This is a genomic window from Nitrosarchaeum sp. (assembly GCF_025699065.1).
Lineage (GTDB): Archaea > Thermoproteota > Nitrososphaeria > Nitrososphaerales > Nitrosopumilaceae > Nitrosarchaeum.
The window spans coordinates 115343-171239 of record NZ_JAILWF010000002.1; the positions used below are offsets into that span (position 1 = coordinate 115343).

The 55897-nt window shown below is 32.8% G+C and carries 72 protein-coding genes and 6 tRNA genes (2 of these 78 cut by a window edge); 43 read left to right on the forward strand and 35 right to left on the reverse strand.

What is annotated here, in order from left to right:
* A protein-coding gene (locus K5782_RS02835; protein WP_297463897.1) for a hypothetical protein crosses the window boundary here: on the forward strand, positions 1-1235 show its 3' portion. It extends 340 nt beyond the left edge of the window; only the last 1235 of its 1575 coding nucleotides appear in the window; the start codon falls outside the window, past its left edge; the stop codon is at positions 1233-1235.
* Positions 1236-1319: 84 nt separating this feature from the next.
* On the opposite strand, the gene K5782_RS02840 is transcribed toward K5782_RS02835, so the two are convergent.
* Both K5782_RS02840 and K5782_RS02845 read right to left on the reverse strand, forming a co-directional pair.
* Entirely contained in the window at positions 1320-2516 is a 1197-nt protein-coding gene (locus K5782_RS02840) for a cation:proton antiporter (protein ID WP_297463898.1), read from the reverse strand.
* Positions 2517-2893: 377 nt separating this feature from the next.
* Complete coding sequence (locus tag K5782_RS02845; protein WP_366069312.1) at positions 2894-3904, reverse strand: SIS domain-containing protein; 1011 nt, start codon at positions 3902-3904, stop codon at positions 2894-2896.
* 207 nt (positions 3905-4111) lie between these two features.
* Here K5782_RS02845 and mtnA point away from each other — a divergent pair, with 207 nt between their 5' ends.
* Entirely contained in the window at positions 4112-5167 is a 1056-nt protein-coding gene (mtnA, locus tag K5782_RS02850; RefSeq protein ID WP_297463900.1) for an S-methyl-5-thioribose-1-phosphate isomerase, read from the forward strand.
* 38 nt (positions 5168-5205) lie between these two features.
* Positions 5206-5844, forward strand: coding sequence for a PqqD family peptide modification chaperone (locus K5782_RS02855; RefSeq protein WP_297463901.1), 639 nt, complete (start codon positions 5206-5208; stop codon positions 5842-5844).
* Between the two features lie 2 nt (positions 5845-5846).
* Here K5782_RS02855 and K5782_RS02860 read toward each other — a convergent pair whose 3' ends face one another.
* A complete protein-coding gene (locus tag K5782_RS02860; protein ID WP_297463902.1) occupies positions 5847-6491 on the reverse strand; it encodes an SDR family oxidoreductase in 645 nt (214 codons plus the stop codon).
* Between the two features lie 143 nt (positions 6492-6634).
* On the opposite strand from K5782_RS02860, the gene K5782_RS02865 reads away from it, so the two are divergent.
* Positions 6635-7609, forward strand: coding sequence for an Ig-like domain-containing protein (locus K5782_RS02865; RefSeq protein ID WP_297463903.1), 975 nt, complete (start codon positions 6635-6637; stop codon positions 7607-7609).
* Positions 7610-7656: 47 nt separating this feature from the next.
* On the opposite strand, the gene K5782_RS02870 is transcribed toward K5782_RS02865, so the two are convergent.
* The gene (locus tag K5782_RS02870) at positions 7657-7896 is read right to left on the reverse strand and encodes a hypothetical protein (protein ID WP_297463905.1); all 240 of its coding nucleotides are present in this window, start codon (positions 7894-7896) and stop codon (positions 7657-7659) included.
* A 119-nt stretch (positions 7897-8015) separates the two neighbouring features.
* On the opposite strand from K5782_RS02870, the gene K5782_RS02875 reads away from it, so the two are divergent.
* Positions 8016-8609, forward strand: a complete 594-nt coding sequence (locus tag K5782_RS02875) for a hypothetical protein (protein WP_297463906.1) — start codon at positions 8016-8018, stop codon at positions 8607-8609.
* Here K5782_RS02875 and K5782_RS02880 read toward each other — a convergent pair.
* Both K5782_RS02880 and K5782_RS02885 read right to left on the reverse strand, forming a co-directional pair.
* Positions 8573-9064, reverse strand: coding sequence for a hypothetical protein (locus tag K5782_RS02880; protein ID WP_297463907.1), 492 nt, complete (start codon positions 9062-9064; stop codon positions 8573-8575). The two genes, K5782_RS02875 and K5782_RS02880, sit on opposite strands and share 37 nt — an antisense overlap.
* A 41-nt stretch (positions 9065-9105) precedes the next feature.
* Positions 9106-9180, reverse strand: a tRNA-Arg gene (locus tag K5782_RS02885).
* 44 nt (positions 9181-9224) lie between these two features.
* Between K5782_RS02885 and K5782_RS02890 the strand changes: the two genes are divergently transcribed.
* Positions 9225-10397, forward strand: a complete 1173-nt coding sequence (locus K5782_RS02890) for an aminotransferase class I/II-fold pyridoxal phosphate-dependent enzyme (protein WP_297463909.1) — start codon at positions 9225-9227, stop codon at positions 10395-10397.
* On the opposite strand, the gene K5782_RS02895 is transcribed toward K5782_RS02890, so the two are convergent.
* The 3 genes from K5782_RS02895 to npdG are packed head-to-tail and all read right to left on the reverse strand — an operon-like array spanning position 10394 to position 11690.
* Positions 10394-10792: a pyridoxamine 5'-phosphate oxidase family protein gene (locus K5782_RS02895; protein WP_297463910.1), complete on the reverse strand. Its 399-nt coding sequence runs from the start codon at positions 10790-10792 to the stop codon at positions 10394-10396. The two genes, K5782_RS02890 and K5782_RS02895, sit on opposite strands and share 4 nt — an antisense overlap.
* Entirely contained in the window at positions 10776-11009 is a 234-nt protein-coding gene (locus K5782_RS02900) for a hypothetical protein (protein ID WP_297463912.1), read from the reverse strand. The genes K5782_RS02895 and K5782_RS02900 overlap by 17 nt, the downstream gene beginning before the upstream one ends.
* A gap of 9 nt (positions 11010-11018) precedes the next feature.
* The gene (npdG, locus tag K5782_RS02905) at positions 11019-11690 is read right to left on the reverse strand and encodes an NADPH-dependent F420 reductase (RefSeq protein ID WP_297463913.1); all 672 of its coding nucleotides are present in this window, start codon (positions 11688-11690) and stop codon (positions 11019-11021) included.
* Between the two features lie 50 nt (positions 11691-11740).
* Here npdG and K5782_RS02910 point away from each other — a divergent pair, with 50 nt between their 5' ends.
* The 6 genes from K5782_RS02910 to K5782_RS02935 are packed head-to-tail and all read left to right on the forward strand — an operon-like array spanning position 11741 to position 16114.
* A complete protein-coding gene (locus tag K5782_RS02910; protein WP_297463914.1) occupies positions 11741-12364 on the forward strand; it encodes a histidine phosphatase family protein in 624 nt (207 codons plus the stop codon).
* Positions 12365-12420: 56 nt separating this feature from the next.
* Positions 12421-12684, forward strand: coding sequence for a heme transporter CcmC (locus K5782_RS02915; RefSeq protein ID WP_297463915.1), 264 nt, complete (start codon positions 12421-12423; stop codon positions 12682-12684).
* Positions 12685-12686: 2 nt separating this feature from the next.
* Positions 12687-13118, forward strand: coding sequence for a cupredoxin domain-containing protein (locus tag K5782_RS02920; protein WP_179365725.1), 432 nt, complete (start codon positions 12687-12689; stop codon positions 13116-13118).
* Between the two features lie 43 nt (positions 13119-13161).
* Complete coding sequence (locus K5782_RS02925) at positions 13162-14691, forward strand: cbb3-type cytochrome c oxidase subunit I (protein ID WP_179365726.1); 1530 nt, start codon at positions 13162-13164, stop codon at positions 14689-14691.
* 12 nt (positions 14692-14703) lie between these two features.
* Positions 14704-15669 (forward strand): plastocyanin/azurin family copper-binding protein, encoded by a 966-nt coding sequence (locus K5782_RS02930; protein ID WP_297463917.1) that lies wholly within the window; start codon positions 14704-14706, stop codon positions 15667-15669.
* A gap of 1 nt (position 15670) precedes the next feature.
* On the forward strand, positions 15671-16114 hold the full coding sequence (locus K5782_RS02935; RefSeq protein WP_297463918.1) for a COX15/CtaA family protein: 444 nt from the start codon (positions 15671-15673) through the stop codon (positions 16112-16114).
* Here the strand turns inward: K5782_RS02935 and K5782_RS02940 are convergent.
* Entirely contained in the window at positions 16104-16628 is a 525-nt protein-coding gene (locus tag K5782_RS02940; RefSeq protein ID WP_297463919.1) for a hypothetical protein, read from the reverse strand. The two genes, K5782_RS02935 and K5782_RS02940, sit on opposite strands and share 11 nt — an antisense overlap.
* A gap of 93 nt (positions 16629-16721) precedes the next feature.
* Here K5782_RS02940 and K5782_RS02945 point away from each other — a divergent pair, with 93 nt between their 5' ends.
* Positions 16722-17327 (forward strand): SRPBCC family protein, encoded by a 606-nt coding sequence (locus tag K5782_RS02945; protein WP_007549525.1) that lies wholly within the window; start codon positions 16722-16724, stop codon positions 17325-17327.
* A gap of 59 nt (positions 17328-17386) precedes the next feature.
* Positions 17387-17460: transfer RNA gene (locus K5782_RS02950), tRNA-Lys, on the forward strand.
* 148 nt (positions 17461-17608) lie between these two features.
* Here K5782_RS02950 and K5782_RS02955 read toward each other — a convergent pair.
* The gene (locus tag K5782_RS02955) at positions 17609-18022 is read right to left on the reverse strand and encodes a response regulator (RefSeq protein WP_297463921.1); all 414 of its coding nucleotides are present in this window, start codon (positions 18020-18022) and stop codon (positions 17609-17611) included.
* A 163-nt stretch (positions 18023-18185) separates the two neighbouring features.
* On the opposite strand from K5782_RS02955, the gene K5782_RS02960 reads away from it, so the two are divergent.
* Positions 18186-19979: a HAMP domain-containing sensor histidine kinase gene (locus tag K5782_RS02960; RefSeq protein ID WP_297463923.1), complete on the forward strand. Its 1794-nt coding sequence runs from the start codon at positions 18186-18188 to the stop codon at positions 19977-19979.
* An 11-nt stretch (positions 19980-19990) separates the two neighbouring features.
* Here the strand turns inward: K5782_RS02960 and K5782_RS02965 are convergent, their stop codons facing one another.
* From K5782_RS02965 to K5782_RS02975, 3 genes are read right to left on the reverse strand one after another with little or no spacing between them, the layout of a single operon-like run.
* On the reverse strand, positions 19991-20545 hold the full coding sequence (locus K5782_RS02965; protein WP_297463924.1) for a class I SAM-dependent methyltransferase: 555 nt from the start codon (positions 20543-20545) through the stop codon (positions 19991-19993).
* A 38-nt stretch (positions 20546-20583) separates the two neighbouring features.
* Entirely contained in the window at positions 20584-20745 is a 162-nt protein-coding gene (locus K5782_RS02970; protein WP_297463925.1) for a hypothetical protein, read from the reverse strand.
* A gap of 42 nt (positions 20746-20787) precedes the next feature.
* Positions 20788-21702 (reverse strand): branched-chain amino acid transaminase, encoded by a 915-nt coding sequence (locus tag K5782_RS02975; RefSeq protein WP_297463927.1) that lies wholly within the window; start codon positions 21700-21702, stop codon positions 20788-20790.
* Between the two features lie 122 nt (positions 21703-21824).
* Between K5782_RS02975 and K5782_RS02980 the strand changes: the two genes are divergently transcribed.
* The gene (locus K5782_RS02980) at positions 21825-22022 is read left to right on the forward strand and encodes a hypothetical protein (RefSeq protein WP_297463928.1); all 198 of its coding nucleotides are present in this window, start codon (positions 21825-21827) and stop codon (positions 22020-22022) included.
* A 149-nt stretch (positions 22023-22171) separates the two neighbouring features.
* On the opposite strand, the gene K5782_RS02985 is transcribed toward K5782_RS02980, so the two are convergent.
* Complete coding sequence (locus K5782_RS02985) at positions 22172-23587, reverse strand: aspartate kinase (protein WP_297463929.1); 1416 nt, start codon at positions 23585-23587, stop codon at positions 22172-22174.
* A gap of 42 nt (positions 23588-23629) precedes the next feature.
* A complete protein-coding gene (locus tag K5782_RS02990) occupies positions 23630-24652 on the reverse strand; it encodes a glycosyltransferase (protein ID WP_297463931.1) in 1023 nt (340 codons plus the stop codon).
* A gap of 79 nt (positions 24653-24731) precedes the next feature.
* Between K5782_RS02990 and K5782_RS02995 the strand changes: the two genes are divergently transcribed.
* Positions 24732-24806 (forward strand) — tRNA-Val (locus K5782_RS02995).
* A gap of 96 nt (positions 24807-24902) precedes the next feature.
* On the opposite strand, the gene K5782_RS03000 is transcribed toward K5782_RS02995, so the two are convergent.
* Positions 24903-25334 (reverse strand): AsnC family transcriptional regulator, encoded by a 432-nt coding sequence (locus tag K5782_RS03000; RefSeq protein WP_297463932.1) that lies wholly within the window; start codon positions 25332-25334, stop codon positions 24903-24905.
* An 83-nt stretch (positions 25335-25417) separates the two neighbouring features.
* On the opposite strand from K5782_RS03000, the gene K5782_RS03005 reads away from it, so the two are divergent.
* The 5 genes from K5782_RS03005 to K5782_RS03025 are packed head-to-tail and all read left to right on the forward strand — an operon-like array spanning position 25418 to position 27850.
* Positions 25418-26404 carry a cytochrome c biogenesis protein CcdA gene (locus tag K5782_RS03005; RefSeq protein WP_297463933.1) on the forward strand — a complete coding sequence of 329 codons (987 nt, stop codon included), beginning with the start codon at positions 25418-25420 and terminating at the stop codon, positions 26402-26404.
* Positions 26401-26538 carry a YHS domain-containing protein gene (locus K5782_RS03010; RefSeq protein ID WP_297463935.1) on the forward strand — a complete coding sequence of 46 codons (138 nt, stop codon included), beginning with the start codon at positions 26401-26403 and terminating at the stop codon, positions 26536-26538. The genes K5782_RS03005 and K5782_RS03010 overlap by 4 nt, the downstream gene beginning before the upstream one ends.
* Positions 26535-26756, forward strand: a complete 222-nt coding sequence (locus tag K5782_RS03015; RefSeq protein WP_297463936.1) for a thioredoxin family protein — start codon at positions 26535-26537, stop codon at positions 26754-26756. Before K5782_RS03010 ends, K5782_RS03015 begins: the two co-directional genes overlap by 4 nt.
* A gap of 42 nt (positions 26757-26798) precedes the next feature.
* Positions 26799-27050 carry a hypothetical protein gene (locus tag K5782_RS03020; RefSeq protein WP_297463938.1) on the forward strand — a complete coding sequence of 84 codons (252 nt, stop codon included), beginning with the start codon at positions 26799-26801 and terminating at the stop codon, positions 27048-27050.
* Between the two features lie 50 nt (positions 27051-27100).
* Positions 27101-27850, forward strand: coding sequence for a high frequency lysogenization protein HflD (locus tag K5782_RS03025; RefSeq protein ID WP_297463939.1), 750 nt, complete (start codon positions 27101-27103; stop codon positions 27848-27850).
* On the opposite strand, the gene K5782_RS03030 is transcribed toward K5782_RS03025, so the two are convergent.
* Positions 27847-28728, reverse strand: a complete 882-nt coding sequence (locus K5782_RS03030) for a radical SAM protein (RefSeq protein WP_297463941.1) — start codon at positions 28726-28728, stop codon at positions 27847-27849. The two genes, K5782_RS03025 and K5782_RS03030, sit on opposite strands and share 4 nt — an antisense overlap.
* 109 nt (positions 28729-28837) lie before the next feature.
* Here K5782_RS03030 and K5782_RS03035 point away from each other — a divergent pair, with 109 nt between their 5' ends.
* From K5782_RS03035 to K5782_RS03060, 6 genes are all read left to right on the forward strand, one after another.
* On the forward strand, positions 28838-29140 hold the full coding sequence (locus tag K5782_RS03035; protein WP_297463942.1) for a winged helix-turn-helix domain-containing protein: 303 nt from the start codon (positions 28838-28840) through the stop codon (positions 29138-29140).
* 82 nt (positions 29141-29222) lie between these two features.
* A complete protein-coding gene (locus K5782_RS03040) occupies positions 29223-29450 on the forward strand; it encodes a hypothetical protein (RefSeq protein ID WP_297463944.1) in 228 nt (75 codons plus the stop codon).
* A gap of 29 nt (positions 29451-29479) precedes the next feature.
* Positions 29480-29932 (forward strand): hypothetical protein, encoded by a 453-nt coding sequence (locus K5782_RS03045; protein WP_297463945.1) that lies wholly within the window; start codon positions 29480-29482, stop codon positions 29930-29932.
* Entirely contained in the window at positions 29922-30278 is a 357-nt protein-coding gene (locus K5782_RS03050; protein ID WP_297463946.1) for a reverse transcriptase-like protein, read from the forward strand. The genes K5782_RS03045 and K5782_RS03050 overlap by 11 nt, the downstream gene beginning before the upstream one ends.
* Positions 30279-30340: 62 nt before the next feature.
* A complete protein-coding gene (locus K5782_RS03055) occupies positions 30341-32437 on the forward strand; it encodes a 4-hydroxybutyrate--CoA ligase (RefSeq protein WP_297463948.1) in 2097 nt (698 codons plus the stop codon).
* A 73-nt stretch (positions 32438-32510) separates the two neighbouring features.
* Positions 32511-34037 carry a 4-hydroxyphenylacetate 3-hydroxylase N-terminal domain-containing protein gene (locus tag K5782_RS03060; RefSeq protein WP_297463949.1) on the forward strand — a complete coding sequence of 509 codons (1527 nt, stop codon included), beginning with the start codon at positions 32511-32513 and terminating at the stop codon, positions 34035-34037.
* Positions 34038-34095: 58 nt separating this feature from the next.
* Here K5782_RS03060 and K5782_RS03065 read toward each other — a convergent pair whose 3' ends face one another.
* The gene (locus K5782_RS03065) at positions 34096-34764 is read right to left on the reverse strand and encodes a signal peptidase I (RefSeq protein WP_297463950.1); all 669 of its coding nucleotides are present in this window, start codon (positions 34762-34764) and stop codon (positions 34096-34098) included.
* A 40-nt stretch (positions 34765-34804) separates the two neighbouring features.
* On the reverse strand, positions 34805-35557 hold the full coding sequence (locus tag K5782_RS03070; RefSeq protein WP_297463951.1) for a zinc-ribbon domain-containing protein: 753 nt from the start codon (positions 35555-35557) through the stop codon (positions 34805-34807).
* Between the two features lie 131 nt (positions 35558-35688).
* On the opposite strand from K5782_RS03070, the gene trxA (K5782_RS03075) reads away from it, so the two are divergent.
* The gene (gene trxA, locus K5782_RS03075; protein WP_007549557.1) at positions 35689-36018 is read left to right on the forward strand and encodes a thioredoxin; all 330 of its coding nucleotides are present in this window, start codon (positions 35689-35691) and stop codon (positions 36016-36018) included.
* 65 nt (positions 36019-36083) lie between these two features.
* Positions 36084-36605, forward strand: a complete 522-nt coding sequence (locus tag K5782_RS03080) for a zinc-ribbon domain-containing protein (RefSeq protein WP_297463953.1) — start codon at positions 36084-36086, stop codon at positions 36603-36605.
* A gap of 15 nt (positions 36606-36620) precedes the next feature.
* Here K5782_RS03080 and K5782_RS03085 read toward each other — a convergent pair whose 3' ends face one another.
* On the reverse strand, positions 36621-36980 hold the full coding sequence (locus tag K5782_RS03085) for a zinc ribbon domain-containing protein (protein WP_297463954.1): 360 nt from the start codon (positions 36978-36980) through the stop codon (positions 36621-36623).
* Positions 36981-37032: 52 nt separating this feature from the next.
* Positions 37033-37104, reverse strand: a tRNA-Ala gene (locus K5782_RS03090).
* 76 nt (positions 37105-37180) lie between these two features.
* Here K5782_RS03090 and K5782_RS03095 point away from each other — a divergent pair.
* Positions 37181-38572 (forward strand): amidohydrolase family protein, encoded by a 1392-nt coding sequence (locus K5782_RS03095; RefSeq protein WP_297463956.1) that lies wholly within the window; start codon positions 37181-37183, stop codon positions 38570-38572.
* A gap of 464 nt (positions 38573-39036) precedes the next feature.
* Here K5782_RS03095 and rpiA read toward each other — a convergent pair whose 3' ends face one another.
* The 7 genes from rpiA to K5782_RS03130 form a co-directional block, all read right to left on the reverse strand.
* The gene (gene rpiA / locus K5782_RS03100) at positions 39037-39711 is read right to left on the reverse strand and encodes a ribose-5-phosphate isomerase RpiA (protein WP_297463957.1); all 675 of its coding nucleotides are present in this window, start codon (positions 39709-39711) and stop codon (positions 39037-39039) included.
* The gene (locus K5782_RS03105; RefSeq protein ID WP_297463958.1) at positions 39712-40644 is read right to left on the reverse strand and encodes a hypothetical protein; all 933 of its coding nucleotides are present in this window, start codon (positions 40642-40644) and stop codon (positions 39712-39714) included.
* Complete coding sequence (locus K5782_RS03110; RefSeq protein WP_081470626.1) at positions 40645-40812, reverse strand: 50S ribosomal protein L37e; 168 nt, start codon at positions 40810-40812, stop codon at positions 40645-40647.
* Positions 40813-40822: 10 nt separating this feature from the next.
* On the reverse strand, positions 40823-41059 hold the full coding sequence (locus K5782_RS03115) for an LSm family protein (RefSeq protein ID WP_007549569.1): 237 nt from the start codon (positions 41057-41059) through the stop codon (positions 40823-40825).
* A gap of 44 nt (positions 41060-41103) precedes the next feature.
* Entirely contained in the window at positions 41104-41838 is a 735-nt protein-coding gene (locus tag K5782_RS03120) for a creatininase family protein (protein WP_297463960.1), read from the reverse strand.
* A 5-nt stretch (positions 41839-41843) separates the two neighbouring features.
* Positions 41844-42692, reverse strand: coding sequence for a formyltetrahydrofolate deformylase (locus K5782_RS03125; RefSeq protein ID WP_297463961.1), 849 nt, complete (start codon positions 42690-42692; stop codon positions 41844-41846).
* Positions 42693-42749: 57 nt separating this feature from the next.
* Positions 42750-42834, reverse strand: a tRNA-Leu gene (locus tag K5782_RS03130).
* A 47-nt stretch (positions 42835-42881) separates the two neighbouring features.
* Here K5782_RS03130 and glmM point away from each other — a divergent pair.
* The 6 genes from glmM to infB are packed head-to-tail and all read left to right on the forward strand — an operon-like array spanning position 42882 to position 47293.
* On the forward strand, positions 42882-44252 hold the full coding sequence (gene glmM, locus K5782_RS03135) for a phosphoglucosamine mutase (protein WP_297463962.1): 1371 nt from the start codon (positions 42882-42884) through the stop codon (positions 44250-44252).
* A gap of 41 nt (positions 44253-44293) precedes the next feature.
* Positions 44294-44680: a 50S ribosomal protein L7Ae gene (gene rpl7ae / locus K5782_RS03140; RefSeq protein WP_007549575.1), complete on the forward strand. Its 387-nt coding sequence runs from the start codon at positions 44294-44296 to the stop codon at positions 44678-44680.
* Complete coding sequence (locus tag K5782_RS03145) at positions 44677-44889, forward strand: 30S ribosomal protein S28e (RefSeq protein WP_297463963.1); 213 nt, start codon at positions 44677-44679, stop codon at positions 44887-44889. The genes rpl7ae and K5782_RS03145 overlap by 4 nt, the downstream gene beginning before the upstream one ends.
* 9 nt (positions 44890-44898) lie before the next feature.
* A complete protein-coding gene (locus K5782_RS03150) occupies positions 44899-45102 on the forward strand; it encodes a 50S ribosomal protein L24e (RefSeq protein ID WP_007402359.1) in 204 nt (67 codons plus the stop codon).
* A gap of 2 nt (positions 45103-45104) precedes the next feature.
* Positions 45105-45506 (forward strand): nucleoside-diphosphate kinase, encoded by a 402-nt coding sequence (ndk, locus tag K5782_RS03155; RefSeq protein WP_007549576.1) that lies wholly within the window; start codon positions 45105-45107, stop codon positions 45504-45506.
* Positions 45507-45511: 5 nt separating this feature from the next.
* A complete protein-coding gene (gene infB / locus K5782_RS03160; protein WP_297463965.1) occupies positions 45512-47293 on the forward strand; it encodes a translation initiation factor IF-2 in 1782 nt (593 codons plus the stop codon).
* Here infB and trxA (K5782_RS03165) read toward each other — a convergent pair.
* The 4 genes from trxA (K5782_RS03165) to K5782_RS03180 all read right to left on the reverse strand — a co-directional run bounded on the left by trxA (K5782_RS03165) (position 47290) and on the right by K5782_RS03180 (position 50077).
* Positions 47290-47694, reverse strand: coding sequence for a thioredoxin (trxA, locus tag K5782_RS03165; RefSeq protein WP_297463966.1), 405 nt, complete (start codon positions 47692-47694; stop codon positions 47290-47292). The two genes, infB and trxA (K5782_RS03165), sit on opposite strands and share 4 nt — an antisense overlap.
* 71 nt (positions 47695-47765) lie before the next feature.
* A complete protein-coding gene (locus K5782_RS03170) occupies positions 47766-47912 on the reverse strand; it encodes a hypothetical protein (RefSeq protein WP_297463967.1) in 147 nt (48 codons plus the stop codon).
* A 23-nt stretch (positions 47913-47935) separates the two neighbouring features.
* Positions 47936-49582, reverse strand: a complete 1647-nt coding sequence (locus tag K5782_RS03175; RefSeq protein ID WP_297463969.1) for a CFI-box-CTERM domain-containing protein — start codon at positions 49580-49582, stop codon at positions 47936-47938.
* Between the two features lie 78 nt (positions 49583-49660).
* Complete coding sequence (locus tag K5782_RS03180) at positions 49661-50077, reverse strand: archease (protein ID WP_297463970.1); 417 nt, start codon at positions 50075-50077, stop codon at positions 49661-49663.
* Positions 50078-50463: 386 nt separating this feature from the next.
* Between K5782_RS03180 and hisS the strand changes: the two genes are divergently transcribed.
* Entirely contained in the window at positions 50464-51744 is a 1281-nt protein-coding gene (gene hisS, locus K5782_RS03185) for a histidine--tRNA ligase (protein WP_297463972.1), read from the forward strand.
* On the opposite strand, the gene K5782_RS03190 is transcribed toward hisS, so the two are convergent.
* The gene (locus K5782_RS03190) at positions 51725-52390 is read right to left on the reverse strand and encodes a translation initiation factor IF-6 (RefSeq protein ID WP_297463973.1); all 666 of its coding nucleotides are present in this window, start codon (positions 52388-52390) and stop codon (positions 51725-51727) included. The genes hisS and K5782_RS03190 overlap by 20 nt on opposite strands.
* A gap of 137 nt (positions 52391-52527) precedes the next feature.
* On the opposite strand from K5782_RS03190, the gene K5782_RS03195 reads away from it, so the two are divergent.
* The 3 genes from K5782_RS03195 (at position 52528) to K5782_RS03205 (ending at position 53924) form a co-directional block, all read left to right on the forward strand.
* Positions 52528-53082, forward strand: coding sequence for a ferredoxin family protein (locus K5782_RS03195; RefSeq protein WP_007549584.1), 555 nt, complete (start codon positions 52528-52530; stop codon positions 53080-53082).
* Between the two features lie 130 nt (positions 53083-53212).
* The gene (locus K5782_RS03200) at positions 53213-53755 is read left to right on the forward strand and encodes a ferredoxin family protein (protein ID WP_297463975.1); all 543 of its coding nucleotides are present in this window, start codon (positions 53213-53215) and stop codon (positions 53753-53755) included.
* Positions 53756-53840: 85 nt separating this feature from the next.
* A tRNA-Ser gene (locus K5782_RS03205) sits at positions 53841-53924 on the forward strand.
* A 3-nt stretch (positions 53925-53927) separates the two neighbouring features.
* On the opposite strand, the gene K5782_RS03210 is transcribed toward K5782_RS03205, so the two are convergent.
* On the reverse strand, positions 53928-54878 hold the full coding sequence (locus tag K5782_RS03210; protein ID WP_297464076.1) for a replication factor C small subunit: 951 nt from the start codon (positions 54876-54878) through the stop codon (positions 53928-53930).
* Between the two features lie 125 nt (positions 54879-55003).
* On the opposite strand from K5782_RS03210, the gene K5782_RS03215 reads away from it, so the two are divergent.
* A complete protein-coding gene (locus K5782_RS03215) occupies positions 55004-55534 on the forward strand; it encodes a DNA replication complex GINS family protein (protein WP_297463976.1) in 531 nt (176 codons plus the stop codon).
* Positions 55515-55897, forward strand: the 5' portion of a protein-coding gene (locus tag K5782_RS03220; protein ID WP_297463977.1) for a minichromosome maintenance protein MCM. Its footprint extends 1705 nt past the window's final position; 383 of the gene's 2088 nt are visible here — the first part of the coding sequence; the start codon lies at positions 55515-55517; its stop codon lies beyond the right edge, outside the window. Before K5782_RS03215 ends, K5782_RS03220 begins: the two co-directional genes overlap by 20 nt.

A 55897-nucleotide genomic window follows, 5' to 3' on the forward strand; every position in this document is an offset into this window, starting at 1 on the left:
CAACACGAGATATGGTTTTTCCATATCCTGCATTAGTTCTAGAATATTTTAATGAACAATTTAGTACTTGTGTTCATACCATAGAGAGAATCTACAATGATTTTGAGGATCTAAATGAAAATGAACAATTCAAAGTTCCAGAATCTGGTTTTGATATTTACTGTGATGAGGATCTTGAACCGTTTATGGCGTTTGTTAATGGTCCACTGAAAAATAATAATGGTTGTATTGATTACACTATTACAACCCATAAATCTGAAAAATTCAAGGGTTCATTTAGTCTGGGAAACATAAAACCATATGAAACAAAACTGATAAAATTTAAAGATCACATTCCTAAATTACGTGAAATTCTTAATGGAAATTCAGGATCAATTTCGATTAGCCATAATTTTGAAGGATTTTTCCCTAGACTGTTAGTAGGAAATATTCAATCATCATTCCCATCACTAAGCTTCACACACTCATATTATGATTGTACTCTATGTGACTCGGAAACAGATTTTTGGAATAGAATTAATTCAAATTTTTATGATTCATCTATTTACATACCATTATTCCTAAAAAATAATCTCTATACTGAATTAGTAATATATCCAAATTTCTCTCCTTCAAATTTTGATATCCAAATAATTATTTATGATAAAAATGGCAATGAATTACATAATTTCGATCACTTTATGAGTTTTAATAGTAAAGAATCAAAATTAGTTAAGATAAATTTTAACAAATTACTTACTGAATCGTATATTGCTCATAATTCTGCTGTATCTGCTCATATAATTACAAAATTTTCTAGCCAAAAAATTCCTACTCGAATAAAATTTGGATTAGATGTAGGAATCTCTAAAGCACGCTCAAAGTTGCCTTGTAATATTTGTTTTAATGCTAAAGTAGGCAATCCAAGTATTGAAAATAAGCCAGGATCTTTTCATTGGGCGCCAATTTTTGTAAATAACTCAATAATTACTATAGGTAATTTTTCACCTAAAAAAAATTATAATCAAACAGCTAATATTAAAATGAATTTCTATAGAAAAAAAGATTCATCTACAATTACAAAAGAAATTTGTCTTAAACCAAATTCAGAATATCGATTAAACCTAGATGATGAAATAAAAGAATTTTTGATAGATGATGGATGGATTACTATGAAGGCTGACAATCCTTTTGTACATGGATATTACTTTAATTTCCACTCTTCTGGTTCAGTAGCTGGAGATCACGTTTTTTAATCTAAAAAATAAAATTTGAGTTTGCACGGCTCTATTATCTCTCTGCCTTAGTCTCACTGTATATCCTTTGATATCTTCAATATGTTATGTTGTTATTTTTTTTAACCAAGGTTTTGCAATAATTGGTGTTAACACTGTGGTAATAAAACAAATTGCTACTGCAACAGAAAATAAAGTAAGATCTAAAATCCCAATAGAGTATGCTAAAGCAGTAATGGCAAGACCGACAGTTCCTCGTCCGTTTAACAGTGATGCCGTTGCCAAACTTTCCCCTTTTGATAATTTACATAATCTGGCACCAATAAACCCGCCTAGAGTTTTACCAAAAATACCTAGTGCCACCAATGATATCAATAGAAATACGGTTGCATCTAATGATTGACCGCTGAATTTTATTCCCAGAATTGCAAAAAATAATGGTGCAAAAAATCCAAATGTTACTCCAGATAATATTCCGTACGATTTATCGGCTTCCCTCTTACCCAATATTTTTCCACTAAAAATTAATCCTGCAAAGAAAGTCCCTATGATAAAATGAAGACCAGCTAGTTGTGCTAAAAGTGATAATGTTATTGTCATAATTATCAAAATGCCAAACGTGGCTTCCCTAGTCTTAGCTTTTGTAAAGAATAATTCTAATCTGTGTGGGAACCAATAATTGAATTTATGAATCGCAAACGCTAAAAATACAATTCCAACAAGATAGATCAACATAGGAATTATAGATAATCCAATGTCAACTACATCAAGTGAAGTGTTTCCTGTCATGTGTATTTGTAAAATTACTGCAAGTATGACTAGTGTAATTATGTCATCTACTACTGCAACAGACATTACGGTGTTGCCTATTTTTGTTTTTAATATCCCTAATTCTAATAAAATTATGGCACTGACAGGTACGGATGTAACAGACAACAATAATCCAATAAACAGTGATTGAACTAATGATAAACCAAAAAGAATGGATATTTGAAAACCTATGAAAAAAGGTATTACTAGGGAACATACAGATATTATGAATGCGGATTTTCCTGTTTTTCTAAGCTCTCTTAGATCCATTTCAAGTCCTATAAACAACATCATAAAGAAAATTGCAATTGTTGAAATCAGTTCAAGATTTTCATTTGGAATGATAATTCCAAATATTGTGGGTCCAACTATTATCCCTGCAAGTAGTTCACCTCCTAAAGATGGCTGTTTAAACTTGCGAAATAATTCCCCAAGAAGTCTGGCTGCTGCAAGTAATATTACAATATTAACAAATATTTGTTCTAATTCCAAATAATGTTTGAAATGAACCGACTTATTTCAAGATTATCTTTTAGTTTGGTGTCATAATCTTGTTATGCTAATACGATTTGCTTTAATTGCAGATGGGCTTTAGGAAAATCTGTATTTATACAGTTTTATCACAAGTTTTAGCGTTTAGCAATATTTGATTTTTAGAGAAATAAAAAGGACAAAGTATGTGGAACCATTATGTTTTAATTAATTTTTTTATACATTTAAAACTAATCTAGATATTGTTATAACATGTCAATAATTAAATTGTTAAAAGCAAAAATCAAAATTTCAAGACTTCCAAAAAAACAATCCTCTGAAATGTATTCATATTTAATATATCCATGTTTAATGTGCTCATATTTAATGTAAAAATACTATAGTCTATTTTTAATATAATCAATTGATTTGACGGGAGTGGGATCTATTCCATCTAAAACTGCTTTGTATATTGTAGAATAATCTAAGAGATAAATCAAATTGATTACTTTTGATATGATACTACCATTCACTGACATTATTTCTTTATATTCAATTTTATTTTGTTGTAAAAATTCTTTAAGAATTTTCCATCTCTCCTTAGTTCCGATATGATCATCTTGACCCTCAATTAAGATTGGCTGAATAGTGGATTTCCTTTCCCACGAAACAATTCCATTGTGACAAGTTTCTATCACATCTTCAGTAAAAGCATGCATTTTTATATTTTCTTGAAGTGAGTTTTTAAATCTGATTGCAGCAGATTGCAATCCATAAGGATAGTAAATTATTGGAATATCATTAATCCATTTTGCCAGATTAAGAGATGGATTATCATCAGTTAGATTTGATGAATTAATTTTTTTATTGAGTTCTTCCATTTTTTTTATTGATTCAAAAATATCTTGTTTTTTAATTTCAAGTGTTGATTGTAATACATTTAACACAGTATACAAATATGAAGTAAAAGAAGCCCGAGGAGAATGATGTTGTGGAATAATTCTGTGTTTTATTTTATTTTTTATACAATATTCCAACATTCTTCCTCCTGAGGAAAATACGATGATTTTGCTTTTCATCTTATAAGCAGAATCTAAAACAGAAAGTGATTCAATTGTATTGCCAGAAACACTAACAACTACTACCAATGTATTAGAATCAACTGTTTGTGGTAAATGATATCCCTTTACAACATTAACATGAATATTTGTTTTTGATAAAATAGATGAAAATATATCGCCTATAGCCCCCGATCCTCCCATTCCTGCAAATACTATGTCATCAATACGACCAAAATCAATAGGTTCTTGCTTGGACTCAAATGATTCGCGTGCAATCTCTGGCCATTTATCATATATTTTGTACATTCCCTGTGTGTCTACTTTATCTATTGTTGCAATGTCTAGCAATATGATTCAAAATATTCAAAAACAATATAACAATTTGTAAATCTAAAAATCCTTGAGAAGTCTAGAATACATGTTTGCCAGAAGCCGCTTCTCATAAACTGATACAAACGGTAAATCTGTTCTCTAGACACATAATTTGAGATGAAATTTTCTCTATTTGCTCTTCTCTTCCAATGATTTTTAAAAAGCCTGACTCTGATACGAATAATGGATAATACTGTGATTGATTCCTCGCTAAGAACAGTAGAATGGAAAGATAACAAAGTAGTAATGATTGACCAAACCAAACTACCAAATCAGTTAGTCTTTGTAACATATGACGATTATAACCAAGTGGCAGATGCTATTAGAACTCTAGTTGTGAGAGGCGCTCCTGCTATTGGGGTATCTGGCGCTTTTGGCTTGGCTCTAGCGGCGTTACAAAGCAAAGCAGTTACAAAAGATCAACTTGTCTTAGATTTGGAAAAAGCAAGAAAAATCCTATATGAGACAAGACCAACTGCTGTAAATCTAAAATGGGGCTTGGATAAAATTATGAAGATTGTAAATTCTGGAGATACGGTTGAGCAAATCAAACAATTGGTGATTGATGAATCAAAAAAGATGGCAGATGAAGATATCCAAATAAACAAAACTATGGGAAAAAATGGTTCTGTTTTATTTGATAATAACGATACCATAATGACTCATTGTAATGCAGGAGCATTAGCTACTGTAGCTTATGGAACTGCGTTAGGTGTAATTAGAGCAACAAGGGAGAGCGGAAAAAACATCAAAGTTATAGCTACAGAAACTAGACCAATACAACAAGGCTCTAGATTGACAGCGTTTGAGCTAAAGCATGATGGGTTTGATGTTAGTCTGATTCCTGATACTGCGGTAGGATATTCGATGGCAAACGGACTAGTCACCAAGGTAGTTGTTGGTGCTGATAGAATTGTAAGAACTGGCCATGTCTTTAACAAAATCGGAACATATCAGGTAGCAACTATGGCAAAGCAACATGGGATTCCGTTTTACGTAGCAGCACCATTGTCCACTTTTGATATGACTAGTGATGCCAAAGATGTAATTATTGAGATGCGAAAGGGAACCGAAGTTACTGGAATTGGCGATAAAAAAACAGCACCAGATGATATCAACGTGATAAATCCTGCATTTGATATGACTCCGCCTGAGCTGATCTCTGGAATAATTACTGAAAAAGGCGTGGCAAAACCACCATATGAAGAATCTATCAAAAAATTATTTGAAGCTAATTAATAGAAAGTTTTTATTGATTTTATATTGCATTAAATAATATGAGCACTGTCACTGCACAAGCCATTAAAGAATCTCTTAAACAATGCATGGATCCCGAAGTTCCGCTAAACATTGTAGAGATGGGACTAATCTATGGAATTGATGTAGCTGAAGATAATAATGTAAATATCAAAATGACAATGACAACTCAAGGTTGTCCGTTACATGAAACATTGGTTCAAGATGTAACAAGATATGCAAAAAAAGTTCCAGGAGTAAATAATGTCAAAGTAGACATTGTCTGGGAACCAAAATGGACAATGGATAGCATGACTGAGGAAGGAAAAGCAAAAATCAAAAACATGACAAATACAATGACTACACCAGCTCCAATTAATTATGAAATTGCGTTACCTCAAGGAGTTGGTAAATTGGTACAACAAGAAGATGGTTCAATGGTACTAGCTAATGAACATGATCAAGGATTTATGGTTAATCAGGCAATTGTGGATTTTTGGAAATCATGCAATGGACAACGTAAAGTCACTGAACTAGTAGAAATATTTGCACAACAAACAGGACTGCAAAGAAATCAAGTAGAAAAAGAAGTAATGCAGTTACTCCAACAACTACGTGAAGGTGGATTGATCGCAATTCAAAATCAACCAGATGCACCAAATGTTGAATTCAAAAAATAAACTTAGAAAATATAATTTGAATTTGCACCATCAAAATTAATTACAACGCCTGATAGATACTTTATCTTGTTTTCAATGATTGCTTTGACAAAGTTTCCAATTTCTTCAGGTTCCCCAAGTCGTTTCATTGGTAGTGACTTTTTGTATTCATCAATGTTTTCAATTAGCTCTTTTGTTCTATCTGTATTAATTGGACCTGGTGCAATATTGATACAACTGATATTTTTTGCAGCATAGTCTTTGCTTAGAATCTTAAAGACTTCACTAAATGCAGCACGATATGCAGAAGATATTATCAATTTTTTATTTGGCTCTTTAATTACGCTAGAACTAATCAAAAATATGTAACCACCATCATTAATCTTGATGTTTTGTAAAATCATACAAAACCCTAAAAATAATTGATTATGATATTTTTTCCAGTCATCTTCTGTAATATTTGCAAATTCTTTAGCTTCAGGTCCACCTGTGTTGAGTACTAGTATGTCTGTTTGATTATGGTTTTGTACAAATTTTTTAACACTATCTAAATTTGAAGTATCAATATCATCTTTTGATGCTGCAAAAACATCTATCTTTATTGATCTTAACGACTCTGAGATTGCCTTACCCATTCCTCTTGAGCCTCCAAGAACAATCGCTCTCATACTGTTATCATTGTTATTCTGTAATTAAATTTCTTTATGAAAAGTAAACTGGATTTGGAGAATCATTTCTTATAACCATTTCTTATCTTTGTTACTGATATTTTCTGCCTGCTGGTTAAATGTAATTTTGAGATTTCTTAATCATGCAAAAACTTTTAGGACTGTTTCTGTTTGCTGTGCTGATATCAGGAGCATTTTCCTCAAGTTTTGCATTTGCTCAAATACCTACAGCACAAAATGATCAATACTCATTAAATGAGGATTCAATTCTTACTGTTGATTCTAACGGAGTTTTGATAAATGATGCAAATATTGATAATGATTTCTTTGCAATAATTCAGACTAGCGTTGGTTTTGGAATCCTTACGCTAAATTTGAATGGAACATTTACCTATACTCCTAATTCAAATTTTAATTCTGTTGATTCATTTACCTATGTTGCAACCAACGGAACGCATAGTAGTAACAATGCCACAGTTACACTTTTTGTTAATCCCGTTAATGATGCACCAATAGCACAAAATAATACTGCAACAACCCCAGAAAACACCTCAGTAATCATTTCTGTACTAAACAACGACTCTGATGTAGATGGTGATTCACTCACAATTAGTTCTGTAACACAAGGAGCTAATGGAACAGTCACAACAAACAGTACCATTGTAACTTACATTCCAAAGCCAAACTTTCATGGAGTAGACTCTTTCCGTTATACAATATCTGATGGATTGTTAACTGATATTGCAACTGTTTCTGTAACTGTAACTCCATTTGATGATCCTGATGATGATAATGATGATAAAGTCAATATCTGCCATAAAGACAAGAAGACAATTTCTGTTTCAGTAAACGCTATCTCTGCTCATCTAAAGCATGGAGATACAGTTGGAGCATGTGAAAACGACCAGAATCAAAATATTAATAAAAAGTTAATAGAAGAACAGATAACAACACTAAAGAAAGATTTCAAAGCTCAAGAAAAAATACTAAAAGAACAGCTAAAAGCATTAGAGAAAAAATTCAAAGCACAAGAAAAAGAGCTTAAAGAACAACTAAAAGATTTGAAGAAAGACAAGAAATCTAAAGATCATGATGATGACCATGATGATGACGACTAAACTAAAGATTTACGTCTAAAATTATTTTTAATAAGAATTTTTACTAGTTAGATTTCTTTAATTTCTGTAATTGTTCCCAACACAGAATCCATCTTAACAATAGCTTTTTTCTCATCCCAACCAAGTGCAACATACCAGTCACCTGCATCCCCATCATATTTTGTCTCAAGCGTCTTGATGTTTTCTGGTTGAACGTTGTATTCTTTTGCAATACCTGAAACAGCTAAAGAGATTGCATCTCTTTCTTTTTCCAGTCTTCTCTTCATTAATCCTATTCCTGGATTCATACTATCTCTGATTCTTTTGTTCTAATATAGTTAATTCTCAAAATTACCCACAATGTTTAATTTTTTTATTTGATAAATTTACAACGCTTCAAATAACACGATCAAAGAGACATCATAAAATGAAATTAATCCAGAAATTTTCAAATTCATCACTTGCAAAGACTAGCACACTTGTATCTCTAGTTTCCGTTCTAGCAGTTGTTGGGCCATTTGTAGTTGTATCTGCTGGTTTTTGGGATGCAATTTCTCATCTTCAAAAAGAACCTGAATTCTTTTGGAGCATACAGCATATCGTTGTGTATACTGGCGTTTCAATAACTACAAGTGCAGCTATAGTTGGAACCATTCTTTTACTTCGAAATTCTACCAAAAATTCTCTTAAAAATGGAATCATTCTAGTGATTACGGGTTCACTAATTCAGATTGTATCAGGATATGCCGATTCACTTTCACATGAACTTTTTGGAATTGACGGTTTGATATCTTGGTCTCATCAGCCACTAGAATTTGGTCTAGTCTTATCTGCACTGGGTGGATTTCTAATATTAAAAAATCTTGAAAAAACAAAACTCAAAGTACTTTTACCTTTCTCAATAATTTCATTTTTGTTTTTTACAACTTGGCTTGTGTTTAATCTGGTGTTTATTTTTGGCCACACAATACAATGTCTTCCAGTTTACAAGATATTCTTATCTGGATGTTCAATCTTGTAATTTTTTAATTTCATATATGATGAAAAAATAATAATTACTGCACCTACTAGTATCATTATTCCTGGGGGTATCATAACTTCTGAGCCAGCATCTCCCAACTCAATTTGCAAATTTATTTGATTTTTTGAAGGATTTGTCACTTTTACTGTATATGTTCCACTTTTCTCAAAATCAAAATATCCTACAGACATTTTTGTCTGAACACTTTCTTCAGATATTATGTTCTGGTTATTATCTAAAATTTGAACAAATATCTGCTCACCGCTAAATTCCGGCATGAATACTTTGTAATATCCGATACCTTTACCATTCAAACTCAGCTTTAGATCATGCGAATTTGATGATTCTAGTGCAATTTCCTCAGATATTTTGTCTCCTTGTACAAAAACAAACGATATCCAAATCATTCCAATCACACATAACATCACACCAATTTTGAACAAAGAGAATTTCAATTCATCAAGTATGTGAACTGTTTGTTTAATAAAATAATCTGAGGGCTCGGAGGGCTTCGATCCCTCGACCTAGCGGTTCGAAGCCGCTCGCACTATCCAGACTGTGCAACGAGTCCAAACAAGTAAGAATTTAACAGGCCTAAATATCTGTCTAGGTACTTTGAAAATATCAAAAAAAGTAGCTGGAGTTGAATATGCAATTAGGGATATCGTTCTAGCTGCAAGAAAAGTTGAAGAAAAAGGAATGAAAGTTGATTATCTCAACATAGGTGATCCTGTGCAATTTGGTTTTCAACCTCCTGATAATGTAAAAGAGGCAATGATAAATGCAATAAGAAATGGAGAGAACTTTTATTCCACATCAGAAGGTCTCAAAGAACTAAGAGTGGAAATTGCAAAAAAAGAAAATGTAAAAGGATTATCCATCTCACATGATGACGTTTTAATCACAAATGGAGTTTCTGAAGGACTTGATATGGTAATATCCTCTATTGTTGAAGAAGGTGACGAAGTTCTCTTACCTGGTCCATATTATCCACCATATGCCTCGTACGTTAGATTACATGGAGGAATCCCAGTAGAGTTTGCAGTAGACTTGGATAACTCTACGCCTGATATTGAAGATATTAAATCAAAGATTACATCAAAAACAATTGCTATTTGCTTGATCAGTCCAAATAACCCTACAGGTGTAGTATTTAATGAATCATCACTAAAAAAATTAGTAGAAATTGCAAATCAACATAATTTGTATATTATTTGTGATGAGATTTATGATCAAATAATTTTTGATCAAAAATTTGTAGGAATTGGAAAAGTTGCAGGTGATTCGCCAGTTATTGTTCTAAATGGATTCTCCAAAGTCCATCTAATGTCTGGATGGAGAATTGGATACATTGCATTTAATCAATCATCAAAACTTGATGCACTAAGAGAAAATCTTCCAAAACTTGCACGAGTAAGAATTGCTAGTAATCTCCCAGTTCAGTATGCTGCATTAGAGTCGTTGCGAGGACCACAAGGATACATCGCAGAATTTGTATCTGAATTAAAAAAGCGAAGAGATCTTGTTGTAAAACGACTCAATGAAATGCCTGGTTTATCTTGTCCTAATCCAAAAGGCGCGTTCTATGCTTTTCCAAAAATTGAAGATAATAAATTTGGAACTGATAAAGAGTTTGTACAAAAACTTTTAGAAACAAAAGGAGTTTTAACTGTACATGGTTCTGGATTTGGAGAAAAATATGGTAGTGGACACTTTAGATTGGTGTATTTGCCAAGTCTTGAAATTTTAGATTCGGCAATGAACAAAATTGAAGACTTTGTCAGCTAATAACTCCAAACTGAAAACTTTTGTGGAATTATCTCTATAATGCAGTCTGTATTGTCTAATAGTTCTACCGCAGACTTGTTTTGCAAACTTTTGAAATACCTTGCAAGTATTTTTTTTGCAATTTTTTTTACTTTGTTATTTTCTAAAATGATATTTGCGTTTCCTTGACCCATTACTCCAAAAATTGGAGAATTTACTCCTACATCTACACAAAATGCAACTTTGTTATTTTTTTTAACATTTTGTGCCTTTTTGGTTTTAGTGTTTGTACCTACGTAGATTTTTTTTGAACTATACAAATACCATACAGGTACTATATGTGGAATATTTTTACTTCCTATTGTTGTAAGATGTAAAATTTTTTGGGTTTTTAAAAATTCATCTTTGCGGTTCATGGTTTCTAAATCCTAATAGTATCATAAAAATCCCAAAGCCAATCATACCTACTGACACTTTTTCATTGGTAAATTCAGAATTTAAAATAAAATCCTCTACAAATTCTGGTCCCCAAAGTATTAGTTGTCTTACAAGAACTATTCCTGCCATAATTAAAAACAAAGAGCCAACTGCAGTATACCAGTTTCTTCCCCTACGAAAATACTCGTGACTCATTTGCAATACTTAGATAATTTTGATACCTGGATTTTTTATTTTATTTCGTATCATTGCATTTAGCAATAACGGTGTTGATATCTCTGCAAGATATGATAATTCTCCTGGTCCTAAATAAATTGGTCTTAAACCTTTGATTTCATTGATCAAACCGTTTACCACATCAATTGCATCTTTATCATCACCGCATACAAAAATATCATAATCCAGTACCATTGTTGGATTAACAAGCTTCTTTTCTGAAATCACATGAAATGCTGAAACCAACTTTGATTTATTTTTCATATGTTTTAAAACAAGTTGATAAGAAAATGGTTTATTCTCTTTAATTGGAATAAATTCAAATCCTACATCTGTTTTTATCATTGGAACAATTGGAGATACAACTACACAACTATCTTTAACTTGAGATAAAACTTCTGAGCAAACTGAATCAATGTTTTCATAAGGTATTGATAAAATCAAAACATCGCTTTCTTTTGCAACTGAGATATTGTCATTGCCTGTAATTGTTCCATTAATCTGCCCAAATGATTCCTTTACAATATTTGTATATTCATTTGCAGACTCTGATGCCCTTTTTGCATCCCTTGATCCTACAATTACATTGTGATTTTGAGACCATCTAAGAGCAAATCCTTTTCCCATTCCTCCAGTTCCACCAATAATTCCAATTTTCACGATATTCTTCTGAGAATCTTATTATTATCTTTATTTGACATCCGATCATATTGGGCTCAGTTATTTTTCTACGACACGGTCAAGCTAAAAATAACATAGAAAGAATTCTAACTGGAAGAACTCCAAATATTCCATTAACTGAAAAAGGAATCGAACAGGCAGAAAAGACAGCAAAATTCTTAGAGCAAATGAACATATCTGCAATTTATTCTAGTCCTATCGAAAGAGCAAAACACACAGCAGAAATTGTTGCTAAACATAACTCTCTTGATGTAATAACTGATGATAGATTAATTGAACTTGATATGGGAAAATTCACTGGTGTGCCTTATGATGAAATTTTTACTAGTCATGGAAATGTCTTTATGAAATTCTATAATGGTGAGTTAGAAATTGCTCATAATGGTGTTGAGACTTTCACCGAAGTCAAAAAACGTGTACTAAGCATTGTTGATCATGTGATTGAAAAACACCCTGATCAAAACGTTGTACTTGTAACTCATATGGACCCAATCAAAGCAATGTTAGCTACAGTAGTTGATCTTTCACCTACAAATCTATTTGAGCTAATTATTGCAAATGCCTCATTGAACATTTTTAGAGAATACAACCGTAAATTTTCAATTTCTGGAATTAATGTGATGGATCCATCTCGTTTCAATCATGATTGGTAACTAATAATCTTGAAAACCCTTAAATAGAAATTACAGGCCACGTTTCTCAACCGCTGATGAAGAGTATATTTGGTCTATTCTTAGTATTGGCAATTTTGGTAATCATTCCAGCAGCAGAATATGCACTTGCTGCAGGTGACGAGCCTGGTGAATATCTTGATCGTAGAGTAGTAATTTGGAATTTATTTTATAGAATGATGACTGTGGCATTTACAGTGGGTGCAGTTGTATCTGGAACTATCATCTGGCTATGTTGGAGATTCAGAGAATCAAATCCAAAAGCCACTCCAACTCCATATGAAAAGGAAGGAGTTTGGTAAAAATGGGACATCATTCTAACTGGCCAGAATGGGTTTATGTTGGAGTTGTAATTGCACTAATGTGTTGGGTAGGTGCAGAAGCTTGGAATGCTGAAAGACTTGTCGAACATGTTCCAGCAGATGCCGAAGTTATCAAAGTCACTGGTCAACAATGGTTCTGGACATTTGAGCATGAAGACGGAACAAAAGAAATTGGTGAACTACATGTTAAAGTCGGCAAAGCTTACAAATTTGAAATAATGTCCAAAGATGTCAATCACTCATTTAATATTCATGATTATGTTGTATTGATGGATGCAGTACCTGGCAGAGTCAATACTGTATGGTTTGCTCCAATGGAAGCTGGCGAACATGATATTCAATGCAGAGAATATTGTGGACTAATTCACTATAACATGCGTGGTAAACTAATCATAGAGGATGATTCATCTTGATGCTAACTCTTTTATCTAAACTTTCAAGTGAGGAGAATTATCAATGGTTCTAGAATTACAAAAGCCACGTCCAATTTGGCAAATAATGTTTTCTACACATCATACTGATGTAGGCTTACTATACCTCATCACATCTCTTGCATTCTTGTTTATGGGTGGTGCATTAGCACTTGCAATTAGAGCAGAGCTGTTCTTCCCTGGAGCACAAATCATCACAGATGCTATGACCTTTAACAGAATTTTTACCGTGCATGGAACAACACTGATCTTCTTGTTTATCATACCATTTGCATCGGCAGTTGGTAACTACTTTGTACCAATTATGGTACGATACAAAGACATGGCATATCCAAAATTAAATGCAATAGCATTTTGGATGATTCCTCCTTCTGGTGCTCTAATTTGGTTAGGCTTTGCTGACTTTACTTGGTATGCAACTCCGCCATATTCTATTATCAGTGCACCTGGTCCTGCAGCAGATATGTGGATATTTGGCCTAAAGATTTTGGGAGTCTCTTCAGTATTGGGAGCAATTAACTTTGTTGTTACTATTCTAAAATGTAAACATCCAGACATGTCAATTGGACAAGTGCCCTTACTTGCTTGGTCATTTTTAACATCATCTTTAATCATTATTGTTGCAATTCCAACATTTGCTGCAGCCTTGTTGATGTTGTTAACTGATAGATTAGGAGTATCTGGATTCTTTAATCCTGCAATGGGTGGAGATCCAATTGCATATGCACACTTGTTTTGGTTTACATTCCATCCTGAAGTGTATGTGCTAGTCATTCCAGCAATTGGAATGATGTATGAAATTATTCCAAGATTTTCAAGGAAACCAATCTTTAGTCACAGTTCTGGAATCTTTGCCTTTGTATTATTATCAATAGTTAGTTTCTCATCTTGGGCGCATCACATGTATGCTACAGGAATGTCATTTACTGAAAAAACAGTATTTATGATTGGAACACTAGCTGCAGTACCGGCATCTGCAATGCACGTCTTTAACTTTATTGCAACAATGTGGAATGGTAGAATAAAGTTTTCAACACCAATGATGTGGGCAGTTGGAGGAATTGCATTATTCTTCTCAGCAGGAGCAGGTGGAGTAGTAAATGCTGCAATGCCACTTGACTTTCAGACACATGACAGCTATTGGGTAGTTGGTCACTTCCACCTCTTTGTAATGGGAACAATCGCATTTGGCTCTATAGGTTATCTATACTACATGTTCCCATATGTTACTGGTAGAATGTATAATGAAAATATGGGTAAAGTTCATTTTGTAATGTCATTTGTAGGAACAGTTCTAGTATTTTTCACACAACACGTCCTTGGTCTATATGGAATGCCAAGAAGAATTTTCGATTATCCTCCAATCCCAGAATGGATTGCTATGAACCAAATTGCATCCGTAGGTGCTATGATTATTGGTGTCAGTATGGTAATATTTTTGATAAATATGATTCACAGTTCTGCAAAAGGAAAATTAGCAGATACAGACGATCCGTTCAACTTGGGTGGCAAATACTATTATCCATTTGAATCAAAGAATCCACATCATCATTAGGAGAAATATGAAATGAATCAAGACACTCAAAATATTTACAGAACAACCCCTGCAAGAACTGGAAAAATGATGGCCATAATGTTGGGCATTTGTATTGTTGGTGGTGCAATATTTTTTGGCATGTGGGATTACTGGACTTCTCAACCAGCACCTGTAGTTGCATTAATGGCAGGCGAATCTGAACATGGGCTTCAACCAGGTGTAGCAACTGGAAAACATATCGAAGTTACTTTGAATTTTGTTGAATCATCTGATTTTAGAACATTAGCGTTTAATGCATTACCTGGCGAAGAAGGACACAATCCTGTTATTAATGCAAATGTTGGTGATGAAATTGTATTTAATGTAGCAAATGTTGGAAAGTCGTTTCATTCATTTGGTGTAACTAAAGCATCCGAAGGATTTGCCGGAATTATTCCAGGAAGTGAAATTGCATCTGCAAACAATCCATTAAAACCTGGTGAAGATGGAATGTCTGAATTTATTCCAGCTGAAGAAGGAACTTACTATTACATCTGTACTGTTCCTGGTCATAGAGAACAAGGAATGGTCGGAGAGATTATAGTTAGTGCCGCAGAAGCTGGAGATGCACCAAAGGCTGCAGCAGCTCCAACTGGTGTTCACCATGATTTTAGTGTAGACTTTGTTGAATCATCTGATTTTAGAACATTAGCGTTTAATGCATTACCTGGCGAAGAAGGACACAATCCTGAATTTCGTGTAAATTCTGGTGATGAAATTACATTTACTACTGTAAATGCAGGTAAATCATTTCATTCATTTGGAATTGTATCAAATCCAGAAGACTTCAATAATGTTCTTTGGAACTCTGCTATTGCATCTCCAAATAATCCTTTAAAACCAGGTCAAGATGGTAGTGTAACATTTACTGCAGGTGCCCCAGGAACTTACTATTACATCTGTACAGTTCCAGGACATGCATTGCAAGGAATGCAAGGTTCATTCATAGTAGAATAGATTGGCTCTAAAATATCTGGCATTAACATCACTAGTAATTTTGTATTCTCTTATGTTTATTGGTGGATACATTTCATCGGCTGGACTTGGACTAACATGTCCTGAATGGCCATTATGTCCAAATGGAATAATGCCTAATGAAGAATATTTTATTGAATGGACTCATAGATTGATTGCTGCAACTACCGGTGCTCTTGTAATTGCGACTACAGTAGGAAGCTGGATTAACAAAAATGCTGGACGAAAGATGCGATTTACTAGTACTTTTGCATCTACACTTGTAGTTACTCAAATTACACTTGGTGCACTAGTAATTGATCTAAAACTACACGCTGTACTTGTTGCAATTCACTTGGGTGTTGGAATATTACTATTTTCAATGGTTTTACTAACCACATTATTTGCATTTAGAATTGCAAAAAAACCAATAGAATCTACAGTTTAGACTTTAATTTTATTTTTTTTGGAATGTAGATATATGCTATGACTATTCCTAATGTAATGGCTCCAAAAGTGATTGCCATGATGAAAATATATCCAAATGGATTTTGCGTACCCATGTTAAAAGTATAAGTAAGAACTTCTGGGCTACCTTCCATATCATATAGATCAACTTTTACAATATGATTTCCTGAATTTTTCCAAACATAATCTGTTTCATAATGACCTCCTTTGTGTAACTCTGGATTGATTGCATCGATTTGTTGATCATTATAAAAAAATCTAACCCCCATAGTAAACTGATCTACTTCATTAAATTCACTATCTCCAACTCTAAATAATATCTGAGATTTTTCTCCTATCTGTGGAAATTCTGGTAGTGTTGCAACTTGTACCCTATACCCACCAAGAAACTCTTCAGCAGAATTAAACATTGAATGAGCATATGCGTCAGAAAATAAGGGAATGCTAATTGTAACTAACATAAACATAATGATGACTGATCGTACTTTTGTCATTATGAATTCTATAATTTTGCATAAATATAGTGTTAATCAATTTTTGTTGGAAAATCTTCAAAACCTTTAAATCCTTATTGGCAAGACACTGAAATGTTGACTATCGTAAGCAAATCAATCGATATTAAAACACCTATAGAAAATGTATTTACCTATTTTGCAAGACCGGAACACGTTTCTGATCAAATCAAAAATGATGCAGTAGGCATGACTGTAATTCCTATGGATATTAAAGAAGGAATGGGTGTAGGAACAACATTTAGAATAATTGGTGACTTTAATGGTAAACGATTAGAATGGGATTGTGAAACAACTGAATTTGTCAGAAATGAAAGAATCTCTGCAAAACAAATTTCAGGACCATTTAAGCACTGGAAAATTACTAATGAATTCAAATCATTAGGTGACAATTTGACCAAAGTAACAATGTCTGTAGATTACGCAATGCCATTTGGTCCATTAGGAGCAATTTTGGATAAAGCAAAGTTTGCAAAATCTGCTGAACGTGGAATGGAAACAGCACTTTACAATGTTAGAGGACTACTTGAAGGAAATGGTTCAATTCCAGTATACATCACATTAGATGCATACCAAAAATTACTTGCTGAAAAGAAAAAAATGAATGATGTTCCAGTTTCAACAGCACTTACTGCAATTCTTGAAAAATATGCTGAAATTGAAGCAAAAGCTCAAAATTAAATTTTCATTTCTATAACAATCTTAAGATTAATAACAACTCGAAGATTTTCTATTTTTGTGGGTCTATGGCGCAGCCAGGTAGCGCACCGGACTCTTAATCCGGTTGTCGTGGGTCCGAATCCCACTAGACCCGCTTTTTTGTTAAATTAATTTCAATGTGAAAAAAATTTTAAAATAATTTTAATTTTGTAAATCTGATAATAATTCTAAATCTAATTCAAACTCTTTTGGCAATCCTTTCCACCAATTATTATCTGTCATTCAAAATGTCTTGTAATTTGTTAGCTTATAGATCTTTCTAAATCTGGATTAGATGTTGAATTTTTATTCTCTGAACTTTTACAATATTTTTTTGCCAAGTTTAATAACTCATCTACTCCAATTGGTTTTGAAATTACCGAAATCAAACCTTGTTTAAGAGCTAGTTTATTTTTTTCATAAAATTCAGAATATCCTGTTACTATTACCACCTTTGCATTTTTATCAAATTCTATAATTTGAGAAAATGCATCATAACCATCCATTTTTGGCAAGATTCCATCCATCACTACTAAATCAGGACGTATATTCTTGTATTTTGATATGGCCTCCTCACCATCAATGGCTGTTTGAACACTAAATCTATTGATTTCCAGTGTTTCTACATACAAATTTAATAATTCTTCATCATCTTCAACAATTAAAATCACTGTCATGTTCTCAGTATGATGCTCTTAAGATATTAATTAAATTTAGGATTGTAAAATTTAATACAAATAAGTAATTTTTCTCCTTCGCTAATCAATTAATGCGTAAATCTCACAAAAACATATTATCTAATTACTACACTAATCTATGTGAAATTAAGAGGTTTCATTTATGGATAATTTAGAATATAAACACAATAAAAGTAAAAAAGATCATAATCCCATTATTTTTCTAGCATCTGTTTTATTGGGAATAACACTCCTTTATCAGGTAAAGCCGTTTTTAGAAGACTCGCAATTTATCTTGATTTCTATCCCTGCATATGCAATTATTCCTGGAATATTGATTTTATTTTCATTTATTCTTACAATCAAATTATACAAACAGAATAATTTTCAATCAAAGGCATTTGCACTCTTTACCATAGGTGTTTCATTTTGGTTTATCGCAGAACAAATTTGGTTTATCTATGAAGATATCTATAATGTAGATCCTTTTCCTTCAATTGCTGACATTTTTTATGTAGGTGCATATCCATTTTTTGTTGGCTTTCTTTTATTATCATTAAAGCCAATCAAAAAATTAATAACAAAAAAGATTTGGTTATTTGCCTTTTTGCTATCACTTTCATTTGTAATTCCATCTATGATAGGATATTTTAATTCATTTGATGAAGATGAAGGATTAGATGTTTTTTCCAAATCTGTTTTATTATTATATCCTATAATGTCTGGATTTCAATTAGCTCCTGCTATTGTTGGAATTTTGTTTATGGTAAAAAAAAGCATTAACTATTCATGGATGTTAATGTTGTTTGCATTTCTGATTTATAGTGTCTCTGATACATTCTATCTTTTTTCAGAATTAAATGGCACATATCATGATGGACATCCTGTTGATGTAATGTATCTGTATAGTTATATTTTGTTAATATTTTCTGTTTATAGTCGCATAAAAATTTCCAATAATTCTGATATTCATAATAATGAGATATTTTTTAATGAAAATATAAAATTTGAAACTATTACAAAGTATGGTATTCCGCTGACATTGATGATATTTTCAATGATTGTTGTTATCTCTATGATCAATGTGTTCTACTTAACTCCTCAAGAGGAATTATCAGTTGAATATGTTGTATTTGGAGTTATTGCAATACTTATTGTGTTTACTGTTATAATTCTCACAATTAACAGAAATCTCACAAAATTTGTTCAAATGAAGACTGTAGATCTTGAAAAACAACGAAGTAGTTTAGAAGAGCTAATTGAAGAAAAAACACAAGCAGTACTCAAAGCTGAAAGATTATCTGCTATTGGAGAACTATCTGGTCGTTTAGCACACGATCTAAGAAATCCATTATCTGTAATGAAAATGTCTGTTGATTTGATAAAACAACATCCTGCAGATGCAAAAATTTCTGATACCGTCATTACTAAAAGACTTGAATTAATTGAAAAAAGTATCGATAGAATATCTCATCAAGTAGATGATGTGTTAGGTTATGTTAGAAATTCTCCATTAAAGCCTACTTCTGCATCTCTTAGAGAATTAATTTTAACATCAATTGACAAGGTCAACGTGCCACATGATGTTATAATTACTGTCTCAGATACTGATGTAATTATAACTTGTGATGTAGTGAAAATTGATGCCGTTTTCATTAATCTTATTGTGAATGCAATTCAGGCAATGAATCAGGGAGGTACACTTGAAATAAATATTAAAACATATGGTGATTATGCTGTTATTGATTTTATTGATTCAGGTTTAGGTATTCCTGAAGATTTTATAAATAAAATATTTGAACCTCTATTTACTACAAAACAAAAAGGAACAGGACTGGGTCTAGCTAGCTGTAAAAATATTATTGAACAACACAATGGAAGTATTACTGTAAAAAATAACCCAACTACATTTACAATCAAAATACCAAAAACATATGATGAGTTAGGTAGACAATAATCTCGATATTTCTAAAGTTTTCTTAAAAGCGTAAATCTGCTTTTGTCTGGTTCTATTTCTTCATGCATATCCACATTACTGATTATTTTTACTTTATACTCTAGCCATCTTTTTTGCATATTTCTAAATTTAGAATTATTATTGATTTGTTTTTCTGATTCGTCATATCTTTCACAGTTCATAATGTATTTTCTAGATACTCGATACATTTCAGAAATTCCTTTCTCTAAAACATCGTCTTCAAGATAGTTCAATAGCTGATGAGTAAATACAAAATCAACTGATGAGTTTTCAAAAGGCAAGTCTATAATTGATGCTTTTTTAAAATTAACCGTTGGTTTTTTTGATTTTGCAATATCTAATGCGGTGTCGTTTAAATCTGCACCATACACATCAAATGATTCAGGAAATAATCGTAAATCAATCCCGGTACCGCATCCTATCTCTAATACACTTGTACAACGCAATGAAACTACCAAATCTCTGACAAACTTTGCAAATTCTTCATTGAATTTGTATTCGTTTTCGTTTGCATATTTATCCCAAAACTCTTTATCATAATTCATAAAATGTTTTCATTTGTCTTGTATTTGATATTATTTGTTTAATGTTGACACTTACAGGGAACAAGTTTTGTATCAAATGTGCAATCATGAGGTCCGTCTGATCTGTTATCCATTGGAATCTCTTTCATGCAATCATCATGGCGACCTCTTCTACAAAACCAGCAGATCTCTTCTGTATTTCCAGTTGAGCAAGATTCCATACTTGTATTGCTATATTTGTGGGTAAAAAACTTCTTGGAATGTTAGATAAAGGTTAACCATGGTAAAAATCTCTCATCTTTTCCCATTGTGACATCTGAAAATAGTTTTTGTAATTCTTTTGTGGTCTTTCCCATCTTTGCATTTCCAATTATCACTTTATCAATTTGTGTAACTGATTTTACTTCCGCAGCGGTTCCTGTCATAAATATCTCATCAGCAGAATACAAATCTCCTCTTTCAAGATCTCTTTCTATTACATATCCGCCATTTTCTTCAATGATTTGGATTACACTATCACGCGTAATTCCTTCTAAACCTCCTGCTGAAAGTGGGGGAGTTTGAATTGTATTGTCTTTTACAATGAAAATATTCTCTGCGCTGCCTTCTGCAACTTTTCCATTTATGTTTAACATTATTGCTTCATCATATCCATTCTCTAGTGCTTCGACTCTAGCTAGTGCAGCATTTGCATAGTTTGAAGCTGCTTTTGCCTGCATTGGTTGTGATCTAGAATCAATCTTTATCCAACTTGAAACTTTACATTTTGCGCCAGAGAATTTTCCAGCCTTCCCTTCTCCCATGTTCCATTCCCAACAAGCAATTGAAACATCAACTTTGTTTGGAGTTGGTGTAAGGCCCATTGTACCAAAACCATAGTATGCCAATGGTCTAATGTAGCATTCTTTTAACCCGTTAGCTTTTACTGTTTTAATTATTGCATCTGTTATCTCTTTTTTTGAATATTGCATCTTCATAGAATATAATTTTGCTGAATTAAACAGTCTGTCTACATGTTCTTCTAATCTGAAAATTGCTGATCCCTTTGGTGTATTATAACATCTAATCCCTTCAAAGATCGATGTTGAATAATGCAAGGCATGAGTAAGTACATGTACTTTGGCATCTTTGAATGGTACTAATTTTCCATTCATCCAAATTTTGCCAATTTCCTTCATAGGAAAGAGAAAATATTATGCCAATTTAAAGAATATCTTTGGGATTGGTAGAATTTATTCAAAATTGTTTATGATGTTGATTACTCTGCAAGTCCTAAATACAGCATAAACCAATTTAGATTATGGAGTGGGTATTAGGTTTTTCTGCAATTATTCTTTTAATCGTGGGTTTGGTTGGTCAGGCATTTGAATTAAGAAAAATTAGAATTGATTCTACTCAACTAGGCTCAGCTAATATTTTTCTTAACAAGAAAAATTTCAAGTGGTATGCAATAATTATTGTAGGCATGATTATTTGGTATATAGCTGAGCGTATGTGAAGATTCTATATAGATCACATCTATATACTTGAAAATGCTAGTATTATTATCGCGTGTTTAGGGTAACGCCGGACTAAATCTAGATAAGGTCCAAGAACAAACCCTTATTGGCGGTAAAGGTGAAAACCCTTAACGCCTCTTTAACTCAATTAAATAAAATTAATCTTTGATATTTCTTGATGAATCACGTTTATAGCTTTTCTGATACTATCTTTAGAATCTTCAATCACAATAATTATTCTTGAAGTCTCTTCTTGTGCATCCATATTCAAAATGTTTAATCCTACTTCACCAATCTTTGCACTAGTTCGTGATGCTACTTGTTGTACTCTCCACATCTCATCTCCGATTAGTGTTATTACCCCTCGGTTGTATGTAATTGATGCAAGTGGATCAAATCCAAGGAAATATTTTTCATTTCTTTTAACGTAATCTGCATCTAAAAATAATATTCTTGAAAATTCAACACCATCTTTAGTAAATGGTGATAAAATTATGTATTCGCTATAGCGTTTGTCTTTTTCTAATGATACTAGTAATTTCTGTGCTGCATTTGTTTCAATTTTAAAAATTGCACAATTTTCTTTTCCCGTTACAATCTTGATTGGATGACCGTTTTTACTATCTGGAACTCGTTTAATTGTAGTAGTTTTTGATGGTTCTTTCATATTTGTAACAATAATTGGCATATCTACTCCGTTTTCTACGATCTCTTTGATTGCAATAGGATCCAAAATTTTCATTCCAAACATTCCTGCTAGTCTTGCTTCATTGTATGATAATTCATCTACTTCCGTCAATCCATTTTCAACAATTTTTGGATCTGCAGACACTACAGAACTGTCTTTTTCAAAATCTATTCTGGTTTCATATTTTTTATGAAATAGTATTCCAAGATCAGCTGCAGTTCTATCGGAACCTCCTCGTTCATACGTAGTAACTACTCCCTCTGGAGTTTTTCCTATAAAGCCTCCAATTGCAACTACCTCGTTTTCATCTACTAGTTCAGCTGTTTTTCCAAGATTTTCTCTTGATTTAGATGCAAGAAAATTTGTTGATTCTATATTATGATCCGTTATTATTGGCCAGTCATCATAACTTACTGCGTTTGATTTTATTCCATTACTTCTTAGAATATGATTCATTACATGTGAAATTAGAATTTCTCCTGAAAATGCCAATGATCGTGAACGTACCTCATTTGCAAATTCTTTTTTTAATAATGCTTCATCTAATGCCGTTTCAGCTTTTTTTAGGAACAAATCTATGCTTTTTTGACAATCTTCTTTATTTTCAGAATTTACAAATTTCATGATTTTTTCATAACATGATTTTATGACATCCAAATTTGCTTTTTTACCACTTTCAACATTTCTTCCCTGCTCTAAGATTACATCTGTAAGTGAGCGTTTTTTTCCATTTTGAATTGTAAGTGGTGCTGAAAATACGGCAATAATTTTAGAATCTTTTTTTAAATCATTAATTCTGTCTATAATTAGTGGTATTGAAATGCCATCAATGCCAATAGCACTACCACCAAATTTGGCTACGACTAACTTTGTCATGATACTTTAACAAAAATAATTGGTTATCTATTAAGGATTGGATCAAGATTGCATCAATTTTTTGATTATGTTGTATGCATTAATTGCTCCACTAGTCTGTACTGGATTTCTCCTCTGCTCTAGTTTTTCAATGATTAATTTGTCGATTTTGTAAATATCCTCAAAAACAAACCCTTCTTCTTTTGCGTTATCTTCTTGTTCAAAATGCCCCTTTATTGGAATAAAAATCCCAGGCGTACCATACACTTTTGATTCATCTATAGTTGATTTTCCTGCAAGCGATACTATCACGTCTGCTGCAAAAATTATCTCATGGAGGTTATCTACAAATCCCAAATTTCTTACAGTTTCTCCAAATTTTTTATTCAAAGATGGACCTAAAACTATTACTACATCAATATCGTTTTTTATTTTTGAAATTGATTCTATTGTTTTTTCAATTAGATATATGCCGGCATCTGTTCCTCCTACTGAAATCACTATAGTTTTTTTATCAAATGAAAACTTTTTCCGAAGTTCGTCTCTAGAAAAACTTGTTTGTCTTACAATTGGTCCAACTCTTCTGATATTTCCCTCATCAGTCCCATTTTCAGGAATAATCACAGTATCGCAATTTTTCATAATTTTCTGCATAGATCTATTCATCCTTTTTTCAATAAATGATGTTATGCCATTTACAAAATTAGTTTGTATGATATCCGTAATCAAGACAGTCGGTATTTTTTTATTTTGAGCCACAGTAAGTGAAGCAAAGTCTTCATCACTTACAATTAATCTTGGTTTATCTTTTTGTATGATCTCTTCAGAAATTTTTTTACATCTTTTATAGTATTGATAATAATTCCAAAGCCATCTAGTTGAATTTTTTAGCTTTCCGTTTTCTATAATAAATGATGGAGGAATATACACATCTTCAACTTCAAAATTTAAATTTTTTAGAATTTTTGTAGCACTACTTCCTGTGATAAATTTAGTAGAAATGTTTTGAAAATTATTTGCAATTGCTATGTCTCTTGTAACATGGCCTAATCCTATTGGACTAGAAAAAAAATCTAAATCTATCATATTTGTATGAAATTCTGATCAAATTTCTAGATTATTACTTGTCTCAAAGTTTAAATGGTTTTTAACAAGGTAGGTTTTCGGGCTCATGGTCCAGATCGGTTATGACGTCGCCCTTACACGGCGAAAATCCAGGGTTCAAATCCCTGTGGGCCCATGTCCTTTTTTAGGAATAAAATTAGATGCAAATTCTTGTTTTGTGATATGTGTTGCAAGTGGAACTTTTTACAGAAATGGTTTTAGGTATTAATTTTCATGTTTCTTGATTCAATGTTTTTATTCTTCCTTTGTATTTTTCTTTGTACAAAGATCTACAAGATGTACAACAAAAGAATCTCTCAAAATTTGCAATTTTAAGAACATGCGGTTTGTCCAAAATTGGACCCTTACACAAATCACATGTCATTTTTAAAATCATATTTTTTGTTATTTTTACATCATGTTTTTTTGTTGATCTTGTCTTTATGTTTTCAAAATATTTTTCAGTCTTGTCTTCAAGCATTCCAAGATCAATTATTGGCGATATGGATTTTATCAATCCGACATTTACCAATCTCTCATATCTTGCTTGAACAGTAGGTGTACTTACTTTGATCTCTCTTGATATCTGTCTAAATGATTTTCTTCCGTCTTTTATCAGTGATTCAATTATTGCAATATCCATATCGTCTGGCTGAAATGGCACATGCCTAATTACTTGTGAGAATATTTATCATTTTACAATTGTAAAGTACACTATTATTGTATACGCATCTTCATAGATTATTCATGTCACATCAAATCACAATAAAAAAATCTCTTGTTCTTACTTTGTTTATCTTATTTTCTCTAATTTTTGTTGGCGGCGTATTTGCAGCTACAAATGAAATTGCAATTGGTGCTGGAAATGAATTATCTTATCCTTCATGGCTAATGATTGCTTATCTAGCTGGTCTATCCATGATAATTTTACCTTGTACACTTCCGCTAGTATTCATTATTGTCCCTCTTAGTATGGGTAAAGGTGCAAAAAAAGGACTTGGTATGGCCATATTATTTGGTATAGGTCTTACGATAACAATTGCATTTTATGGATTTGGAATTGGTGTACTTGGTCAAACGGCTGATTTGGATCGTATTTCAGTTTTTATGTTTTTGATTGCAGGTATTGCAGCATTTCTTTTTGGTTTGTCACAGCTAAAGTTATTTGAATTAAAACTACCTACGTACTCTGGTACTCCCAACTTTATTCAAAAACGAGGAGATTATTCAAAATCATTTTTCATGGGATTGTTATTAGGAAATGCAGGTGTTGGTTGTCCAAATCCTATGTTTTATTGGTTATTAATTTACATCGCAGGAACTGGTAATATGGAGATAGGTGCAAGTCTAGGCGCAGTACATGGAGTAGGAAGAGCAATCCCTTTAATTCTTTTATCTGTCTTGGCAGTCATTGGCGTAAATGCTACAAAAGGAATTACTGCAAACAAAATAACAATTGAAAAACTTACTGGATGGATGTTGATAGTGCTTGGAGCATTTTTAATAATTAATGGTATACCTGGTGGTCATGAATGGTATGAATCTACATTTGTACACATTGCATGGAATAATTTTGTTTCAACATTATCTCTTCCTCCAGAATTTCATATTAGCCAGCATACTCATCACTATGATATTCAAATGCCACAAGAATTTGCTCCTGTTTTATTTAGTGCACTGCTTATATTTCCAATCATATGGTATTTTACTCGAAAAAAGGAAATGATAACATGAAAGATCCTGTTTGTGGAATGGATGTTGGAGAAAAAGGTGATTTGTTAGAACATGAAGGAAAACAATATCGATTTTGTTGTGCTAGTTGTAAATGGGCTTTTGAGCAGAATCCTAAACAATTCATAAAATCATGACTGTGCTGGTTCTCACCACTCCTGGATGCTCTAATTGTAATGTGCTTGAAAAAATGTTAGATAAACTAGGCATAAAATATGATCTTATTGATGTAACTGAAAAACCGGAATATTTGGAAAAATACCCTATATTTATGGCACCTGGTTTAGTGATTAATGGAAAACTCGAGTTTACTGGTATTCCCAAAAAAGAAGATTTGGAAAAAAAATTCTCTTAGTCTCGCTAATGTTTTTTACTCTGTTTGTGATGAGATTTTCAAATGACTGACTATTCTATGAATGAGAAGATGATCCTTGTCCAATATGCTATTAAAAAATATGAAAATGAAGAAACTGTCATTGAAAAATTAAAGACTATTTTAAGTGAAAAGGATATTCAAAGAAATATTGATACTTTAATTGGAACTCAGAGAGTAAGAAGAATAGGACCAGAAATTCTTCAAAACAATGAAAGCCATACTGAAATTCCTGATCTGCCAGATAATCTAAAGCCAATAGTTGACCAACTCTAACATTTGGAAATTCTTTTTACCATGGTAACAAGTAGCCCTGTGAGGTAAAATTGTTAGAAGAAATATTTGGTCAGATTGGTAACTTTACTCCGGCTATTATTGCTGGACTTGGATTAACATTAGGAATACAACATGCATTTGAAGCAGATCACATTACTGCTGTTTCTACTCAACTGACAAATTCTAATACGAATCAATCAAAAAAACAACTTTTCAAAATAAGTCTAACAAAATCATCACTACTTGGAGCAATCTGGGGAGCAGGACATACTACTACTTTGATACTAGTTGGTTTGATAGTTTATGGTTTTACACTTACAATAAACAAAGAAATTTTTTCTGGTTTTGAATTTTTAGTTGGATTGATGTTAATTTTATTAGCAATTACAAGAATATCAAATAAAAATATTCTAAAAATTAAACATAGACATCCACATACACATAATGACGGTTCAATTCATTTTGATGAACACAATCATCATGATAATAATCACTCTCATAATCATAAATCATATTTAATCGGAATGATTCACGGTCTTGCTGGAAGTGGAACGCTTATTGTTATGACCTCAGGCATGATTCTTAGTCTTCCTTCAGCATTAACATTCATTGGAATATTTGGATTGGGCTCTGTTATTGGAATGTCTCTAATCGGAGGATTACTTGGTATTCCATTTGGTTTATCAAATAATACTAGAGCAAAAACAATAATGAAGTACTTGACATGTTCTCTTAGCTTTGTTTTAGGCTTGTCTATTGTTTATCAAATAGGCATTATAGAAAATTTATTTCGATTTTAAAAGCCACGCAGTCCTTCTGGGCGCATAATTTCTGGATGCTGCTTCATCCAATTTATTTTATCTAACATAGCCTGTTTGTCTTGTGGAAATGTGCCCTTAATTGTATATGCGTTTGAACCATGGTTTGCTCTAAAAATTATTTCTTCCTTAGTTTCTATCTGACTGATTAAATCATATAACTCTTCAAGGGACTCATCATCAGTAATTCGAATAAATGGCTCTCCAAATTTTTCCAAAAATTCTTGTTTAATTCCATTTTCTAAATAGAGAGTTAATGCTCCTACATAATTAGGAGAACAAGCACTGATTACTTCTGCTGTTCCTTTAATGTGTTCTTTTGAATACGTTTTTCCACCCAATCCTAAAATTATCATACATGACATTATGTAACCAGCATCTTTTGCTTTGTTAACCGATTTGATAATTGTTTTTGCAATAGCTCCTTTTGTTACTTTTTTTAAAACAATGTCAGAACCACTTTCAATTCCCAAATACAACATATCTAATCCAGCTTCATGCATTTTCTTTAACTCCTCCGGAGTTTTCTTTAAGATGTTCATTGGCATTGCATAGCATGAAATTCTTTCTAGATTAGAAAATTTTTCATAAAGATATTTTACAATTTTAACAATGTATTCTGAATCAAGATTTAGAGCATCTCCGTCTGCCAAAAATATTTTTCTAGTATCTGGTAGTTGTTTTGCCATCAGATCAATTTCCATTTTCACTTCATCCCATGGTTTTTCTGAATATTGTTTTGATCTGTACATATCACAAAAAGAGCATTCATTAAAGGAGCATCCTAGAGTTACTTGAAAAATTAATGATCTTGCCTCAGAGGGAGGTCTGTACAAAGGTGCATCATAGTTTAACATCATTTTACTTCACAAGAATTGCTTGATTATGTTTTTTATACTTTCTAATATCTATCAGATAAATAAAACCCATAATGCCTTTTAATTGATGAATGCAAGAATTTCATAGATTATGGCAAACGATCCAGAATCAAAGAGACTAATGTGGTTTATTTTTACAGGCTCAAGGGGTGGACTAACTCGTCTACGCATCATATCTCTGCTTAAAAAAACCCCACTTAACACAAATCAATTATCCAAGGAATTGGGCTTTGATTATAAGGCTATTCAACATCATATCAAAATTCTTGAAAAAAATAACATGATTACAAAAGTTGGAGAAAAATACAATGTTATGTATTTTATATCTACATTTTTAGAAACCAATATGGAGACATTTGAAGAAATTGAAGGAAAACTGGATAAAAGTAAATAAAAGATTAGGAGATATTTCTCTCTAAATGGAATCCAATTCTCTACTACTATCTATCGTTTCCATTGCTAATATGGTGGTACTTGTGGTCTTAATTTGCATTTTTGGAAAAATATACTCAAAGACAAGAGCCCAGCTTCCTTTAGGTATGATTGTAGTTGCAGGTATGCTGTTCCTTCATAATGTTATTGGGGCATTTGCATACTTCTCAATGGATGAGCTTTTTTCATATGAAATATTCCCATACATGTTAGGAGTTGGTATTGCTGAACTAGCAGGATTGTTGATTTTCTTGAAAATCACTTTAGACTAGTTTAATTGTAGAGTGAAACTAATAATTTTATGCTAAAAAAATATAACAAATATTTTTCACTTAACAAAAACATTCTTATCGCTTTTGCGGCGTCAATTATAATCTCTGCAATTGTTGCTCAAATATTATCTGAACAAGCAGCTTATCTTAATACTAGTTATACACTGTTAGTTGATTACGTGGTTTATTTTTCTACGTTTGGTAGTTTGTATTATTTAGATAACAGAAAAAAATATTTGCTTGAATCTGGTAAAACTGATAAAGCAAGATTAAAACACGATCTAATTAAAATTATTACATCACTTGGAATAGGTGAGGTAATCTACACAATAGTAAGGTGGTTCTTACAATATTATTTCTTAACAATAAATTATGATGCATATCTTGCTTCTATAGTATCGCAAGTTATATCTACAATAATTTACATGATAGTAATTAATCTGAGTGTAAAAATGACGAGGTTGTACAAAGATGGGAATTAGTGTTTATGTTGATGGATCAGGCGGTCCTGATGGGGGATTTGGTTATTTTGTAAAAGAGACAGGTGATTCTTTTTATGAAAAAAAACCTGAAATAACTAATAATCAGGCTGAATACATGGCAATAATTGCAGCACTGAAAAATTTTGTAAATTCTACTGAAGAAATTACTATTTTTAGCGATTCAAAAAATACAATTTCTCAACTAAATCATGAATTTGCAATAAATAATGAAAAATTACGAGAACTTGCACGTGAGGCATGGACTCTAATAGGAAAATTTTCTAAAATTACTCTTTTATGGGTTCCAAGAAAAGAAAATTTAGCAGGAAAGATGTTAGGAAGCTAAAAAAAGAGATCAGAAGTTTCTATGAATAACTTTATTACACAAAATCTTTAGTCCAAATTAACGTGACCGAATCTGTTTTTCTCTCACCAAAATCAATAGCAATCATTGGTGCATCTGATAAACGAGGTAGTGTTGGAGCTACAATCACTTCAAATATTATGAATGGATTCAAAGGCATTGTTTATCCTGTTAGTCCTTCAAGACCAACCGTGTTTTATAAAACAGCCTACAAGAGTGTAATGGATATTCCTAAACCCGTTGATCTTGCAGTAATTGTCATCAACAATCTTTTGGTTGCAGATGTGTTGGAGGAATGTGGTAAGAAAAAAGTTAAAGGTGTCATCATCATCACTGCTGGTTTTAAAGAAGTTGATGAAGAAGGTGCAAAAAGAGAACAAAAGCTAAAAGATATTGCTAAAAAATACAAAATACAAATCATTGGACCAAACTGTCTTGGTGTCATGAATCTTGATCCAAAGACAATGATGAATTCTACTTTCCTTAAGGTAACACCAAAGTCAGGTAAAATTGCACTAGTATCGCAAAGCGGTGCAATATGTGCTGCACTTGTCGAAGATGCTAGTGCACAGGGAATTGGTTTTTCTGCAGTAGTTAGTATGGGAAACAAAGCTGCAATGAGCGAAGTTGACATTCTTAAGATGTTAGCTAACCACAATCAAACCAAAGTTATTGTAATGTATTTAGAAGATATGGGAGATGGTCAGGAATTTCTCAAAGTTTGTAAAAACATTACTAAAAAACTCAAAAAACCTGTTCTTGTTTTAAAATCTGGACGCAGTCCTGAAGGTGCAAAGGCTGCAATGTCTCATACTGGAGCTTTGATGGGCTCCGATGAAATCTATGACGCATTACTAAAACAATCAGGTGCTATTCGTGTTGATACAATGGAAGAACTGTTTGATTATGCAACAGCTTTTTCAAAACAACCACTTCCTTCTAAAGGAGAACTTGTAATTGTATCAAATGCAGGAGGACCTGCAATTATCTCAACTGATGCATGTTCTCGATTGGGAATTAAAATGGCCAATATTGAAAGTATTCGTCCAAAGATTAATGCAGTAATTCCTCCCTGGGGAAGCTCACGTAATCCTGTAGATATTGTAGGTGATGCTGATTTTAATAGATTTAGTAATGTGTTGGACCGTGTTTTAGCACATCCTAATGTTGGCTCTGTAATTTCAATGTGTACTCCATCTGGAACTTTGAACTATGATAAATTAGCGCAAGTAATTGTTTCAATGTCAAAAAAACACAAAAAGACAATGCTTGCAAGTTTGATGGGGCTAGATGAAGGAATTACTAATAGAGAAATTCTAGCTGCAGGTGATGTTCCATATTATACATATGCAGAAGGAGCAATTAGAACACTAGCTGCAATGCTAAAATTCGCAAATTGGATTAAAACACCTGAAGGAAAAATTCCTAAATTCAAAGTTGACAAATTAAAAGCAAAGAAAATTTTTGATAAAGTAAAAAAAGAGAAACGACCTAATCTATTAGAAGAAGAAGGACAAGAAGTTCTCAAAGCATATGGATTACCTTTACCAAAAAGTGCACTTGCAAAAACAGAAGCAGATGCAATAAAGATTGCAAAGCAAATAGGTTATCCTGTAGTGATGAAAATTGCATCACCACAAATTATTCACAAATCAGATGCTGGTGGTGTTAAAGTAAATCTCACAAATGATTTAGAAATTAAAGAAGCGTTTAAGACAATTATTGCAAATGCCAAAAAATATAATAAAAAAGCAGAGATAAAGGGAGTTCTTATCGTAGAGATGGTAAAAGGAGGTAAGGAATTGATTATTGGTTCTAAATTAGAACCTGGATTTGGTCCTGTTATCATGCTTGGAATGGGTGGTATCTATGTCGAAGTACTAAAAGATGTTACATTCAAACTTGCACCAGTTACAGATAAGGAATCAGACGACATGATAGCATCTATTAAAACTCAAAAACTATTACAGGGTGTACGAGGAGAAAAACCATCTGACATTGCAAAACTATCTGAATGCATTCAAAGGTTATCTCAATTAGTTACTGATTTTAAGGAAATAAAGGAGCTTGACATGAATCCAGTTCTTGTAATGGAAAAAGGCAAAGGCTGTAAAATTCTTGATGTTAGAATTGGTCTTTAATCGTAATTTACTCGTAAAATTTGATTTGTCTAGTTTTAGAATATTTATACAACATAGGAGTAAATAAAATCACATGGCTAATGTCCTAAAGACAATTAGAACTGGTAATGATTACATTGAAAGTCTTAGAGGTCGTGATCTCAAAGTTTACCTGTTTGGAGAATTAGTTAAAGAACCAGTAGATCATCCAATGATCAGACCATCAATTAACGCCGTTGCAGAGACATATGATTTGGCTGTACGTGAAGAAGCACTTGCTTCTGCACATTCATCTCTTACTGGATTAACTGTTAATCGATTTTTACATATTGCAGAGAGTGCACAAGATTTAGTTTTACAAAACAAAATGCAAAGAAAACTAGGACAAAACACTGGAACATGTTTTCAGAGGTGTGTTGGAATGGATGCATTGAATTCTTTACATTCAACTACATTTGAAATTGATGAGAAACACAAGACAAACTATCATAAACGATTTTTAGAATTTGTTAAGATGGTTCAAAAAGAAAATCTTGTAATTGGTGGTGCCATGACTGATCCAAAAGGAGATCGAAGTAAGGGACCGGCAGAACAGGATGATCCTGACTTGTTTACTAGAATAGTTGACCGAGATGAAAAAGGAATCTATGTCTCCGGTGCTAAAGCACATCAAACAGGCTGTATCAATTCTCATTGGATAATTCTCATGCCTACAGTAAGATTAACTGAAAATGACAAAGATTGGGCAGTTGTTGGTGCAATCCCAGCTGATGCAAAGGGTGTGACTTACATCTATGGAAGACAATCATGTGACACAAGAAGTATGGAAGAAGGTGATATTGATGATGGTAACGCAAAGTTTGGTGGACAAGAAGCATTGATGATTTTAGACAGAGTATTCATTCCATGGGATAAAGTATTCATGCATGGTGAGTATGAATTTGCATCAATGTTAATTGAACGTTTTACTTGTTATCATAGACGTAGTTATGTTTGCAAGACAGGATTAGGTGATGTTCTAATTGGTGCAGCAGCTGCAATAGCTGATTACAATGGAGTTCCAAACGTATCTCATATCAAAGACAAGATTATTGAGATGACTCATCTTAATGAAACAATTTTTGCTGCTGGAATTGCATCATCACATCAAGGTCACAAAATGAAATCAGGTGTATATCTAAACGAAGATGTATTGGCACAGGTTTGTAAACACAATGTAACCCGTTTTCCATATGAAATTAGTAGACTTGCACAAGATATTGCTGGTGGTCTAGTTGTAACCTTGCCGTCAGAGAAAGACTTCAGACATCCTGTTGCAGGTCCATTACTCAAAAAATATCTTAAAGGTCGAAAAGGAGCAGATGTTGAAAATAGAATGAGAATTCTTAGACTAATTGAAAACATGACATTGGGACGAAATGCTGTTGGTTATCTTACAGAATCAATGCATGGAGCAGGTTCTCCACAAGCTCAGAGAATACAAATTCAGAGACAGATGCAAATTGGATATAAAAAGAATCTTGCAAAAAACCTTGCAGGAATAACAAACGATATTGAAGAACCAAACGAGCCATCTGATTATTTTAATCGTATTTTCAAGACTAAAGATTCAATTCTCTAGTTTTAGATATTTTTACTTGGATATTTTATTCAAAAATAATTCTAATGATTATGGAAAATTACTTTTGGTCTTTCTCTGAATCTTGCTTTTCAGTAGAATTATCATTGTCTTGATTTGAATACGCTTTATCTTTTTCAAGCTTGTCTAATTCAGGAATATCTGCAGTTGATTCCGTGTTTGTATCGCTTTTCTTAAATGGATCTTGCAAACTAATCTCTTTTTCATTTTTCTTTTTAGTCATTTGCTTTACGACCATAATTCCTATTACAATTACAATAATTACATAATTAATCGGAGGTTTTAGTAGTTGAGTGACATAACCTACCTGTGGAATCACATATGCTACTTTACCGATATATTCTTCTTCAGTAATTGGAAAGTCTGTTCCTGGAATTGATGCAGGGTTTGCGTCTCCTTTTGTTCTGATAGTTTTTGGCTCATCGTCAATAATAGATGCAACTCTATGAACAATTACTCTATCATGTCCTGAGGGGCGATTGAAGACAATAATATCTCCAACTTCAATTTCTTCAAACGGCACATGTCCTTGAACAATCAAAACATCATACACTTCTAAAACAGGAATCATACTTCCACTCGCAACTACATAAAATGGATTTTGTGTTCCAAACACAACTTGTAGACCAATCCAGATCACAAGTACTCCTATAGCTACAATTAAGATGTCTTTGAGTATTCCTTTTGACATTAATTTTTTGTTCAACATTTACATTTCCTATTGATTAACTGACTAGATTTATCGACACTTATTGTAGCTTACTGCCACATTCTTCACAGAATTTGGAACCGTCTTTGTTTGAAAATCCACATTTTGCACATTTTCCTGGTTGTGGATCTTGAGGCGCTGCAGCTGGATTTCCTAAAAGAATTACCTCTCCTACTTTTCTTATATTGTTCCATGGGATACTTCCCTCAGTTCCATCATTTTTTATAATTAACAATACTACTGACTGATTAGAATCAATTCCAACTTGTTTTGCATGGCCAATTTTTTTAGCATTTTCATCATACACTGCTAATCCTTCTATTGAGCTAACTGTAGTAGATGAACTTGGTTGTGTGGATGACTGTGCAATAGCTTCTGTTTTTGCTTGAGGTTGTATTGGTTCTGAAATTTTTGGTGCAACAGTTTGACTAGAAGACTCTAATGGTTTTGCACTTCCTACCTCTACTGTTTCATTTTGTTTTTTAAATTCTCTGTATTCTGCTATTACTGCTTTACAAGAATTACAAATGTATTGGCCTTTTTCTGCAAGAATTAAATTTTCTGCAACCTCTTCATTTGGATTTTCAAATTCAATTTTTGGAGGACCCTCAAATTCTTTTTCACATGTATTGCAAAAATGTTTAGTAATTTTTTGACTATCTAATCTACCAATAGGTGCTAAAAATAGATCTGGACCTCCCAAGTTGCCTTTCATTTGTTGTTGGTCATTTACAGACGCCATGACGTAACCCCCAGATCCTCTTAATTTTTTAAGTCTAAGTTCGGCGCTCATAGTTTCGTTTTATTGAAACGACATTTAAGTATATATCATTAAAATGATTTTTTTTGATTTTCTATCCAACAAAAAATATGGTGTAAACTCTAGTGAACATTTTTAGGGATGTTCAATAAATTATAATTATTATGGGAATAACAGAAGTTTCAGATGCAAAGTCTTGGGAAATCAATGTGATTAACTCTGATATACCAGTGTTTGTTGACTTTTGGGCTCAATGGTGTGGCCCATGTAGAATGGTCAGTCCAGTAGTTGAAGAATTGGCAAATGATTATCAAGGTAAAGTAAAATTTGTCAAAGTCAACGTTGATGAGGCTAATGAATTAGCATCCAAATACAATGTCTTTAGCATTCCGACCTTAATTCTCCTTAACAAAGGTGAAATAGTTAGTCAGCAAGTTGGTGCTGCATCAAAAGAATCATACAAAAATATGATTGATAGAGCATTACAAGCATAAATCATTACACATCTTTCTATTTTTTGATCCTAAAGTAATTAATATTCCAAAAATAAAGTATCGGTATGTCATTTGGCGAAGTAGATACTCTGAACATGCTTTTTGATAAATTACAAAGCTTGTTTGATGAATCTCAAGGTTACTATGAATCATTTCTTGACACAAATAATATGTACAAAAAAGGTCTACTAAGCGACAAAGAATTTTTTCAAAAATTAGGTGATTATGTTGTAGCTTATTCTGCACTAGAATTTTTAGCAATCAAAGTAATTTTTGAGCTAAAAAAATCTCGTGGAGCAGGCACAGGTAACACTCAATCACCTGGATTGATGCCAGGAATGGGACAACCTGGAATGATGAGTGGAATGGGTATGCCAAGATCAGGTACTGCTCAAAATCCTGTCGGTGGACCTCCTGGAATTGTATCTGCAAAAGAGGCATTTGGTGATGTTGGAACTTTACCATCTCCAGATCCATCATTAATGCCAAGAAGAACTGTTGAATCTAGTGGAAATGGATGCAAGTCATGTGGTGCATCATTAAGACCAAACGCAAAGTTTTGCACAAAATGTGGAACTAAGGCCTAAAATTATTTCTAAAAATTAATCTTGTGTTGTACCACATTCGGGGCAGAATTTTGCTGTATTTGATAGTGTTGTACCGCATTCAGAACAGAATTTTCCATCTTTGGTGGTTTGTGAGAATGCATTTCCATAAACGTTTGAGCTTTTAACAGCACCAGATGGTTCGTATTTGTCATCATCAATTAAGATTGGTGCAAAGTCTTGTTCTACCATAAATGTTAGCATTCTAGGAAGTGAATTTTCTTTATTTTCTGGATCTGGAACCGTATCTCCTAACCAAAATGCAAATCTCATGAGAGTTAATTCTGGAGTGGAAAATGCAAGAGTGTGCTTTGACATGTATTCTTGTGCTGCTTTCTTTCCGTCAAAAACCTTCATGGAAGATTGTAATCATTGTTTATGTATAATAGTTTCTGGAAACTATTTTTAATGGACCGGGGGGGAATTGAACCCCCGACATCCTCGTTGCGAACGAGGCATTATACCACTAAACCACCGGCCCTTCCATTACCTCTAAGAGATGTGTTTTTATTCATTTTCTCAACGCATAATAGACTGCAAGACGTGAAAATTTTCTGATGACGTATGATACCGTGATCACAAATTCACACATAATTTTACCTCAAGGAATGCTTGATAAAAACATCATAATTGACGAAGGAAAAATTGTTGGTTTCACAAACGATATTCCTGCATGTGATAATAAAATAAATGGAAATGGTCTAATCTCAATACCTGGACCTATAGACACCCATGTTCATTATGGAGTATATTCTCCAATTGATCAGGCAGCAAAAACAGAGTCGCATGCAGCAGCTATTGGTGGAATTACTACAATGATGAGAATGTTACGACTTGGAAATTCATTTAAAAATTCATTACAAGATCAACTAGAAGCCGCATCAAAAAATCATTATGTTGACTATACAATTCATGCATCTGTTTTTACTCCCCAACAAATCAGGGAAATGCCCTACTGTGTTGAAAAAGGAATCACCTCGTTTAAAATTTACATGAACCTTGGTGGAGATGTAGGTCATGTGTATATGGATATGGCACCTTATTCAACTAAATTATCTGAAGCTACAGTAAATGTATCTAATGAAATAGTAGAAGAAATTGTAAAAAATGCAGCATTGCTTGGTTGTCCTGTCTTAGTTCATGCAGAAGATTATGAATCATGTGCATGTGGAATAAAGACAGCTAGAGAAAAAAATCGCGATGGACTTCCTGCATGGTCTGAAAGTCGTTCTCCAGACTTTGAAGCAAAGGCAATAAAAACAGTTTCAAAATTCGGAAGAGACTACGATTGTGCTATCTATTTTGTTCATATAGGTTCTCAAAAAGCATTAGAGCAAATTAGAGAAGAACGAAAACTTGGAACTAAAATTTTTGTTGAAACCTGTCCACACTATCTTACACTATCTTATGAAAATCAACAAGGTTATCTTGCTAAAGTGATGCCTCCAATTAGAACTGCTCAAGACAATGTTGCGGTCTGGGATGCATTATCTCATAATCTAATTGACACTATTGGAACAGATCATGTTGCAAATCAGCTCAAACTAAAACTTGGTGGAGCAGATATTTGGGGGGCTCTAGCTGGATTTCCAGGAATAGGAACTGTAATTCCAATTTTATTAAGTGAGGGTGTAAATAAAAATAGAATCTCGCTTGAACAATTTGTAAAATGTACTAGTACTAACGCTGCAAAAATATTTGGAATGTATCCAAAAAAAGGAACGCTGGACAAGGGTGCTGATGCTGATATTACAATGATAAATCTCAAAAAAGAAAATAAGGTTTCATCTGAACTATTTGGTGGCTTTTCTGATTATATTGTATATGAAGGAATGTTGCTGAAAGGATGGCCTGTTAAAACTATGGTGCGAGGTCAACTAGTGGCTGAAGATTTTCAGGTTGTTGGAAAATTAGGCCATGGAAAATTTGTTCAACGCTATATTTCCTAAATGTCAATTTTTTAATAAAATATTAAATTGGATCTTAAGACCAGCAACGGTTAGTTGTTTGGTGAGAGATCCAACTACTCAGGTTTTATCAAAATAGTATTTAGATCCTACTGATAATTTCTACGTGAGTCTTTTAAAGAAAATTTCTAATTTACTATGGTTATCATACGCTAATGGAGTCATTCGCCTGCTGTGACCAAACCATCGTCCAAGACTTGGGCACTTTAGCCCAAGTCTATTCATATGATTATGGATCATTGATCTGAACAAATTGTTCATGGCTCTTTTAAACTACTTTTCATTATACTATGATATGTTAGAAAATAATACTGAACAAAAACTTGCTTGGGAAGAAGTACGAGGATTATCGTGGCTAATCTCTGATGATGAATAATCCAATATTTTCTTTAAATTATAATGATGTTATTTGCAATAATCTGTTTTAATTTTTGATAGATAATCTTCTAAATTATATCGAATTTGCCGTCTGTTTTGGCTCTGTAAATGACATCTGGTTTTCTGATAAATATTCCCGATTCTACCACTCCTGATATTTGTTTTATTTTTTGAGATAAAATTTTTGGATTTTTTATTACTCCAAAATCACAATCAAGAATGACATTTCCATTTTCTGTAAAGAATGGATATCCTTTATCAATTAAACGAAGTTCAGCTTTTCCTCCTAATCCTTTGATCTTATTAATGACTAGATTTCTTGCTTGAGGGTGAATTTCAACAGGAACTGTTCTTGTAAAGTTTTTAACAAATTTTGATTTATCTGCCATAACTACTACTTTTTTTGCAAGATTAAACAAGATATTTTCTCGTAATAAAGCTCCGCCACCGCCTTTGATGACAAATTTCTGCGAATCAATCTGATCAGCACCATCAAAGACAACATCTATGTGATCAACTTGATCAGCTCCAACCAATGGAATTCCTCCTTTTTCAGCAATCAATTTAATTTGTAATGATGTTGGTACTCCTTTGATGTTGTAATTTTTTATTTTTATAAATGATGAAAGAGATTTAACAAATGCAGTAGCTGCTCTGCCACTACCTAATCCAATTACATAACCGTCTTTTACAAATTTTAATGCATCCGTTGATAATGCCTCAATGGCACCATCATAGGACAATTATTCTACCTCAGCTTGTTCAATCTTGGAAAGTACTTTCATTATTTCGCCTTTGATCTTATCTAAATCATCTGAATTATCTTCATCAAAGTCATCGTCTAATACTGTAGTTGGATTTGCTTTCTTTGGTTCTGGAAGAGCCTTATGCTCAGTTATTTTTGCAACTTCTTTGTTTATGTCTGGTTTTGTTTCAAATTTGATCTCTGGCTTTGTACTAATTTCTTGGATAATCTCAATTTTATCTTCAATTTTTGGTTGAACTATTTTGATCTCTTCTTTTGGCTTAACTGTTTCTCGAACGATCTCTTCTTTTGGCTCAATTGTTTTCTCAAATAATGGGAATTTTGGCTCTTTATTTGAAAATCTAGTTAATGTAGTTAACTCAAATGATTGTCTGGAATTTGGTTGTGGTATTATGATAGGATCTATTTTTGTTTCTTTTGGTTTTTCAAAATTAAATATTTTCTTGTTTTGTTTTGCTTCTGGTTTTGTGTCAACAACATCTTCTTTTATTTCCGAAGTAGGTGGATTTACAGCTATGATCTTTGATGATAATTCGTATAATCTGTCATCTAATCTTGATAGCTTTTGATCCATTAATGTAATTAATCCATCGCCAATAGGTCCTAGATCTGGATGTTGGCTTGCATCTTCGAGCTTTTCTAATTTTGCAAGTACGATTCCTAATTGGTGTTGATACTTTAGCAATAGCTTGTCTTTTTGAATTTTTGGAAAACCATAATCTGTTTGATATAGTCTAGAAATTGTTTTTGTTAGAATGTCTTTCTCAATTTTTAAAGAATTAATTTGAGTTCTAATATGTGAACTAGCACCTAGACTAAGTAACTGTGTTTTGTTTCTTGGCATTTTTCTTGCAGCAGCTGCTGTAGCAACACCAGCTATAGAACTAAGAATTATTGCAATCTCTTGCATCTACGTATACCATTTAATCCAGGAATACTTTCTGCGTTTAGCCTCTGGAAATCCACAACTTGCACATTGGTGATGTCTCTTATGAAATGCATTATTGCCACATCTTCTACATCTAATGTGTACTTTTTTCTTTGTAAAACCACCCATAGAAGTTGTGCCGCGTGTCATCTCAATTCACCTAATTTGCTGCTGGTGGAGGAGATATCATCACAACATTGTCTCCTCTTACAACAATGGTGCCTAGGCTTTTTGAATTGCCCTCAGTAGGAATTTCCTCTGATGAGTCAAGTAGCAGGTTCATGTGCTGATCAAAACCTAGTAGATTACCTCTAATGGTTTTGCCGCCTTTGAGCTTTATCAATACAATTTGATTGATACTCTCATCCAATACTTTTACTGCCATATCAACGGACATTATATCACTTATTGGCTTTGATATTGAGGGATTATATTAAAATTTCATTGGTGTAACTTTGAACTATGCTCAGTAAGGCAAGTTTGACACTTTTTTTCAAGATTTCTCATGATTTCATCTAAAATCAACAATCCGTCTCTCTTTGTTGCATTTGTTGGATCTCCCCAAATTCCGTTTTTTGTAACTTTTGGAAATGATTTTGATGCTAATTGTCCTAACTTTTTGATTTGTTGTTGTTTCATTCCATCTGTTACAAGTCCTTTTTTGGCCAATTTCATTTTGGTATTTTTTGAAATTGCAAGCATAAGTGAGGTCTCAACAAATCCGGCATGATCAAATTCTTTTTGCATAAAATGCCAATATGAAAGTGAAAAAACTCTGAGTTTGTTTTTTGATACTTTTCTGAATTTTTTATCGATGTTTTTTAATGGTTTTTGATTTCCATGATGTCCATTAATGATAAAGACTGTTTTAATGTTATTTGCAAGAAGTGAATTACACAAATCAACCATGATAGTACGAAGTGTTGTTTCTTTGATACTAATGTTAAAAAATGGTGAATGTTCAAACGATACTCCATATGTTAATGTAGGTAAAAGAAAACAATCCATCTTTTTTGATAACTTTTTTGCTATTTCTGTAACAATATCAGAATCAGTAGAAATTGGTAGATGTGGACCATGTTGTTCTATTGAGCCTACGGGAATAATTGCAATCTGTTTTTTCTTTTTAATGTTTTTCCTTAGTTCGGGATCAAATTGGGATTTAATTTCTACCATTTATTTCACTTTGACTTGACATGAACCTTTCTCCAACGAACTTCAAGTTTGTTTTCTAGGTGCATTTTTGTGGCTTTAAGCAAAGTGTCTGCTTCTAATTTTTGACCTTTGGATTTAATTTCTTCTAAAGAATCATCTGGATCAACTTTAAAAGAATCTTGGAAAATTATTGGTCCTTGATCCAAGTTTTCCGTTACATAATGGGCAGTTACGCCAACTATTTTTGTTCCTCTCTCAAAAGCTTGTGCATATGCAAGTGCACCTGGAAATGCAGGTAAAAGTGATGGATGAATATTGATTATTCTATTTGGATATCTCCACACAAAATTTGGACTAAGTATTTTCATATATCTTGCAAGGACAATTAGATCAATTTCGTATTTTTTACAAATTTCTAATATTTTTTCTTCAGCTTTTTCTTGATTTGATTCTGAGATTGTAATAAATGGAATTTTGGCTTTTTTTGCTATTGATTCTAATGTTTTTTCAGTACCTATTATTACTGAAATACATCCTTTCAATGATTTCTTTTTAGCAGCATCTAGTATTGTTTCTAGACATCGTGGTTCTTTTGTAACTAGTATTGCAATATTTTTTTCAGAATTTGTTTCATGATGTGTACTTACATCCATTTTCTCTTTTTTTGATAATAATTGAATTCCAGAATCGAATTTTTTTACATTTACTATCTTTGTAAATGATGCTTCAAGATACATTCCAAAAAGACCTTTGACAACATTTTGATTTACTTTTTCAATGTTTCCACCGTTCTCAAATACAAAATTAGTAAATGCTGCAACAATTCCCTCTCTATCTTTGCCAACTACTGTAATGCCAATCACTGTCTTTTTCATAACTTTTTTTGATCACTATTTTCTCATTATTAATCATTCACAGAAATAGACAACCAATGCGGGAGGTGGGATTTGAACCCACGAACTCCTAAGAGATAGGGTCCTAAGCCCTACGCCTTTGACCAGGCTGGGCGACTCCCGCATCGGACTTGCCATTAAACACAAATTTATCTATTATTGAAGTGAACTATGGCAAAATTTTTTGGAACAAATGGCATTCGCGGTGTTTTTTCTAAAGATTTTAGCTTAGAATTTGTACATGATATGACATTAGCAATTGCAACTTATTTCAAATCAGGACCAATATTGGTTGGATATGATGGAAGAGAATCAAGTCAAATAATTGCAAAAGTTGTATGTTCTGCAATAAATTATACTGGACTTGACTGTAATAATGCAGGACTTGTACCAACTCCATGTCTTGAATATGCTGTAAAGAAACTTGGATATTCTGGTGGAATTATGATTACTGCATCTCATAATCCTCCACAATATAATGGAATTAAACCCGCTGCAAAAGACGGTGTAGAAATATCACGAGAGGATGAATTGATAATAGAAGATATTTTTTTGAATAAAAATTGGATAAAAAATCCAAGTAAATTTGGAACTACAGGTAAAGAAAATAGAGCAATTGATGTTTATGTTAATGGAATAATTTCTCAGATAGATTCTCAGAATATAAAATCAAAACATCTGAGAGTTGTTTTGGATTTAGGAAATGGAGCACAAGCAGTTACTGCACCTATATTTTGTAAATCAGTAGGATGTGAAATATTTTTAATTAATGATAAAATTGATGGACAATTTCCTGGGCGTGGTTCTGAACCAACTCCTCAAAATCTTTCTAAACTTTCTAAATCAGTTAAAGAAAATAATGCAGATTTTGGAATTGCATTTGATGGTGATGGAGATCGAAGTATATTTTGTGATAATAACGGAGAGATTCTTACTGGTGATAAATCTGCTTTAGTACTTACAAAATTCCTTTTACAAAAAAATCCTAATTCTCTAGTTGTTACTTGTTTGAATTCTGGTTCAAATATAGAACTTGTTGCAAACGAGTTTAATTCAAAAGTAATTCGAACTAAAGTTGGAAGTGTAGAAGTATCACGCAAGATGGTACCTACAAATGCATTAATTGGTTTTGAAGAAAATGGAGGATTTATGTTTGGAAAACATAATCAGGTAAGAGACGGTTGTATGACTTTAGCTTTGATGATGGATCTTTTAGCAAAATCTGAAAAAACACTATCTGAATTAATTTCTGAACTTCCACCCTCTTTTACAACAAAAGATAAAGTTCCATCTTCTCAAGATGATTCTAAAAAACTAATAAAATCACTAAAAGAAGAATTTCCTAATTCTGATATAACTGATGGAATCAAAATTACAATAGATTCTAAAAACTGGGTTATGATAAGACCCAGTGGTACGGAACCCATCATTAGAATATACGGAGAAGCTGAAAGTCAGCAAAAACTAGATACTTTGATGTCAAAATACATTCAAAAAGTCAAGTCTGTCATTTCCGATAACACTTTTAAAACCAATCCATAGCATGATGGGAATGGAGAATGATCCCTAAAGGGTGACATAGTATGGGTAAAGCTTATTATGTAAAATTTGAGACGCCAGAGGAACTGGTAAATCCAATCTTGGAAGCTGTTAGAGTTGCATCTACCAGTGGTAAAGTAAAGAAAGGAACCAATGAGGCAACAAAAGCCATTGAACGAGGTACAAGCAAACTTATCGTTATCGCTGAAGATGTTGAACCACCAGAAGTAGTAGCACATCTTCCTATTTTATGTGAAGAACAAGGTGCAGCATATGCATTTGTTCCAAGTAAACAAGAATTAGGAAAGTCTTTGGGCATTGACATTACTTCTGCCGCTGCAGCAATTTTAGATGCTGGTGATGCACAACACATAGTTGACCAAGTTGTCTCAGCAATTGCTAAAATTAAAGGTGGAAAGTCTAGCAAATGAGTACTATAACTGATGACGTAACTCAATCTGAAATTATTCAAATTGTTGGTAGAACTGGTATTGCAGGTGAAGTTATTCAAGTTAGAGTAAAAGTTCTTTCTGGTAAGGATAAGGGTAGAATTCTTACAAGAAATGTTAAAGGTTCTGTTAGAATAGGAGAAATTCTTATGTTAAGAGAAACCGAGAGAGAAGCAAAGAAAATTCATTAGGTGAAATAGATGAGTCTTTTAGTTAAACCCTGCAGTTTTTGTGCTAGACCGGTTGCAAAAGGTTCAGGTACAATGCTTGCAAAAAATGATGGAACTGTTTTATGGTTCTGTTCAGCAAAATGCAAGAAGAATGCTCTAGAACTAAAACGTGATCCAAGAAAATTAAAGTGGACCAAAAAATACGTCAAAGGCGGAATTCAACACAAGAAATAAAATTGACTGAACAAACCCTTTTCATTGTAAAACCAGATGCAGTAGCTAGAAAACTTACTGGTGAAGTTATTGCGAGATTTGAAAGAAAGGGATTCAAACTTTTAAAATTAAAGATGTTTACATTTACACAAAAACAAGCTGAAAATTTTTATGGTGTACATAAAGATAAGCCATTTTTTGGCGAACTGACATCTTTTATCACATCTGGACCTGTAGTTGCAGCAATAATCGAAGGAAACAATGCAATTGCAACCACGCGAATTATGATTGGCGCAACAAAATCCTTTGAAGCAGCACCCGGTTCTATTCGTGGCGATTTTGGATTAGGCTTTAGTGACAATATCATTCATGCATCTGATTCACAAGAAAGTTTTGATCACGAATCGAGGGTAGCATTTGAGTGATCTGATTGCAAATTCGTCAACCCATCGTGGTAGTTTTAGGTCACGTAGACTCTGGTAAAACATCTCTCTTAGATAGAATTAGAGGCACTGGGGTTCAAGGTAGAGAAGCTGGCGGAATTACTCAACATATAGGAGCAAGTTTTCTTCCTACTGAAACAATTAAAGAAACATGTGGACCATTATACAAAAAATTACAAGAGTCGGAAAATCAGGTTCCTGGAATTCTAGTTATTGACACACCTGGACATGAAGTCTTTACAAATCTTAGAGCACGAGGTGGTTCTGCCGCTGATATTGCTATACTTGTCGTTGATGTTAACAGAGGATTTCAACCTCAAACAAATGAAAGTCTAAAAATTCTACAAAGTAGAAAAGTTCCATTTGTTGTTGCACTAAACAAATGTGATCAAATATCAGGATGGAGAAAATCCGATACTAAATTTATTACAAAAGCAATCAAAGAGCAAGATCAATTTATTCAAACAGATCTTGATCAAAAAATCTACGATGTTGTGGGAACTCTATCTATTTTGGGATATCAATCTGAAGCGTTTTATCGAGTTAAAGATTTTAAATCTGAAATTGCAATCGTCCCAATTTCTGCAAGATCTGGAGTTGGAATCCCTGAATTACTTGCAGTATTAGTTGGATTAACTCAGCAATACTTGCAAAAAAGATTAGATCAGAAAGAAAAAGAATCAAGGGGAATTGTACTTGAAGTTAACGAAGAAATAGGATTAGGGCATACGGCAAATATAATTTTGATTGATGGAAGTATAAAAAAAACTGATACCATTGTGGTTGCAAAAAGAGATTCTGTCATTATAACAAAACCAAAAGCAATTCTTTTACCAAAACCGCTTGATGAAATGAGAGATCCTAGAGATAAATTCAAACCAGTGCAAAGTGTAGATGCAGCTGCAGGACTCAAAATTGCATCCCCTGATCTTGAAGGAGTTTTACCAGGTAGTACTCTTTATGTTGCATCAAATGAAGATGATGTAAAAAAATATACTAAACTAATTGAATCTGAAATGAAATCAGTGTTTATTGATACTGAGACTAATGGTGTTGTTTTAAAATGTGATACTATAGGTTCTCTTGAGGCAATAGTTGAGATGCTACGACGTTCTCAAGTACCAATTTCGAAAGCCGACATTGGACCTGTTAATCGTCGTGACATAATGGAAACTAGAGCAATAAAAGAAAATGATCGACACTTGGGAGTTGTTTTGGCATTTAATGTAAAAATTCTTCCTGATGCAAAAGAAGAATCTGAAAGTGGTCATATCAAAATTTTTGAGGACAAAATAATTTACAGTTTAATTGATAACTACAATGCATGGGTTAGCGAAGATACAGCAAATGAAGATGACGCAATATTTGCAGAACTAACTCCAATTTCTAAATTCACATTCCTCAAAGGTTATGTTTTTAGAAATACAGATCCTGCAGTATTTGGAATCAGGATTGATGTTGGAACATTAAAACAAAAAGTTCCCTTTATGAATAAAGATGGAAGAAAAATTGGTTTAGTACATCAGCTTCAATTAGATAAAAAAACTGTAACTTCTGCAAAAGCAGGACAGGAAGTTGCATGTTCAGTTCAAGGCATAACAATTGGTAGACAAATTTTTGAAGAAGAAATATTTTACACTTTTCCTCCTTCACATGAAGCAAAAAAAATTCTTGCTAAATTCATGCATAAACTAAGCTCAGAAGAACAAGAAATTTTCAATGAAATTATAGAAATTCAACGTAAAAAAGATGCAGCTTACGCTTACTAGTTTGAATATTTTTTACAAATCATATGTATTCCAGGAGCACCAACTGCACCCATCATTTTATCGACGATTTGTCCAGATTTGAACATGATAAACATTGGAATTGACTGAACTGCAAATTTCATTGCAATATTTTGATTTTGATCTACATTAACTCGCGCAAATTTTATGTTTGTATATTTTTTTGAAAGACTTTCAAATATAGGATGCATACTTTTACATGGACCACACCAATCTGCCCAAAAATCAACCAGTGTAGGATTTTCAGCAGCAATTACTTGATTAAAATTTGTACTATTTAGATCAATTATTCCTGGTTGAATATGCGACTGATTCTGTTGTCTAAGTATCTCTTCTAGTTTTCTTTGTTTTATTTTCTCAATTTCAGGATCATCATCTGACAATAATTCTCATCAGTTTGATTCTATTAAAAAATCTATGTTGAATTAAAAATAATTTTTTTACAGTATTTTTGCTAATCTTTTTCTGTTTTAATTGGCATAGCTTCATATCTTCTAGATTGACATATTGGACACTGATCAATGTATTTTGTCATGCTGACAGACGTGTAAACAATTCCACAATCACCACAAATTCTAAGATTTCTACTTAGTTTGCCCATGTTAGTGATAGTGTTCATTATGATTAAAAACTTAGTCGTGTTTTTGCCTTTTTAATACCAAAAAATAACATAACTGGTGCTACAAAATACATTCCAATATTCATTAGAATTACTCCAATTCCATATCCTATAATTTCTTGTTCTGTATCAGCTGATGACATTATGGATAATGATGATAACATTGGAGTGATTCCAACTTTTACCAATTCTTTAAACATTGGATTTTCTCTTTCCATATCTGCAATTGTAGGTGAGAAAGAATAGTAAAATTGGTTAAATCCAGTCATAAATGAAACTCCAGATGATGTGCTCATCACTTTATTGTCTCTAATTTCTCTGAGGAATTGTACTTGTGGTGCCATCTCAGAACCATATGCTGCTGTAGCAATTAGGCATCCTCCTCCTTGAGTATTATCCATGATTGTGCATATCCCATCAACTAGATCTGTTCCTGGTCCACATTGTCCACTTTCTGGTTCTTTGGTTTCAGATTCTTCCAGTCCAACTGCATCATAAATTGTCATATCTGGAAAGTTTTCATCAAACCATTTTTTGTAACTTGGTTCATTATTGTATCTGTCAATGTAATATTGTGGATCTAGGTTTGGATCAACAAAAGGAGCTATCTCTTTTGGTTCTTCCAAACCTACTGCTTGATAAATTGAGGAATACTCTGGAAAGTTTTCATCAAACCATTTTTTGTAACTTGGTTCATTATTGTATCTGTCAACATATGACTGTGGATCTCTTGTAGGATCCACAAAAGATGCTAATCCAACTGGTTCTTCCAAACCTACTGCTTGATAAATTGAGGAATACTTTGGAAAGTTTTCATCAAACCATTTTTTGTAACTTGGTTCATTATTGTATCTGTCAACATATGACTGTGGATCTCTTGTAGGATCCACAAAAGATGCTAATCCAATTTCTGTTGGTTCAGGTTCCTCTATTTCTGGTTCTGGTACGGGTTCAGGTTCACTTTTTGGTTCTGGTTTTGGTTGTGATATTGGAGCAGCTGGTTCAGTTACAGTGATTTTCAAAGTTTTTCTATCTTCAACCACTCCTTTTTTTACTACAATATCAAAAACATATGTTGCAGGACCCTGAGATTCAGTAGGAGTCCACAAGAATTTTCCTGTTTTACTATCAATTGATGCACCAGTCGGTGGATTTTTTTCAAGACTAAAAACTACATCTGCAAGTGATTCAGTTAATGTTGCAGTAAAAGTTACTGTCTTTTTTTCTTCAACTATTTGATCTGTGATTGTGTTTAGTTTTAGTACAAAGTCTGGTACAACAAAAATCTTATCTCCGTCATATTCTATCTTAATTGTAATTCCATTTTCTTCTTTTTGATTATCTGTAAATGCAGTTGCATTGAAAAATCCTTTTGATTTGAAGAATTGTGATACGTCTCTTGGTAGAGTTGAATATGTTCCATCACTATCTGATGATGGATCAGATAGCATTCCAATAAAATCACCTATTGAATCTCTTATGATTACAAAAACTGAAGTGCCTCCCTCATCTTCATTTCCAATAAATAGAAATTTTCCATCCTTTGGGTATGTATTTTCCCCCAACGATAATGTTGTAACGTCTGCATAAGCTGGAACAACTATGATGATACCTAATGAAAACACGAAAAATACAGCTAATTCTATGCGCATAATGTGAGATGTACATCTTTGCTTTTAAAAAACGCGGATAATTTCTTCTATGGATTTGATAATAAAATTTCACCAAATTCAAAGATCAAGTAGAAATCTCATAAACACACCATTTTTTTGTTCAATTTTCATTTCATAAAATGTGGGTGCTTTAATCTCTACTTTGAAATTGTGTTTTAGAAAATCAAGTGGTTCGCCATAAGCTTTGGCATTAATTTTATAGTCTTTATCTTCTTTAATCTCAAGTTCTATTCTTTTAATTGCAAAACCTTCAGTGATTAAAACAAAGGTAATTTCTTCTAACCAACTAAATAAAAGATAGTTTAGGTCTTTTCCTTGTGCAATGATTTCTTTTTGTTCAATCTCATCTACTTTATCTTGATCTAGTGTAATGTTGATTACAGCATTTGCAGAAACTAAAAACGCTTCTTTGAGATCTTTTGCGATTACTTCGATAAAGGCATCTGTTGCATGTTCTAAAAATTTGTAACTCACTCATATTTTTGAAATCTTGCTAATTATTAATTTAGATGGTCATTAAATTACATTCTAATGACTTATTTCATAATGATTTGACCAAATTTATGTGCTTTTTTAATATTGAGTTTTAAAATTATATCTAACATAAGGAAGATGACTTCAAGGAATTTGCAATTAATTGAAATTAAATCTACCTTATGTTAAATATGTGAAAATATTATTCTAATATATATTGTTGTGAAAATTGTTGAAATAATAAAATTTGAATTTTTAATTTTATTTCCTTGTAGATACTGTTTGATCAATTATGTCATTTTTAGAAGAAAGATTTGAAAAACTGCCTAGTTTTGTATCGTTGTTACAGAAATATCTAAATTCACATTATTAACAACACAATTACCTTGGAATTGCCACGTGGAATGAAAGATTTTGAGTATCAAGAAAATGCAAATATTGAACACATTAGAAGTCATTTCAAAAAATTATCTGATCTTTATGGATTTTCATTTATGGATCCATCTCCAATAGAATTATTATCTGTTCTAGAAACAAAGTCAGGACCTGCAATCAGAGATGAAATTTACTATTTTAAAGACAAAGGAGATAGAGAAGTAGCATTACGTTTTGATTTTACAGTAGGCTTGACAAGATATGCTTCTATGCAAAAATCAATGAGATTGCCTGCAAAAATATCTGCTTTTGGTGGAGTATTTCGATATGATGAACCTCAAAAAGGACGGTATCGCTATTTTCATCAATGGGATATAGAAATTTATGGAAAACCTGGATTGGAATCTGATGCTGAAATTATTGAATTAACATCTAGATTATTTGATTCCTTATTACTCAAAAATATTACAATTGATATCAATCATAGAAATTTGGTTGAATCATTTATCAATCAAACATTTGATTCAAAAGATATTATTTTAGTATCTGATATGCTCAGAGCAATTGATAAAATACAAAAGAAATCAAAACAAGACATTCTAAATGAATTCAAGGATAGATACGATGAAAGCAAATTAGAAAAAATTTTAGAATTTTCACAAATCAAAGGAAATATTTTGGAAGTAGAATCAAAAATTGATACAACAAATTTAGAATCATGGGATGAACTAAAACAGTTATTCTCTTCTTTAGAAAACAGAGGAGTTGCAAATATACGCATAAATTTTGGAATAGTCAGAGGACTTGATTACTATTCTGGAATGGTCTTTGAGGTGTTTGACAAAAATTCAAAATTAGGTGCACTAGCTGGTGGAGGTCGCTATGACTCGTTGACAAAGGCATTTGGAAGAGATGACATTGGAGCTGCGGGTGTTGCAGGAGGTGTAGAACGTATCATGCTTACAATGCAAGAACAAGGAATCGTTGCAGAAACAAAACAAAAACGTATTTCTGTTTTATACATTAATGAAGACATGCAAAAGGTAGCAATTAGCATTGCATCATTACTAAGATTAAATAATATTTCTACTGATATTGATTTGTCTGGGAAAAATCTGAAAAAGCAAATTGAACAAGCATCTGAATCAAAATATTGTATTATAGTAGCTCCTAAAGAACTTGAGCAAAGTAAAGTTGTTTTACGAAACATGCAAGATGGAACAGAATCTCAAATTGAAATTGAAAAACTTACAGATGATCCAAAATCCATTCTTAATTTAGAAATGCTCTAGTTAACATCATAATTTCAGGACCGCTAGTCAAGGATCCAACAACTACCGTATGATTATTCACAACAATTCCTGACATAACATATGGAATACCATTATTAACGGTGGTTTGTTCTATTTTTACGCCCATTATATTTGCAAATGTCTTCATGTCTTCTTCATCAGCTTCTGGGTGAATTGCAGCACCCGAATTATTTGCAACCATTACTGCTCCTGTTTGATTAAACCCTGCGATTCTTTTTTGCAAAACTTCTACTCCTAATACCTGTTCAATTGTCTTACAATCGTCTTTTGATAACCATGGTGATACTATAGCCCCTTTATCATTAGCACAAATCACATTACCAAGTGCAGAGTATTTTGAATCCAACACGCCAATTTCCATCTTTGTCTCTTTTTTTAGAAATTCATATTCATCCATATACGTAGTCTTTGGAAGTAGAATTCCATTGTTATTCATTACGATTAATGCTCCTAAAAGACGAGTATTTGCAACAGAAGAATAAATAATTTCAGTCTTTAGATATTCTGCAAGTTTTTCAGCTTTGGTTTGAGCAAAACCCATAGGAAGCAAAAGAAAATCATCATTTGTGTTTATGTAAACACCAATGTTTGGACCTCTATACACATCAAATTTGATAATATCCATTTTTTGTAATTATTCTTCAAACGATATGAACGTAAGGAAATTTTAAATGAAAATGAGCGCAGGTCTTTTATTATAGTTAAGTTTAGTCTCGACTAATTTTGTCTAGCTTTAAATAATATCTCAAAGAAAGTTGTTCTATGCCAATAGCAGAAAATTTTCCAGAAGGATTGAAACCAATTGGAAAAATTAGTCACTCAGATGGCCAAAACTTTCATTGGGTTTGGGGTCCTGGTAAAACAAAAAATACTGACGGATCACAAGCTGAAGTATTTGCTGATGCCGATGTTGTAGCTGCTTATGCTGCTCGTGGTGAAAAACAAGTCCCATTAGGTATTAGCGGTACTATGGTTGCAGTTGATTGGGATTCTTGTGTTGCAGATGGTGCATGTATTGAAGCATGTCCAGTACAAGTTTTTCAGTGGTATAGAACTGAAAAAGACATTCCAAATACAGAAGCAATAAATGCAACTTTTGCTGGAACCGGAAGTTCAGTTAAAGAAGAACGAAAAGATCTAACTGATAAAGCCGATCCAATCCGAGAACATGATTGCATTTGGTGTATGGCATGCGTTTCTGTTTGCCCTCCTCAAGCTATCAAAGTTGATCAATCAAACTTGGAAGCTCATGAGAAAGCTGCAGGAACTTATGTGAAAATAGAAGCAGGCACTGCTAATCCACATGCACATGATTAGATTTTTTATTCAATTTTCTTTATTATAATTTCATATTTTTAGTTAAAATCTTTAGAAAATTAAGATCTATTATAGTTTAGTCTCAACTAATTTTGTCTAGATTTAAATAATATTCAGATCAATATTTTGTATGGCAGATTTAGTAATACCTGAAGATTTTTGTCACGACCAAAAACCAGTCGGAAAAACTAGTCATGGAAATGGCGAGAACTTTCATTGGATTTGGGGCAAAGGAAATCCAGATGGTGCAGCATTTTCAAACGAAGATGTAAAAGCCGCGTATGAAGCTAGAGGAGAAGAACAAGTTCCTCTTGGTATTCACGGTACAACAGTTGCAGTCGATTGGGATTCTTGTATTGCAGCTGGATCATGCATGAGTGTATGTCCAGTTCAAACATTTCAGTGGTATAGAACTGAACAAGATATTCCAGCTAAAGATGTAGTTGGTAAAGTCTTTGAAGGTACTGGAAAAACTGAACAAGATGAACGATTAGATTACACTGACAAATCACAACCAATTCGAGAACATGATTGTACAGTTTGTATGGCTTGTCAGGAAATATGTCCTACAGGTGCTATTAGAATTGAACAAGCAAACTTGGAATGGCATGAGAAAGCAGCTGGTACATTTGTTAAAATGTCTGGTGGCGGCAACCCACACGCACACGATTAAAGAAATTAATTTCTTTTTTCTTATTTTTCTATGATTTTATTTTCAATACTCAACAAATTTTAATCACTGTAATTCATCACTTCTTGCAGAGGTCGCCTAGCTCGGTAGGGCGCGGGCCTTGAGAGCCTGTGTGCGCAAGCACCCGGGGGTTCAAATCCCTCTCTCTGCGTTTTTATTTTTCTAATTTTCCTAATTCAGCTAACATAGCTGTTAATTGAATCTCAGGATTTGCCCCAATTAAAATTCTATAATCGTATTTTGCAATCACTTCTAAAATATCTGAAATATTATCATGTTTTGTTTTGAATACTGCGGAATTTAGATACTTTAGAAAATCTGATTCTGACATTCCATAAACTTTAGTTAATTCAATCATCTTCTCTCTTGCATCTACAATTTTTCCAGATAATGCCATTTTTAGAACATTATCTACATCACTAGTTTTTGTCAATCCAGCTGATGATTTTACATTTTCTTCTGAAATCTCACCTATGCTTGCAGTTGCTTGCATCAGATTAATCGCATGTCTAAGATCTCCTTCAGAATAGTCATAAATTGCTTTTAGTCCTTTTTTATCACTTTTTACTTTCTCTTTTTTAGCTATGTTTTCCAGATGGTTAATTACATCTTCTTCAGGAATAGATGTAAACTTGAAGGTGGCACATCTGCTTTGAATAGGATCAATGATTTTTGAGATATTGTTTGCAATTAGAATAAATCTACAATATTTTGCAGTATCTTCTATTATTCGTCTTAGCGCTGTTTGTGCATCAGATGTCATTTCATCTGCCTCATCAAGAATAATTATCTTAAATGGTACATCTACCATTCCTGCAAATCTTGAAAACTTTTTTACTTTTTCTCTAACCATACCTATACCTCGTTCATCTGAGGCATTTAGTTCAAGGGTATAGTCTTTAGCATATTCCCCAAGAATTTGTCTAGATATGCATAAGGCTGTTGTAGTCTTACCTACTCCAGCAGAACCTGAAAACATTAGATGCGGCATATCTGTAGGGTCTTTAATTAGAGCTTCTAGACTACCGATAATTTCTTTTTGATTTACTATTTCTGAAAGCTTAGAGGGGCGATACTTTTCTACCCACATGCCTGTTGATAACATGTGATCTTCTGGTCTAATTCCCACTAATAAATCGAAATTAATAGGATCAATTGATCTAACAAAATAGTGAATAGAATTGATCGATCCATTACATCAGGATCTTATGAATAGATAGTGATCTTACGATGGAAATAGATAAGATAGAAAAACTGCATTCTATTGGATATGGTCTAAAGGATGCTAAAGTCAGCATAAATCATGATATTAAATTCAATGTTGCAGGTGTTAAAATTAATGGCACTCAAGGCGAAGTCTTGAATCTACCTTTATGGATAGGTAAAATTCTAGCCCAAAACAAACTTGCTTCACTTGAAAAACCAGATATGATTACTGAGCTTAAACAGGCATTATCAAAAGAAAAGATGGTTGGAGAATATCAAATGTCTACACTTGATCCTCACTTTTACATAAAATTAAAAGAATCCATGAAAGACTTGAATCGTGATGATTTTAATCATGTTGAAAGTATGATGTTAGAATTGTTTAGAATGAGACGAGGCAAACTTGTAAAAATCGCAGATTCAACAAAACTTAATTCTGAATTATATAATAAACTAACAATTGAAGAAAATATTTTCTTTAAAACAATTCATGATAATAGTATAGAATTTGAAAAACAAATTAGAGGAGATTTAAATGAGCAGAGTTCAAACTAGTACTTTTACTGATTCAGCATTATCTGATAAGGTCAAAGAATTTCTAACAAGATTCAAGGATAAATTTGGAAATTACAAGTATGTAGAACAAATTGACGAAATGATGCCAAAGAATGCAAAATTTATCATTGTAGATTATAATGATCTTGTAATAGAGCCTGAAATTGAACATATCTTTTCAACTGATCCTGATAGAGTTCTAAATGCATTCTCAAGAGCAATCAAAGAAGCGCTCCAAACAAGATTTCCTGATTATGCAGAAAAAATTAAAGATGAAGTTCGTGTAAGGCTTGTAAATTATCCTCTTCAAAGGAGTTTAAGACAAATTAATGCTGAAACTATTGGAAATATTTCTAGTGTTTC

Bases quoted from the DNA above. Each gene is read 5' to 3' on its own strand.
- K5782_RS02970 (WP_297463925.1), bottom strand. From the start codon at position 20,745: ATGGAATCTTGCTCAACTGGAAATACAGAAGAGATCTGCTGGTTTTGT.
- K5782_RS03010 (WP_297463935.1), top strand. From the start codon at position 26,401: ATGAAAGATCCTGTTTGTGGAATGGATGTTGGAGAAAAAGGTGATTTG.
- K5782_RS03065 (WP_297463950.1), bottom strand. From the start codon at position 34,764: ATGTTGAACAAAAAATTAATGTCAAAAGGAATACTCAAAGACATCTTA.
- rpl7ae (WP_007549575.1), top strand. From the start codon at position 44,294: ATGGGTAAAGCTTATTATGTAAAATTTGAGACGCCAGAGGAACTGGTA.
- K5782_RS03095 (WP_297463956.1), top strand. From the start codon at position 37,181: ATGACGTATGATACCGTGATCACAAATTCACACATAATTTTACCTCAA.
- K5782_RS03210 (WP_297464076.1), bottom strand. From the start codon at position 54,878: ATGTTATCAACAGGCATGTGGGTAGAAAAGTATCGCCCCTCTAAGCTT.
- K5782_RS03045 (WP_297463945.1), top strand. From the start codon at position 29,480: ATGCTAAAAAAATATAACAAATATTTTTCACTTAACAAAAACATTCTT.
- mtnA (WP_297463900.1), top strand. From the start codon at position 4,112: ATGGATAATACTGTGATTGATTCCTCGCTAAGAACAGTAGAATGGAAA.
- K5782_RS03050 (WP_297463946.1), top strand. From the start codon at position 29,922: ATGGGAATTAGTGTTTATGTTGATGGATCAGGCGGTCCTGATGGGGGA.
- K5782_RS02875 (WP_297463906.1), top strand. From the start codon at position 8,016: ATGAAATTAATCCAGAAATTTTCAAATTCATCACTTGCAAAGACTAGC.
- K5782_RS03115 (WP_007549569.1), bottom strand. From the start codon at position 41,059: ATGTCCGTTGATATGGCAGTAAAAGTATTGGATGAGAGTATCAATCAA.
- K5782_RS02900 (WP_297463912.1), bottom strand. From the start codon at position 11,009: ATGAGTCACGAGTATTTTCGTAGGGGAAGAAACTGGTATACTGCAGTT.
- K5782_RS03030 (WP_297463941.1), bottom strand. From the start codon at position 28,728: ATGATGTTAAACTATGATGCACCTTTGTACAGACCTCCCTCTGAGGCA.
- K5782_RS03080 (WP_297463953.1), top strand. From the start codon at position 36,084: ATGTCATTTGGCGAAGTAGATACTCTGAACATGCTTTTTGATAAATTA.
- K5782_RS03035 (WP_297463942.1), top strand. From the start codon at position 28,838: ATGGCAAACGATCCAGAATCAAAGAGACTAATGTGGTTTATTTTTACA.
- K5782_RS03190 (WP_297463973.1), bottom strand. From the start codon at position 52,390: ATGGATATTATCAAATTTGATGTGTATAGAGGTCCAAACATTGGTGTT.
- K5782_RS03060 (WP_297463949.1), top strand. From the start codon at position 32,511: ATGGCTAATGTCCTAAAGACAATTAGAACTGGTAATGATTACATTGAA.
- K5782_RS03145 (WP_297463963.1), top strand. From the start codon at position 44,677: ATGAGTACTATAACTGATGACGTAACTCAATCTGAAATTATTCAAATT.
- K5782_RS02915 (WP_297463915.1), top strand. From the start codon at position 12,421: ATGAAGAGTATATTTGGTCTATTCTTAGTATTGGCAATTTTGGTAATC.
- K5782_RS03110 (WP_081470626.1), bottom strand. From the start codon at position 40,812: ATGACACGCGGCACAACTTCTATGGGTGGTTTTACAAAGAAAAAAGTA.
- K5782_RS02975 (WP_297463927.1), bottom strand. From the start codon at position 21,702: ATGAAGGAAATTGGCAAAATTTGGATGAATGGAAAATTAGTACCATTC.
- K5782_RS03005 (WP_297463933.1), top strand. From the start codon at position 25,418: ATGTCACATCAAATCACAATAAAAAAATCTCTTGTTCTTACTTTGTTT.
- K5782_RS02980 (WP_297463928.1), top strand. From the start codon at position 21,825: ATGGAGTGGGTATTAGGTTTTTCTGCAATTATTCTTTTAATCGTGGGT.
- K5782_RS03150 (WP_007402359.1), top strand. From the start codon at position 44,899: ATGAGTCTTTTAGTTAAACCCTGCAGTTTTTGTGCTAGACCGGTTGCA.
- K5782_RS03170 (WP_297463967.1), bottom strand. From the start codon at position 47,912: ATGGGCAAACTAAGTAGAAATCTTAGAATTTGTGGTGATTGTGGAATT.
- K5782_RS02985 (WP_297463929.1), bottom strand. From the start codon at position 23,587: ATGACAAAGTTAGTCGTAGCCAAATTTGGTGGTAGTGCTATTGGCATT.
- K5782_RS02990 (WP_297463931.1), bottom strand. From the start codon at position 24,652: ATGATAGATTTAGATTTTTTTTCTAGTCCAATAGGATTAGGCCATGTT.
- K5782_RS02965 (WP_297463924.1), bottom strand. From the start codon at position 20,545: ATGAATTATGATAAAGAGTTTTGGGATAAATATGCAAACGAAAACGAA.
- K5782_RS02940 (WP_297463919.1), bottom strand. From the start codon at position 16,628: ATGACAAAAGTACGATCAGTCATCATTATGTTTATGTTAGTTACAATT.
- K5782_RS03105 (WP_297463958.1), bottom strand. From the start codon at position 40,644: ATGCAAGAGATTGCAATAATTCTTAGTTCTATAGCTGGTGTTGCTACA.
- K5782_RS03200 (WP_297463975.1), top strand. From the start codon at position 53,213: ATGGCAGATTTAGTAATACCTGAAGATTTTTGTCACGACCAAAAACCA.
- K5782_RS03215 (WP_297463976.1), top strand. From the start codon at position 55,004: ATGGAAATAGATAAGATAGAAAAACTGCATTCTATTGGATATGGTCTA.
- K5782_RS02960 (WP_297463923.1), top strand. From the start codon at position 18,186: ATGGATAATTTAGAATATAAACACAATAAAAGTAAAAAAGATCATAAT.
- K5782_RS02930 (WP_297463917.1), top strand. From the start codon at position 14,704: ATGAATCAAGACACTCAAAATATTTACAGAACAACCCCTGCAAGAACT.
- K5782_RS02955 (WP_297463921.1), bottom strand. From the start codon at position 18,022: ATGACAGTGATTTTAATTGTTGAAGATGATGAAGAATTATTAAATTTG.
- K5782_RS02925 (WP_179365726.1), top strand. From the start codon at position 13,162: ATGGTTCTAGAATTACAAAAGCCACGTCCAATTTGGCAAATAATGTTT.
- K5782_RS03120 (WP_297463960.1), bottom strand. From the start codon at position 41,838: ATGGTAGAAATTAAATCCCAATTTGATCCCGAACTAAGGAAAAACATT.
- glmM (WP_297463962.1), top strand. From the start codon at position 42,882: ATGGCAAAATTTTTTGGAACAAATGGCATTCGCGGTGTTTTTTCTAAA.
- trxA (WP_007549557.1), top strand. From the start codon at position 35,689: ATGGGAATAACAGAAGTTTCAGATGCAAAGTCTTGGGAAATCAATGTG.
- K5782_RS03085 (WP_297463954.1), bottom strand. From the start codon at position 36,980: ATGAAGGTTTTTGACGGAAAGAAAGCAGCACAAGAATACATGTCAAAG.
- K5782_RS03015 (WP_297463936.1), top strand. From the start codon at position 26,535: ATGACTGTGCTGGTTCTCACCACTCCTGGATGCTCTAATTGTAATGTG.
- K5782_RS02865 (WP_297463903.1), top strand. From the start codon at position 6,635: ATGCAAAAACTTTTAGGACTGTTTCTGTTTGCTGTGCTGATATCAGGA.
- K5782_RS02920 (WP_179365725.1), top strand. From the start codon at position 12,687: ATGGGACATCATTCTAACTGGCCAGAATGGGTTTATGTTGGAGTTGTA.
- K5782_RS03070 (WP_297463951.1), bottom strand. From the start codon at position 35,557: ATGAGCGCCGAACTTAGACTTAAAAAATTAAGAGGATCTGGGGGTTAC.
- K5782_RS03175 (WP_297463969.1), bottom strand. From the start codon at position 49,582: ATGCGCATAGAATTAGCTGTATTTTTCGTGTTTTCATTAGGTATCATC.
- K5782_RS03125 (WP_297463961.1), bottom strand. From the start codon at position 42,692: ATGAAAAAGACAGTGATTGGCATTACAGTAGTTGGCAAAGATAGAGAG.
- K5782_RS02945 (WP_007549525.1), top strand. From the start codon at position 16,722: ATGTTGACTATCGTAAGCAAATCAATCGATATTAAAACACCTATAGAA.
- K5782_RS03020 (WP_297463938.1), top strand. From the start codon at position 26,799: ATGACTGACTATTCTATGAATGAGAAGATGATCCTTGTCCAATATGCT.
- K5782_RS02855 (WP_297463901.1), top strand. From the start codon at position 5,206: ATGAGCACTGTCACTGCACAAGCCATTAAAGAATCTCTTAAACAATGC.
- K5782_RS02870 (WP_297463905.1), bottom strand. From the start codon at position 7,896: ATGAATCCAGGAATAGGATTAATGAAGAGAAGACTGGAAAAAGAAAGA.
- K5782_RS02860 (WP_297463902.1), bottom strand. From the start codon at position 6,491: ATGAGAGCGATTGTTCTTGGAGGCTCAAGAGGAATGGGTAAGGCAATC.
- K5782_RS03195 (WP_007549584.1), top strand. From the start codon at position 52,528: ATGCCAATAGCAGAAAATTTTCCAGAAGGATTGAAACCAATTGGAAAA.
- K5782_RS02895 (WP_297463910.1), bottom strand. From the start codon at position 10,792: ATGAACCGCAAAGATGAATTTTTAAAAACCCAAAAAATTTTACATCTT.